A 50986-nucleotide genomic window follows, 5' to 3' on the forward strand; every position below is an offset into this window, starting at 1 on the left:
GGGCGCCCCCCCCGCCCTCCCCTGGGGTGCGAGGCCGCGCGGGCGCGGAACCCGCGCCCCGGCGACTCCGCTCAGGCCTCCTGCAGCCGGATGCTCACGCTGTTGATGCAGTAGCGGTCGCCGGTCGGCGTCTGGGGGGCGTCCTCGAAGACGTGACCCAGGTGGCTGTGGCAGGTGCCGCAGAGCACCTCCGTGCGGACCATCCCGTGGCTGTCGTCCACGCGGAGGACGACGTTGTCGGCGGACGTCGGCTCGTAGAACGACGGCCAGCCGCAGTGCGAGTCGAACTTCGTCTCGGAGCGGAACAGCTCCGCCCCGCACGCCCGGCAGGTGTAGACGCCCTGCGTCGTGGTGTCGACGTACTCACCGGTCCAGGGCCGCTCGGTGCCGGCCTGGCGGAGGACGGCGTACTCCGCCGGCGACAGCTGCGCCCGCCACTCCTCGTCGCTCTTGCTGACCTTCGGCTGGTTCTGCGCGGACGTCGTCATGGGTTCCACGGTACGACCGCCGTCCGCGGCCCAGCCCGGCCTCCCGCGCCCCGCACGACCGCCGGGCCGGTCAGCCCACCGCACCGCCACCCCGGGTGGCCGGTCGCCGCCGTGCCCGGCGGAGACTGACCGGGTGACCTCGCCCGACGCCCCGCTGCCCGACGTCTGGTTCACCCGCGACCTGCCGGTCCTGCGGGCCATCGCCCGGCTGGTCGACGAGCCGAAGCACGGGGGCGCGCCCTACCTGCTCGGCTCCGTCGTGCCGGCGAGCGGCCTGCCCAAGGCGGAGGTGATCGCCGCGGCGAAGGCGCTGGTCTCGGCCGGGTACGCCGAGGCGTTGACCAACCACGCCGGGGACATCGTCCGGATCACCGGGATCTCCCCGGAGGCCCGCCGGCTGGCCGGGCTCTGGCCGACGCCGCAGGGGGAGTGGGACCGGCTGCTCGAGCAGCTGACCGCGCGAGCGGCGAACGCGCCGACCGACGTGGAGCGGGCGCGGTGGCGGGCGTTCGCCGAGGCGGCGGCCGCGGTCGGGCCCGACGACGGGGCGCTGCTCATGTCGGCGCTCATCGGCGGCTACGTCCCGCGGGCGCGGTAGCCCCGGCACACGGGACCCCACACACGACAGCGCCCCCGTCCGGAGACCGGACGGGGGCGCTGCGACTGATCGAGGAGATCAGATGGGGTTGACGTTCGCCGCCTGCGGGCCCTTCTGGCCCTGCTCGATGTCGAACGAGATGCGCTGGCCTTCGTCGAGCGAGCGGTACCCGCTGGACTGGATGGACGAGTAGTGGACGAACACGTCCGGTCCGCCGCCGTCAGGGGTGGCGAAGCCGAACCCCTTCTCCGCGTTGAACCACTTGACAGTTCCTTCGGGCATTGCTCGCTCCTAGCTGAGGTGGTGCATCGGGGTCCTGCCATAGCGCAGGGCCTTCCCGACGTGACGACCATAGTCGCCAGAGGGGCCGCGCGGGGGGTGGGGGCCGCGCGGCGCTCCGCGCGCCGCATCTTGCGGCGATCGTGCGGTTGTCCGGGGGGTGACCTGCGGCTGGGCCCGGAGAGTCCTCGGTGCCGGGACGGACCCGGCTCATCGAGGAACGGACTCCCGCCATGACCGCCGCCCTGCTCCCCGCCCCCTTCGCCCTCTGCGACATCGAGGACCTCGCCGAGGCCGACCTGGACGCCGACCTCTCCGACCGGCTCGAGGCGGCCGGCTGGGTGCTGCTGCGCTCGGACGGCGCCGGTGCCGACGGCGACGAGATCGGCCGGCTCATCGACCGTCCCGGCGCGGCCACCGGGCGTGCCGACGCCGTGGCCCTGGCCTGGTCCGTCCGCCGCTGGCACACCGACGCCGTGAAGGCACACGACCTCGGCCTGCGGGCCGCCATGCTGATCGGCTGACCCGGCGCCGGAGTTCAGAGCAGCCGGCCGGGCTCCTCCGGGAAGGGCCGGCCGGGGCCGCTCACGTAGTGGACCGGGCCCGGTGCCGGGGTGCCCGGGGGACCGGCCGGGAGCGCCAGCGGCTCGGACCGCCAGGAGGGCACCTCGATCGGGGGCTGCTCGGCCCAGTACTGCTCGGCCAGCCTCGCCCGCTCCGCGCGCCACTCCTGCACGGAGCGGCGCCACCGCCGTCCGCCGACGTCGAGCCCGACCAGGACGGCGACCCCGACGGCCACCGTCAGGCAGGCGTTGGCCACCGCGGTCGCCACGTCCAGCGGGGTGAGCCGCGGCCAGCCGATGGCCTCGAGCTGGGTGCCGACGATCTCGACGAGGACGTAGAGCAGGCCGTACACCAGGAACGACACCCGCACCGCGCACCTCCCTCGTCGACCCGTTCCTCCCTCAACGGCAGGTCCGGCCGCCGACCGGCGTGCCGGCCGGGCCCGTTCACCCGTCCGGGTGACCGGTCAGGGGGCGAGCACCTCGTTCCACGGGCGGACCGTCCAGCCGGCGACGACGCCGTGCTGCACGAACGGATCGCCGGCGATGAACTCCTCGGCGGCCTCGCGCGTGGTGAACACGCCCATCGCGTCGCCGTTCATCGGCTCGTCGAAGGTGCCGACCATGAGGAGCAGACCGCGGTCGCGGAACTCGTGCAGCCGGGCCACGTGCGCCGGGCCGTGCTGCTGCGCCAGCGGGAGGAAGTCCTCGACCGCCCGGTAGGTCATCACGTACTTCACGCCGGCCATCCTGTCGGCGCGCGGGCCGCGGAGGAACGGGCAGGTCCGCAGACACCTTGTCCTCGCCTTAACCCGCTCTTGACCCTCCGGGGGGCACGGTCGGCGGGTGACGGGCGGACGCGCGGGCTGGATCGTGGCCGTGGCGTCCACCGCGGCCCTCGTCTGCCTGGCCGGCTGGCTCGTGACCGCCTCCGCCCTCCCGGTCACGACCGTCGTGCTGCTCGCCCTGCTCGTCGGCCTGATGCGGATCGGCTTCCGCTGCGTCGCCGCCGTCGCCGAGGACGATCCGGCGCGCGACGGCACGGGCATCCTCGGCCGGCTGTGCTGCCCCCGGATCGGCTCGCCCGGCACCCCGGTGTAGCGCGGGCACCCGGGTGCTCCGGGGGTGCGCCGCGGGCGGAGTGCCTACGCTGCCGTCGTGACCGTTCCCGGTGAGCAGGCCGCTCAGAAGGACCAGCTGCGCCAGTACCTGCTCTACGAGCGCCGGGTCCGCACGCCGTCCGAGCGGGCCGACGCCGCCGACGCGGTGACCTCGGCCCTGCTCGCCGGGCTCGACGGCGTCGGCACGCTGGCCGCCTTCGTCCCCGACCCCGACGAGCCCGGGGCCGGCCGGCTGCCGGATGCGTACAAGGACCTGGGCGCCCGGCTCCTCCTGCCGGTCATCCCGTCCACGGGCCGCATCCTGGACTGGGCCGAGTACACCGGCGAGCTGGAGGTCGGCCGCTACGGGTTGTCCCAGCCACCCGGGCCGCGGCTGGGCGCCGCCGCGATCGAGGCCGCGGACGCCGTCGTCGTCCCGGCCCTGGCGGTGGACCGCTCCGGCATCCGGCTGGGCCGCGGCGGCGGCTACTACGACCGCGCGCTGGTGCACGCCCGCCCCGACGCCCGGCTGGTCACCGTGGTGTTCGACGGCGAGCGCGTCGACGCGCTCCCGAGCGAGGCCCACGACCGGCCGGTGACGGCGGTCGTGACGCCGTCCGGCGGCTGGGAGGACCTCCGGGTGCGGGCGGACTGAGGTCCGCGGGTCTCAGCGCCCGACGGCGGCGACGACCCGCACCGCGTCGGCGCTGCCCGCCACGTCGTGGACGCGCACGCCCCAGGCGCCCGCCCGGGCGGCCAGCACGGTGGTGGCCAGGGTGGCGGAGTCGCGCTCCAGCGGCGTCCGCGCGCGCCCGTCGGCGGTCTCGAGGACCGCGTTGAGGAAGCGCTTGCGGGACGCGCCGACCAGGAGCGGGAAGCCCAGGTCACCGATGTCCGCCAGTCCCGCCAGGAGCGCGAGGTCGTGCTCGGGCTGCTTGGCGAAGCCGAGGCCGGGGTCGAGGACCAGCCGGTCGGGGGAGACCCCCGCGACCAGGGCGCCGTCCACCCGGCGGCACAGCTCCCGCCGGACGTCGGCGACGACGTCGTCGTACCCGGCCGCGGCGTACATGTCGGAGCTGTGCCCGCGCCAGTGCACGAGCACCCAGGGGACGCCGGCGTCCGCCACGACCCGGGCCATCGCGGGGTCGGCGAGGCCGCCGCTGACGTCGTTCACCATGACGGCGCCGGCCGCGAGCGCCGCCGCGGCCACCTGCGACCGGGTCGTGTCGATGCTGACCGCGATCCCGAGCCGGGAGAGCTCGGCGACCACGGGCAGGACCCGCCGGCACTCCTCGGCGGCGTCCACCCGCGCCGCCCCCGGGCGGGTGGACTCGCCGCCCACGTCGACGTAGTCGGCGCCGGCGGCCACCATGCCGCGGCCGTGCGCGACGGCCGCCCCGACCGTGTCGTGGGCGCCCCCGTCGGAGAACGAGTCCGGCGTGACGTTGAGGATGCCCATGACGACGCACCGGCCGGGCCGGGCGATCACGACGGGCGCTGCGACCGCAGCAGGGCGGCCGCCTCCCCGGCGGTGACGACGCTGCCGGTGACCAGGACGGCGGTGACCCCGTCGCTCGCCCGGTCCAGGGCCGACCGCACGGCGCCCGCCAGGTCGGGCTCGACGGTCACCCGGTCGGCACCCAGCACCTCGGCGGCGGCGGCGCCCAGGTCGGCGGCGGGCAGCCGGCGCGGCGACGTGTTCTCGCTGGCGACCACCTCCACCGCCGGGTCGCGCAGCGCGTGCAGCATGCCGACGACGTCCTTGTCCGCCAGGACGGCGAGCACGACGAGAACGCGCTCGACCGAGCCCAGCTCGCGGACCGCCGCCAGCGTGGCCGCCATCCCCGCCGGGTTGTGCGACGCGTCGACCCAGGTCCGGGGTGCGCCCCGCACGGTCTCCAGCCGGCCGGGGGAGCGGACCTGCGCCAGGACCTCCCGCACCGTGTCCGTTCCCAGGCCGCGGCCCCCGGCGGCGAGGAAGGCCTCCGCGGCGGTGACCGCGGTGGCCGCGTTGCCCGCCTGGTGCAGGCCGAGGAGGGGGAGGAAGAGGTCGCGGTGGTCGCCGGCCTCCCCCCGGAGGTCCAGGAGCTGGCCGTCGTCGCGCGGGGTGCGCCGGAGGACGCGGACCTCCCGCCGGGCGTCCAGCACCGGGGCGCCCACCTCCCGGGCCCGGTCGAGGAGCACCGGGAGCGCGGGAGCCGGCTGGTCGGCGACCACCGCCACCGACCCCGGCTTGACGATCCCCGCCTTCTCCCGGGCGATGGCCGCCTCGTCCGGCCCGAGGTACTCGGTGTGGTCCAGCGAGATGGGGGTGACCACCGCGACCCGCCCGTCGGCCACGTTGGTGGCGTCCCAGGTGCCGCCCATGCCGACCTCGAGCACGACCGCGTCCAGGCCGGCCTCGGCGAACGCCAGGAACGCCATGGCGGTGACCGCCTCGAAGAACGACAGGCCGCCGACGCGGGCCTCCACGCGCTCCAGCACCGGCCGCAGCCGGGCGTGCACGGCGGTGAACCGGTCCTCGTCGAGGGGGGCGCCGTCGACGACGATGCGCTCCCGCATCGTCTCCAGGTGCGGGCTGGTGTAGCGCCCCACCCGGAGGCCGGAGCCGCGGAGCAGGTCGTCGACCACCCGGGCGGTGGTCGTCTTGCCGTTCGTCCCGGTCAGGTGCACCACCGGGACGGCGTCCTGCGGCCGACCCAGCGCCTCGGTGACCGCACGGATCCGCTCCAGCGACGGCTCGAGCCGGCTCTCCGGCCACCTCCGGAGCAGGTCCTGCTCGACGGCGGCCGCGGCGGGGAGGGCGGAGGTCACCGCCGCATCAGCTCCCGGACCTCGACCTCGACCTCGTCCGCGCGGCGCACGAGGTCGTCGACCACCGCGACGGCCGCGGCGAGGTCGGCCCGGGCGCGGTCGTCCACGATGCCGGGGAGGTTCGCCTCGACGGCCAGCCGCGCCGTGGTCGCGGCGGCGCGGGCGGCGGCCGTGGCCGCCGCGACGTCGCTGACGAGGTTGCGGTTGGCGACCGGCAGGATGCGCTCGGCCAGCGACACCAACGCCACCGCGCACTGCACGACCCGGAGCGGCGGCTGGGCCGCGGCCTGCTGCTCCTCGTCCAGGCGCCGGCGGCGGTGTTCCGCCTCCTCGGCGGTGCCCCGGGGCAGCTTCATGGCGTCGGCGACGGCCCGGAACGCCTGCTCGTCGTCGGCGGCGGCCTCCAGGCACGCGTCGCGCTGCGCGTCCGCCGCCGCCACCACCTCGCGGACGAGGTCGGCGTGCTCCTCGTCCCGGGTGAAGCGGCCGACCATCGCGACGAGCGACGCCGACAGCGCCGCCTCGATCGCGGCCGTGGCCCCCGCGCCCGGAGCCGCCATGCGAGCGGCCAGGGACCCGAGGAAGTCGCCGATCGACTGCCGGTCCAGCTCGTCGCGGTCGCGCACCGGGCCGGTCACGAGCCGGCCACCGGGGCGCTCCGGGCCGCGACCCCGAGCCGCTCGGGGGCGTGCGGCTCCGCACCGGCCAGCCGGGCCGGGCGCCAGCCACGGAGCGAGTTGACCACGGCGATCTCCTCGGCGTCGTGCAGGTCGCGGACGAACAGGACGCGCTCGTGCAGGCGGCCGAGGTCCAGCAGCCGGCCGCGCTCGACGCCCGGGAGGCAGCCGGACGTCGTCGGCGGCGTCCACCACCGGCCCCCGAGGCGGAGGGCGAGGTTCGCCGTCGTCGTCTCGGTCAGCTCGCCGTGCTCGTTGACCAGGACGACGTCGTCGGCCTCGGGGTGGCGGAGGGCGCGCGTCAGGTAGACGTCGCGGCGGGTGCTCTTGTGCTGCAGCCACGGATCGGCGGAGTCCACGGGGTCGTCGTCCACCGCCAGGCGCACGGGCCGGGTCGCCGCCGGCGGCATGGCCTGCAGCTCGACCTCGACGGAGCCGTCGCGGGAGAGGAGCACGCGCACCCGGGCCGGCTCGGTGCGCCCGGCGACGGCCGAGCGCACGGCCTCCCGCACGGCCGGACCGTCGTGGCGGACGCCGGCCCAGCCGGCCGAGTCGGCCAGGCGGGCCAGGTGCCGGTCGAGGTTGCGCAGGCCCCCTCCGGGGACGTACGCCAGCGTCTCCAGCAGCCGGTGCTCGGTCACGTCGTGGGCCAGGACGGCCGCCTTGGCGTGCAGCTCGGCCCGTTCCGCCGCCGCCTCCGAGCCCCAGGTGATGCCGCCGCCGGCGCCGTACACGGCCGCACCGGAGGCGCGGTCGACCACGGCCGTGCGGATGGCGACGTTGAACCGCGCCCGGAACGGGGCGGACGGCGGGGCGACCAGGCCCACGGCGCCGCAGTAGACGCCCCGCGGCGTGGGCTCCAGCTCGTCGATCAGCTGCATGGTGCGCCGCTTGGGGGCGCCGGTCACCGAGCCGCAGGGGAACAGTGCGCGGAACAGGTCGAGCAACCCGACGCCCGGCTGCACCCGCGCGCTGACCGCCGAGGTCATCTGCCACACGGTGGGGTAGCGCTCGACGGCGAACAGCTCGTCCACGACCACGCTGCCGACCTCGGCCACCCGGCCGAGGTCGTTGCGGAGCAGGTCGACGATCATGAGGTTCTCGGCCTGCTCCTTGCCGCTGGAGCGCAGGCGGTGGCGCTGCTCCCGGTCCTCGGCCGTGGTGCGGCCGCGCGGGGCGGTGCCCTTCATCGGCCGGGTCCGGACGACGTCGCCCGCCCACTCGAAGAACAGTTCGGGGCTGGCGCTGGCGACGGCGTACCGGCCGAGGTCCAGATAGGCGTTGTAGGCGCCGCACTGGGCGAGCGCCAGGCGCGCGTAGAGCTCCTCGGGGTCGCCCGGGACGGTCGAGCGCAGCCGGTCGGTCAGGTTGCACTGGTAGGTCTCGCCGGCGGCGATGTGCTCCCGGACCGCCGCGACGGCGCCCGCGTGCTGGGCGGCGGTCCAGTCCGGACGCCAGGCCGACGTGGGGAGCCCCGCTGCGTCCGGCGGGGTCACCGGATCGACCTGCTCGGGCGCGTCGCACAGCCCGAACCACACCAGCGGCGGCTCCCCGGGCGCCGGGGAGCCGCCCGGGAGCTGGGGATCGAGGCCGGCGCCGGCCTCGTACGCCACGTACCCGAAGGCCCAGCAGCCGGCGTCCGTGGCGTCGTGGACCCGCTGCAGCACCCCGGCCACCTGGTCGGGCCGCACCGCGGTGAGGACCTCGAACGGCGGCGGGCAGCGCAGCGACTGCCCGGCGCGCAGGTCGTCGAACCGCGCCCACGGTCCGGACATCAGTCCCCGATGCCCTGCTGGGCCTTGGCGGCGGTGAGGGTGTTGGCGAGCAGCATCGCGATCGTCATGGGGCCGACGCCGCCCGGCACGGGGGTGAGCGCCCCCGCGACCTCGGCGACCGAGTCGAACTCCACGTCGCCGTGCAGCCCGTTCTCGCCCCGGTGGATGCCGACGTCGATGACGGTCGCGCCGGGCCTGACCGCGTCTGCCCCGACCAGGCCGGGGATGCCCGCGGCGACGACCAGGACGTCGGCGCGCCGGCACACCTCGGCGAGGTCCTTGGTGCGCGAGTGCGCCATGGTCACCGTCGCGTTCTTCGCGAGCAGCAGCTGGGCCATCGGCTTGCCCACGAGCACGGACCGGCCGACGACGACCGCCTCCGCGCCCGAGAGCGGGACGTCGTACTCCTCCAGCAGGACCATGACGCCCGCCGGCGTGCACGGCCGCAGCCCGGGACGCCCCTGGGCGAGCAGCCCTGCGTTGGCCGTGGTCAGCCCGTCGACGTCCTTGGCCGCCGGGATGCGCGCGATGAGCGCCTCGGAGTCCAGGTGCTTGGGCGTGGGCAGCTGCAGCAGGATGCCCGACACCGCCGGGTCGGCGGCCAGCTCGTCGATGAGCGCGGCGGCGGTCTCCTGGTCGACGTCCCCGGGCAGGTGGCGGTGCAGGTCCTGCATGCCCGCCGCGACCGACAGCCGGCGCTTGTTGCTGACGTAGACCTCGGAGGCGGGGTCGTCGCCGATCAGCACCGTGGCCAGCCCCGGCGGCCGGCCACCCGCGGCCAGGAGCTGCTCGACGCCCTTCGCGACGTCCTCGCGGACCCGCCGGGCGACGGCGGTCCCGTCGATCACCCGCGCGCTCACCGGGCGCTCGACTCGGAGCGGGGGGTGCAGGGGACGCGCGGATGCCGGGTGCTGGAGGGGGTCATGTCTCTCCGGTCGTCAGGAGGCCGGCCGCTGGGCCGGGCGGGCGAGAGGGGCGACTGCGATCAGGCGAGGCCCTGCAGCGTGCGCTGCCGCCAGGCCTCGGTCGGCTCGAGGTCGTTGAACGTGAAGACGTGGAAGCCCTCGATGGTGTTGTCCGGCTTGCCGATGTGCGGGGCCAGCCCCTTGATGATCTTGTCGGGGCTGTAGCCCCCCGGGATGAAGAAGCGCCAGAACAGGCTCTGCTGCTTCTTGAGGAACTTCGCCGACTCGCCGATGCCCAGGCCGCCGGAGACCCGCATCAGCTTCGCCCGGGTGACCGCGCCCGGCACGCCCACGTGGACGGGGAGGTCGATGCCGCGGCGCTTGAGCTCGCGGGCCCACCGCAGGATCACGGCGGGGTCGAAGACGATCTGGGTCTTGATGTGGTTGGCCATCGGCGCCTTGTCCTTGAGCGCCTGGAACAGCACGTCCTCACCGACGGTGGGGTGGCCCTCCGGGTGGCCGCCGATGCCGATGTCGGTGAAGCCGTGGTCGAGTTCGTGCAGCGCGGTCAGCAGCGACAGGGCGTCCTTGAACTCGGTGGGGGTCTCCGTGGGGTCACCGCCGACGATGAAGACGTCCTTGATCCCGGCCTCGCGGCACCGGGCGACGATCTCGGCCAGGTGGGTGCGCGACCCCACCTGCTGGGCCGACAGGTGCGGGGCGACCTCGTAGCCGTGGTTCTTGAACTTGACGCTCAGGTCCACCGTCGCGTCCTGGCCCTTGGCCGGGGACGCGGTCACGGTCAGCCGCACGTTCTTCGGCACGAACTGGAGGACCTGCTCCTCGGTCTTCTTGAACGGGATCACCTCGTAGCCGAGTTCGGCGAAGGTCCGCTTCAAGGTCGCGCGGGTGGCGGTGTCCCGGACGGTCAGCGCTCGCTTCACGTGAGTCTCCCTGTGCACGATCGGGCGGGAGCATGCCCGCGGAGGACGTCGTCGGGGTGGTACCCCGTGGCCGGCCCGCTATCCCTGACGCGACCCCGGTGGCCGCGGTCCGAGCAGCCGGCGCACCGACATCCCATCGTGACCGGCGCCACCGCGCACCCCGACGGGAACATGACGGCACCTGGCCCGCCGGTTCGGTCGTCGCGCCTACGTCAATCGTCGCGGTCGGCGGCGACCGGCCGCCGGGGTGCCGCCGTCCACCGTCCGCCGGTCGTCCGCGGCATGGAAGCATCTGCCCGGCCAGGTGCTGGTCAGCTGCGGAGGAGGAGGGGTCGGTGGAGCTCGGGGTCAGGGCCGGCGTCGGGACGCCGCACGCCCCGGCCACGTCGTCCGACGAGGTGCTGGAGCACGCCGCGGAGGGCCTGGCCGTCATCGACGCGCAGGCGCGCTTCCTGGAGGCCAACCCCGCCGCCGTCCAGCTGTGCGCGCTCCCGCCCGGTGCCGTGGTGGGGAGTCGCTCGCCCTTCCCCGCCCCGGAGGACGAGGAGAGCACCCGGACCGGGGAGCAGACCGTCGCGTGGGAGCCGGCACCGGGGCAGCGGCGCGAGTTCGCCTACGTCCTCGCCCCGGTCCCCGGCCGGCAGCGGTGGGTCGTGTCCTTCCGCGACGTGACACTCAGCCGGCTGCGCGAGCGGCGGCTGGCCGCGATCGCCAAGGTCGCCTCCAGCGTCGCGTCCAAGCGTTCCCTCGTCGGCACGCTGGAGGCGCTGGCCCAGGAGGTGGCGCGCACCGACGCGCTCGCCGGCGTCCAGATCCTGACGGTGAACTCGTCGGGGGACCGGCTGCACGTCATGGGCGCCGCCGGTTTCGGCCGCGACGTCCGCTTCTTCGACAAGCTCATGGCGTCCCGGGCCCAGGGCGCCCGGCTGCTGATGCTGGACGCCCTGGAGAAGCGGCAGCCGCTCATCTCGGCCGACCGGTACGACGCGGTCATGTCCGATCCCGACTGGGCCCCGTTGCACGACGCGATGCGGCACCCCCGGTGGGACTGGTTCGTCAGCGTCCCCCTGCTGGCGCGCGGTGAGCCGGTCGGCATCCTCAACGCCTTCTTCGCCCCCGGCCAGGTCGTGGGGGACACCGAGCTGGAGTTCCTCCTCGCCATGGCCGAGCAGGCGGCGATGGCCGTGGACCACGCCGCGCTGCTGGAACGGGAGCGGGACGTCGCCCGGCGCGAGGAGCGCCAGCGGCTGGCGCGCGACCTGCACGACTCGGTGGTGCAGCAGGTCTTCTCGATGATGATGCAGGCCCGGTCCCTCGGCGTGCTGGTCGAGCGCGGGCGGCCACCGGCGCCCGAGGCGGTGGCCCAGGTGGCCGACGACCTGAGCAGCAGCGCCGAGGCCGTGCTGGCCGACCTGCGCGGCATGGTCGTCGAGCTGCGCCCCGCGGTGACGACGGCGACCGGGCTCACCTCGGCGCTGCGGTCGCTGGCCGAGACGACGTCGGCGCGGACCGGTGTCGCGGTGACGTTCGACGTCGACGACCCGGCCGCCGAGCTGGCCGGGCTGGACGCCGACCTGCTCGAGGACGTCTACCGCATCGCCGCGGAGGCGCTGCACAACAGCGTCAAGCACGCCGCCGCGTCGCGGATCGACCTGCGCCTCGGGGTGACCGCCCACGGCCGCCGGCGGCGGCTCGTCGCCGAGGTCACCGACGATGGGTGCGGCTTCCCGGCCGAGCCCGCTCCCGCCCCCGCCGGCGGATCCGCCTCCAGCGGGCTCGGCATGACCGTGATGCGCGAGCGGGCGGCCCGCTGGGGCGGGGCCGTCCGGGTGCGGCGGCCGGCCTCCGGCGGCGCGAGCGTGCGCCTCACGCTGCCGCTGCCGACGTCGGTGCCCGCCACACCGGCGACCGAGGGGGAGGAGGAGTCGTGACCGTCCCCGACCCGATCCGGGTGCTCGTCGTGGACGACCACGCGGTGGTGCGCCGCGGCGTGGTCGCCTACCTGGAGGCGCTGGAGGACGTCGAGGTCGCCGGGGAGGCCGGCCACGGGCAGGAGGCCCTGGACCGGCTCGCCCGGGCGGCCGTCCACGGGGAGCTCCCCGACATCGTCCTCATGGACCTGCAGATGCCCGAGATGGACGGCGTGACCGCCACCGGTGAGATCGTGCGCCGGTTCCCCTCGGTGAAGGTCGTCATCCTCACCAGCTTCGGCGAGACCGAGCGGGTGCACGCGGCGCTGGAGAGCGGCGCCTCCGGCTACCTCCTCAAGGACGCCGGACCGGCCGAGGTCGACGCGGCGCTGCGCGCGGCGGCCCGCGACGAGGTCTTCCTCGACGCGGCCGTGACCCGCCGGCTCACCCAGGAGATGCGCGCGCCGCGCACGGGGCTCGGCGTGCTCACCGCGCGGGAGAAGGAGGTGCTGGTCCTCATCGCCGAGGGCCGGTCCAACAAGGACATCGCCCGGCACCTCGTCATCAGCGAGCGCACCGCCCGGACCCACGTCAGCCACCTGCTCACCAAGCTCGGGCTCACCTCCCGGACGCAGGCGGCGCTGCTCGCCGTCAAGGAGGGCCTCGTCCAGCCCCGGTGAGCGCGGGTGCCGTCATCTGTCGCAGCCGCGGCGCGACGGCCGCCTCCGCGGTGTCGGTCAACCGGGTGATCCGCCGGGCGGCCGACCCTCCCTAGCGTCGCCCGCGTCCCTGCGCCACGACCGGGGGAGGACCGCGTGACCGCAGTTCCGGAGCCCGTCGGGGGCCTGCACCTCGAGTGCGCCGCGGCCGGCCTGGCCGTCGGCGTGCCGCCGGGCACCTCCATCCTCGAGGCCGTGCGCCGGGCGGGGCTCGAGGTGCCGGCCGCGTGCGACGACGGCCGCTGCGGTGCCTGCGAGACGCGGGTCCTCGACGGGGACCCGGACCACCGCGACGGCGTGCTGACCGCCGAGGAGCGCGCCTTCGGGGAGACGATGATGATCTGCGTCTCCGGCGCGCGGGGCAGCCACCTGGTGTTGGACCTCTGAGCGGGGTCACCCGGGCGGGTGGTCCCCACGACGGATGACGTAGGCGGCCCGCGCCGCATCGGTGGCGGCGCCGTGACGTCGGGCCGATCCTCCGAGTTGCCGCCGTCCGTACTGTGACCGCGTGGGTGGCCCGCGGCGGGCACCTGTCCCGAGGTCGTCCGAGGAGGCACGGAGCATGGCCACGTTCGTCCTGGTCCACGGGGCCTGGCACGGCGGCTGGTGCTGGGACCGGGTGGCCCCCCGGCTGCGCGCGGCCGGCCACGAGGTGCACGCCCCCACGCTGACCGGGCTCTCCGAGCGCGCGCACCTGCTCTCCCCGCTGGTCGGCCTGGACACCCACGTCGAGGACGTCGTCCGGCTCCTCGACACGTTCGCCCTGCGCGACGTCGTCCTGGTGGGGCACAGCTACGCCGGGCAGGTCGTCACCGCGGTCGCCGACCGGCGCCCGGACGCGATCGCCCGGCGCGTGTACCTCGACGCCTTCGTCGGCGACGACGGCCAGGCCGCCCGCGACCTGCTGCCCGAGCAGGTGGAGCACCACTGGGCGGAGTCGGCGGCCGAGCAGGGCTTCGGCTGGCTGGTGCCGGTGCGCAAGCTGTCGGTGCTCGGGGTGACCGAGCAGGCCGACGTCGACTGGCTGACGCCCAAGCTGACGCCGCACCCGTGGAAGACCTACCTCGACCCGCTGGACCTCACCGGCGCCGTCGACCGCGTGCCGGCGGCCTTCGTCGAGTGCGTGACCTGGATGCGGGTGTTCCAGGCGCAGGGCGAGCGGGCACGGCAGCGGGGCTGGCCGGTGCACGAGCTCGACACCGGCCACGAGGCGATGGTCACCGCGCCCGAGGCGCTGTCCGACGTCCTGCTCGAGCTCGCCCGCTGACCGCCGACCCCGACAGGAGACCGACCGTGGAGTTCCTCGTCCGCTCCGAGAACCGCCTGCCGCCGGAGACCCCGGCCGAGCGGCGGGAGGAGCTGCGCGCGGCCGAGCGGACCCGCGCCATGGAGCTGCGGGCCGCCGGCGTCCTCAAGCGGCTGTGGCGGGTGCCCGGCCGCAACGCCACCATCGGCCTCTACGAGGCGGCCGACCCCGCGGCGCTGCACGACGCGCTGGTGTCGCTGCCGATGTCCCCGTGGCTCGACGTGCACGTCGAGGCGCTCGCCCAGCACCCGCAGGAGAAGTGATGCCGACGCTGGCGGAGCGGGTACCCGTCGTGCCGGAGACCCCGGTCGCCCCTGTGCCGGGCACGGAAAGAGGAGCTCGGATGAGCGCAGAGACGCCGATCGCGCCGGAGTCCCGGTTCGACGTGCCGGGGACGCCGGTCTTCGACGGGCACACCAGCCGGCGCGGGCTGCGGATGAACAAGCTGTTCATGAGCCTGGTCAAGGTGGAGAACCGGCAGACCTTCGCCGCCGACGAGGCGGCGTACTGCGACTCCTTCGGGCTCGCCCCCGAGCAGAAGCAGGCCGTCCTCGACCGGGACTGGCAGGCCATGATCGACCTGGGCGGCAGCATCTTCTACGTGTACAAGCTGGCCATGATCGACGGCCGGTCGATGCAGTACCTCGGTGGTGTCTTCAGCGGCATGACCGAGGACGAGTTCGCGGCGATGATGCGGGCAGGGGGACGGCGCAGTGGCTGAGGTGATCTGGGGTCTGGCGACCTCCCACGTCCCGGCGATCGGCGCGGCGATGGACCGCGGGAAGACCGAGGACGCGAACTGGAAGCCGCTGTTCGAGGGCTACGGCCCGGCGCGCGAGTGGCTGGCCGAGCACACGCCGGACGTGGCGATCGTCGTCTACAACGACCACGCCAACGGCATCGACGTCGACATCGTGCCGACCTTCGGCCTCGGCACCGCCGACCGCTACGAGGTGGCCGACGAGGGGTTCGGGCCGCGGAAGGTGCCCGACGTCGTCGGTGACCCGGAGCTGTCGCTGCACCTGCTGGAGAGCCTGGTGGACGAGGGCTTCGACCTCACCGTCTTCCAGGAGCTCGACGTCGACCACGGGCTCACCGTGCCGCTGTCGGTGTGGACGCCGGACCCGGGCGAGGCCTGGCCGTGCCCGGTCATCCCGCTGCTGGTCAACGTGCTCCTGTACCCGCAGCCGACCGCGGCTCGCTGCTATGCGCTCGGCCAGGCCCTCGGCCGCGCCATCGCCAGCTACCCCAAGGACACCAAGGTCGCCATCCTCGGCACCGGCGGCATGTCCCACCAGCTGGCCGGCTCGCGCGCGGGCTTCGTGAACCCCGAGTTCGACCAGATGTTCCTCGAGGCGATCGAGAGCGACCCGGCCAAGCTGACCTCGCTGTCCCGTGAGGACTACATCCGCGAGGCCGGCTCCGAGGGCATCGAGATGATCATGTGGCTGATCATGCGGGGGGCGCTGCGGGAGCAGGTGCGCCGGGTGCACTCGACGTACTACGTGGCCGCGTCCAACACCGCCGCGGCGCTCGCCCTCTTCGACAACCGGGTGCCGCAGCCGGCGGTCTGAGCACACAGCACGAGGCCCTCGGGTCCGGCGGTGCCCGGGGCCTCGTGGGTCCCGCGGGGGGGGGTGTCCCCGCGGGCGGCGTCCGGTCCGCCGCACCGCGGGGATCCGACCCGGGACGTGCGGAGGGGCCGGGTGGCGGGGTCATCCCACGCCACCCGGCCCCGGAACCGGTGTCGGTCAGGCGGTGGCGGCCGTCCGCCAGCCCGACTGGTAGTCGCCACGAGCGACCGTCGAGTACGGCGCGGGGCTCACCACGGCCCGCACCTCGAACTGCTCGTGCGGCTCGACGGTGGCCTTCTTGCTGCCGCCGTCGGGCTCGCCCCAGACGACCCGGACCTCGGCGCCGATCGGCACGTTCGGGTCGACGGTCGCCAGGGACAGGCCGCGCCGCTCGTTGGAGCTGTAGCCGGTGAACATCGACAGGCCGATCACCGTGCCGTCGGCGTCGATGACCGAGTCGAAGTTCGACGACCCGTAGTTGGCGTTCGGCAGGTCGAAGGCCTGGTAGCCGGGGCCCTCGACGTCGGTCAGCGAGCCCAGGATCTTGGCGAGGTCCTCGGCGTTCCACTCGAGGGTGACCTTGCGGCGCTGGGCGTCCTTGTCGAGGTTCTCCAGCGCCGTGCGGCCGATGAAGTCGTGGTCGAACTTGACGAACGACCCGTACCCCAGCTCCCACGGGTTGGTGTAGTAGTCGGCGATGTTGTCCGACACGAAGCTGCCGGCGATGGCGTTGGTCGCCTCGTAGCTGTCGACACCCAGCCACTCGCGGTAGGCGCGTTCCTCCTCGCCGTCGTAGATGGCGGGCAGGGGCGAGGGGATCCAGCCCGACTCCAGCGTGTTCGAGGAGTAGGCGCGGGAGCCACAGGGCTCGATGCCGAACTCGGCGCCGGCCTCGAGGATGGTGTCGCGGATGAAGTCGTGGTCCTCGTAGGGACCCCAGATCTCCAGGCCCGGGGCACCGGCCATGCCGTGGCGCAGGGTGCGCACGGTCTTGCCGCCGATGTTCATCGTGCTCATGCGGAAGAACTTGAGCTGCTCGAGGTCGCCGCCGTGCAGCTTCTCGATGACCTGCCAGGCGTTCGGGCCCTGGATCTGGAAACGCCACAGCGACCGGGAGACCGGGTGGCCGTAGGGCCGCGAGGGCGAGCGCGGGTCCTGCTTGAAGTCGACGTTGTAGCCGCCAGTCTCGGCGTGGAACTGCAGCCACTCGGCCGTCGGGGCGCGGCCGACGAAGACGTACTCCTCCTCGGCGAGGTGGAAGAGGATGCCGTCGCCGATGACGTTGCCGGCGGCAGTGACGGGGACGTACTGCTTGGCCATGTCCACCGGGAAGTTCGCGACGCTGTTGATCCCGGTGTCCGAGATCAGCTTCAGGGCGTCCGGCCCGGAGATGAACGAGTTGAACATGTGGTGCGACTGGTCGAAGAGCACCGCGGTGTCCCGCCATGCCTTCTGCTCCCGCCGCCAGTTGCTGAACTCCGACGGGACGACCGGGTAGATGTAGGTGCCCAGCTGGGAGTTGCGCAGCAGCTCGACGGTGTTGCCGCTCTGGTCGAGGAGTTCCTGCAGGTTGCTCGCTGTCATGTCCGTCCGTTCTCGAGTGTCGGTTCCGGGCACCGCCCCGGTTGGGACGGCGAGGCGTCTGGCCGGTCCAGAGGTCCGGGCGGCCGGGGTGGTGGGCACAGCGTGCCTCCCGGCGGGGCCTCCGGGCTGACCGGGGTCAGCCGCGGACGAGGTCGACGACCTCCTCCGGGATCGGCCTGCGGGTCGGGGTCACCGCCCGCACCGCGTCGGGGATGACCACACGGCGGAGGGCGGCGCTGCCGATCGTGGCACCTCCCCGGTCCGCGGGCGACTCGGTCCGGCGGTCTCCGGGGGCGGGCAGGACGCGCCGGGCGGCCTCGAGGGCCGACCCCCGGCCGGAGGTCGTGCGGGTCGCTGGTGTCACGGCCCCCCTCCCGTCCGCTCGAGGTCCGGATCGTCGCCGGCGTTCCCGCCCGGCCGTCGCGAGGACGTGTCACTACCGTCACGCCTGTACCAGAGCCTAGGGCGGGGCTGTGGCGGCGGACACGTCGAAACGACGGGCTCGCCCGGTCGATTGGGGCAGCCGGGCCTACGTCGGATGACTCGGTGTGCGTCATCCGTCGTGGGCGGCGTCCCGTCCCGGACCGATCCGGCCGGCGCGTGCACGCGGGTGTGCAGGGGTCCGTTCTCGGGAGGAGTGTGCCGGTGGCACCGGAGTCGATCCGCCGTCCCGTGCCAGGGGCACCCCCCGGCAGGGGGACCACCGCCTGGCCGGCCGTGCTGAGCCTGATGGCCGGCGGGGTGATCGGCGCCGCGCAGATCGGGAAGGGTGCGGCCGCGCTGCCGATCCTCCAGGACCAGTTCCAGCTCAGCGCCTCGGCCGCCGCCTGGTTCCTCTCCGTGGTGAGCGCGCTGGGGGCGGTCGCCGGCGCCCTCCTGGGCTGGCTGGGACAGGCGCTGGGCTTCCGCCGCCAGGTGCAGCTGGGCCTGCTGGCGATCGGCGTGTGCAGTGCCCTGGGCGCGGCCGCGCCGTCGGCCGGGTGGTTGCTGGCCGCCCGGGTCGGCGAGGGGCTCGGCTTCGTCTGGGTGGTCCTCGCCGCGCCCGGGCTGCTGCCGGAGCTGGCCGCGCCGGAGCAGCGCCGGCTGGTCGTCGGGGGGTGGGGCGCCTACATGCCGGTCGGCGCCGGGCTGGCCACGCTGCTCGTGCCGCCGGCGGTGGCGCTGATCGGCTGGCGCGGCGCGTGGCTGGTCGACGCGGGTCTCACCGCGTGCGTGCTGCTGACCGTGACCCGGTGGGTGCCGCGCCCGGCCGTCGGGAGCCGGCCGCCCAGCACGGCCGGGCTGGTGACCGCCGTCCGCTCCTGGGGCGTGCTCGGCCTGGCGGCGCTCTTCGGGTTCTACACGGCCCAGTACCTCGCGCTGGTCGGGCTGTTCCCGTCCGTGCTGGTCAGCGGCGGGCTCGGGCTGGGCGCCGCCGGGCTGGTGGGCGGTCTGGTCTTCCTCGTCAACGCCCCGGGCAACCTCCTCGGGGCGGCGCTGCTGCACCGCCGCACGCCCCGGCGGCTGATGTTCGTGCTGGGCAGCGCCGCCATGGCCGTCACCGTCTGGGGCGTGCTGAACCCGGCGCTGCCCCTGGCGGTGCGCATCGCCTCGGCCATGGCCTTCTCGTTCGCCGCGGGGCTCATCCCGTCCGCCGTCTTCAGCGGCGTGACGACCCTGTCGGCGGGCACGGCGTCGTCCGGGGCGTCGGTGGGGCTGCTCATGCAGGGGTCCAGCCTCGGCCAGCTGCTCGGCCCGCCCACGGTGGTGGCGGTCGGCGCGTCCGTGGGCTCGTGGGGCGCCGAGGCCGCGGCCCTCGCCGTCATGGCCGCGTTCGCCGGCCTCCTCGGCTGGTCGTGGCGGGACCCCGACGAGTCGGGCCGCAGCGATCCCTGACAGGATCGTCAACAGTCCGGCGGGTGCGCGCCGGTGCCCCCGGGATCGCGACGGAGGAGGCTGCGTGGGATCAGCAGCGCAGGCGACGGCCGAGCGGGCCCTCCGTGCGGCGATCTCCCGCGGTGACCTGCCCCCGGGGTCCCGGCTGGTCGAGGCCGACCTGGTGGCGCTGATCGGGGTCAGCCGGAACAGCGTCCGGCTGGCCATCGACGCGCTGGCCGCCGAGGGGCTGGTCGAGCGGATCCCGCACAAGGGGGCGCGCGTCCGGGTGGTGTCGACCGAGGAGGCCGTCGCCATCACCGAGTGCCGGGCGCCGCTCGAGGGGCTCATCGCCCGCAAGGCGGCCGAGCGCATCACCGACGACGAGGCGGAGCGGCTGCGCGAGCAGGTCGGGATGATGGCCGCGGCGGTGGACTCCGGTGACCTGCTCAAGTACTCCGACCTCATCCACCAGCTGCACGGCATGGTCCACGAGGCCGCCCGCCACCCGGTCGCGGCCGGGCTCGTCGGCCGGCTGCAGGCCCAGCTGGTGCGCCACCAGTTCCGGCTGTCGCTGCGGCCGGGGCGGCCCCGGGTGAGCCTGGGCGAGCTGGCCGCCGTCGTGGACGCCGTCGCCGCCCGCGACCCCGACCGCGCCGAGGCCGCCGCCGTCACCCACGTCCAGAGCATCATCGGGGCGCTCGAAGACGCCCCCTCGGAACCCGGAGGACCCGCATGAGGACCGTCGTCGTCACCGATCCGCCCCGCGCCGACGTCGGCGACGCCGAGAAGCTCGGCGAGTACGGCGTCGCGACCGTGCACGAGGCCCTCGGCCGCGTCGGCTACCTGGGGCCGGAGTACCGCCCGGCGTGGTCGGGCGCACGGATCGGCGGCACGGCCGTCACCGTGGTCTGCTGGCCGGGCGACAACCTGATGATCCACGTCGCCGTGGAGCAGTGCCGGCCCGGTGACGTGCTCGTCGTCGCGACGAACTCGCCGACCACGGACGGCCTGTTCGGCGAGCTGTTCGCCACCGCCCTCGCCCAGCGCGGAGTGCGCGGTGTGGTGCTGGCCAGCGGCGTCCGGGACGTCGTCGAGCTGCGGGAGATGGGCTTCCCGGCGTGGGCGCGTGCGGTCAGCGCGCAGGGGTCGGTGAAGGCGACCGCCGGCGCCGTGAACGTGCCGGTCGTGCTCGGCGGCCAGGTGATCCACCCGGGCGACGTCGTGCTCGGCGACGACGACGGCGTGATGGTCGTGCCGCGGGCCGACGTGCCTAGGGCCCTGACCGCGGGCCAGGCCCGCCTGGACAAGGAGGCGGTCAACCGCGCGGCGTTCCAGCAGGGCGAGCTCGGCCTGGACCGCTACGGCCTGCGCGAGAAGCTCCCCGACTTCGGCATCGAGTACCTCTCCTACGAGAAGTGGGCCGAGGACCAGCGGTGAGCTACGACGACACCGGCGTCCGCTGCACGATGCTGCGCGGCGGCACGTCCCGCGGCCTGTTCTTCGAGGCCGGGGACCTGCCCGCCGACCCCGCCGCCCGCGACGACCTGCTGCTTCGGCTGATGGGCACCCCCGACCCCCGGCAGATCGACGGGCTGGGCGGCGCCACGTCCCTGACCAGCAAGGTGGCGGTCGTCTCGCCGTCCGGCGCCCCGGACGTCGACGTCGACTACCTCTTCCTGCAGCTCGGGGTGGACGAGGCCACCGTCAGCGACCAGCAGAACTGCGGCAACATCCTGGCCGGCGTCGGGCCGTTCGCCGTCGAGCGCGGTCTCGTGCCGGCCGGCGACGCCGAGACCAGCGTGCGGATCCGCATGGTCAACTCCGACAGCGTCGCCGTCGCCACCTTCCCGACCCCCGGCGGCCGGGTCGAGTACCGGGGCGACGTCGCGATCGCCGGCGTCCCCGGGACGGCCGCTCCGGTGGTCCTCGACTTCGCCGACACCGAGGGCTCGGCGACGGGCGCCCTGCTGCCGACCGGGCACGTGCGCGACACCGTCGAGGGCGTCGAGGTCACCTGCGTGGACAACGGCATGCCGCTCGTGCTCGCCCTCGCCGACTCGTTCGGGATCACCGGGTACGAGGCGCACGACGCGCTCGCCGCCGACGCGGCGCTGCTGGAGCGGATCGACGCCTTCCGCCGCAAGGCCGGCCAGCTCATGGGCCTCGGGGACGTGTCCCGGTCCTCGGTCCCCAAGACCGTGCTGCTCGCCGCCCCGCGCGACGGGGGCCAGGTCTGCACCCGGTCGTTCATCCCGGTGCAGCCGCACACCTCGATCGGCGTGCTGGCCGCGGTCAGCGTCGTGACCGGCATGCGCCTCCCGGGCGCCGTCGGGCACGAGCTCACCGCCGGCTGGCCGGAGGACACCTCGCAGGTCGACGTCGAGCACCCCACCGGCCACCTGCTCGTCGACGTGGTCGTCGACGCCTCCGTCACACCCCCGCGCGCGGTCCGATCCGGCGTGGTCCGCACCGCCCGCAAGCTGTTCGACGGCACGGCCTTCCCCCGCGCCTGAAGAAGGACCCTCCTGCCGCCCACCCTGGAACGCCCACGGCGGGGCCCGGCAGGGGGTCACCGCCCCGACGACAGGAGATCCCGTGCCCCCGCTGCACGACATCGCCCACCTCGCCCACGTCGAGCTCCTCACCCACCGGCCCGAGGAGTGCCTGGACTTCTACGTGAACTACCTCGGGATGACCGAGAACGGCTCGGCCGGGGACTCGGTGTTCCTGCGCGCGTGGGACGACTACGAGAACACCACCATCAAGCTCACCGCCGCCGAGCAGCCCGGCGTGGGCCGGACCAACTTCCGCGCCGGCACCCCCGAGGCGCTGCAGCGACGGGTCGAGGCGATCGAGAAGACCGGCCTCGGCAAGGGCTGGCAGGACGGCGACCCCGGCTACGGCCCGGTCTACGTCTTCACCGACCCCGACGGCCACGAGATGGGCCTCTACTACGAGAGCGAGTGGTTCCAGCCGCAGGGCCGGCTCAAGCCGGCGCTGAAGAACCAGGCGCAGGCCTACCCCGGCCGCGGCGTCAGCGTGCGGCGGATCGACCACATCAATTACCTCGGCGTCACCCCGGTCGAGAACCGGGACTTCTTCGTCGACGCCCTCGGCGCCATGATCACCGAGCAGATCGTGCTCGACGACGGGACGATCGCCGGCACCTGGACGACGTTCACCAACAAGGGCTACGACGTCGTCTGGACCAAGGACAACACCGGGACGGCCGGCCGGCTGCACCACCTGTCCTTCGCCGTCGACAGCCGCGACGACGTCATCCGGGCCGCCGACCTCGCCCTCGAGCACGGCGTGCACATCGAGACCGGGCCGCACAAGCACACCATCCAGCAGAGCTTCTTCCTCTACATCTGGGACCCGGCCGGCAACCGGATCGAGCTGGACAACCCCGCCGCCCGCCTGGTCTTCGCGCCGGACTGGAAGCCGGTCGACTGGAGCGAGGCCGAGCGGGCCAAGGGCCAGGCCTGGGGCCTGAAGACCATCGAGACCTTCCACACCCACGGGACCCCGCCGGTGGGGGAGAACCTGGCCGACGAGCTCGCCGCCCGCCCGAGGGACTCCTCCGGGGGGACCGCGACGTGACCGTGCCGGTCGCGGTGCTCGGGCTCGGCGAGGCGGGGTCGGAGATCGGCCGCGACCTGGTCGCGGCCGGTGCCGACGTCCGCGGCTACGACCCGAAGGGCATCCGCGTCGACGGCGTGCAGCCGCGCGGCAGCGAGGCCGAGGCGGTCGCCGACGCCGACCTGGTGCTCAGCCTGAACAGCTCGCACGACGCCATGACGGCGCTGGAGAACGCCCTGCCGGCGCTGCGCCCGGGCACGCTGTGGGCCGACCTCAACACCGCGAGCCCCGGGCTGAAGGTGGCCCTGGCGAAGCGGGCGGCGGAGCGCGACGTCCCGGTCGTGGACGTGGCGCTGATGTCGCCGGTCCCGGGCAAGGGCCTGCGCACGCCGATGCTCGTGTCGGGGGAGGCGGCCGGCCGGTACGCCGAGCTCCTCGCCGGTCTCGGCGCGGACGTCGAGGTGCAGCCGGGCCCGGTGGGCACCGCCATCTCGCGCAAGCTGCTGCGCAGCGTCTTCTACAAGGGGCTCGCGGCCGCGGTGGTGGAGGCCCTGCGGGGCGCGGAGGTGGCGGGCTGCGCCGACTGGCTGCGCGGGAACATCGCCGCGGAGCTGGCGTCCTTCGACGAGCGCACGGTCGACCGGCTCGTCGACGGCACCGCCACCCACGCGCGGCGCCGGGCCGACGAGATGGCGGCCGCCACCGAGCAGCTGCAGGAGCTCGGCGTCCCGGCCCGCGTGTCCGCCGCGGCGCGGGACCTCCTCGTGGAGCTGCGCGACCGCCCCCCGGCGACCCTGGCCGCCACCGCCGCGGTGGCCACGGACGCCCCCGCCCGCTACGCCAAGCAGCTGGTCGAGCACACCGGCCGGCGGCTCACCTGGCGCACCGACGGTGCGGTGTCCTCGGCGTCCATCGGGGACGGCGTCGGCACGGTCGTCGTCGGCGACGGCGTCCTCACGCTGCGGGCACAGGCGCCGGACGAGGACACCCTGTCCCGCATCCAGCGCGTCCTCGGCGACCACCTCGAGCGCTTCGGTCGGCGGAACGAGCTGACCGTCGCCTGGCAGACGGAGCAGAAGTGATCATCGACTGTCACGGCCACTACACGACCGCGCCGGCCGCGCACACGGAGTGGCGCACGCAGCAGGTCGCGGCCTGGGAGGCCGGGACGACGCCCCCGGCCTACCCGTCCATCAGCGACGACGAGATCCGGGAGACGATCGAGTCCAGCCAGCTGCGGCTGATGGACGAGCGGGGCATCGACGTCACGCTGTTCTCGCCCCGCGCCTCGGCGATGGCCCACCACGTGGGTGACGCGGCGGTGAGCCTGGAGTGGACCCGCCGGAGCAACGACCTCGTGCACCGGGTGGCCACGCTGTTCCCCGGCCGCTTCGTCCCGGTCTGCCAGCTGCCGCAGTCGCCCGGTGCGGACCTCGAGGCGTCGGTCGCCGAGCTGCGCCGCTGCGTGGAGGAGCTCGGCTTCGTCGGCTGCAACCTCAACCCCGACCCGAGCGGCGGGTTCTGGACCTCCCCGCCGCTCACCGACCGCAGCTGGTACCCGTTCTACGAGGCGATGGTCGAGCTCGACGTGCCGGCCATGGTGCACGTCTCGTCGTCGGCCACGCCGGTGTTCCACGCGACCGGGGCGTACTACATCAACGCCGACACGACCGCCTTCATGCAGCTGGTACAGGGCGACCTGTTCGCCGACCTCCCCGACCTGCGGCTGGTCATCCCGCACGGCGGGGGCGCGGTGCCCTACCACTGGGGCCGCTACCGGGGGCTGGCCGACATGCTCGGGCAGCCGCCGGTGGAGTCCAACGTCATGGGCAACGTCTACTTCGACACCTGCGTCTACCACCAGCCCGGGATCGACCTGCTCCTGGACGTGGTGGACACCCGGAACGTCCTGTTCGGGTCCGAGATGGTGGGCGCCGTCCGCGGGAAGGACCCGCGCACCGGCCAGTACTACGACGACACCCGGCGCTACGTCGAGGCCTCGGCCCTCGACGACGACGCCCGCACCGCGGTCTTCGAGGGCAACGTCCGGCGGGTCTACCCCCGGCTGGACGCGGCCCTGCCGGGCGCGCCGCGCTGACCGCGCGTCCCCGGGGCGGTCAGATCGTCTCGGGGACGCGCAGGTGCGCGATCGCCACGTCGAGGTCGGCGGTCTCCAGCACCTCGATGCCCATGGCGGGGGCGAACTCCTCCCGGAACTCCCGCGCGCCCTCGGCGGCCTGCTCGAGGCTCGCGCGGGTGTCGTAGGAGACGGCGGCCACCGTCAGCCCCTCGGCGCGGCGCACCATGACGCTGACGCTGCAGAACCCGGGCAGGTCCTCCAGCTTCGGCATCAGGGACAACCGGACGGCGTCCACGGCGCGGGTGACCGCGTCCGGGGCGCTGCGCAGCCAGGTGACGCGGGAGACGGCCCCGTTGTCGGCCTCGGGCACCCGGTGCATCGCGGCGATCTCCCACTCCTGCACGTCCGGCGTGCCGCCGAGCAGCTCGGCGGTGCGCTCCGCGGTCTCCCGGACGGCGTCGCGGCTGGCGTCCATCGCCGCCCGGTCCCGCCAGGACGTCGTGACGATGCAGTGGCCGGTCGCGCGGTCGGCGAGCATGGACAGGCCGACGCAGCCGTCCAGCGCCCGGACCGTGGGCATGACCTCGTCGTGGACGTAGGTGGTCGTCTGCTCGACCGACCGCGGGTCGCCGTGGATCGTGGTGGATCGGGCGTACATCGCAGCCACTCGTCCTCCGGGGTTCTCGGGGCGGCGCCGCCCCTGCGGCAACGCCGACCGGCACAGGGTGCCCGGACTCCGGGCAGGGAGCAACACGGTGCCAGGGGCGGCGCGACCGCCCGTCGGCCGGCTCCCGGCTACGTCGATTGTCGCGGTCCGGCCGGCACGTTCGCCGGTGCGCGAGGGTCATCTGCGGCATGCCGGCACAGCCCCCGCCCCTTAACCTCCCTCTGGGACCGCCTCGTCGCAGGGTTCTCCGCGGGGACGGCGGCCACGACCTGACCACGGCCGACCAACCGGCCTCGCGATCCACCGAGTTTGGAGGCGCAATGACGCGGCCCGCCGACGCTCAGCACGGTGTCCTGGTGCTGTCCTGCGAGGATGCCCCGGGCATCGTCCACGCGGTGTCCGGACTGCTCGTGGACGAGCAGTGCACCATCGTGGAGAGCCACCAGTTCGACAGCCTCACGAGCGGCATGTTCTTCATGCGCGTCGAGTTCGCGCACGTCGACGGTGCCCCGCTGGACCTCCCCGCCCTGCGCGAGGCCCTCCAGCCGATCGCCGAGCGCTACCAGATGGAGTGGCGCCTGGACGACGCCTCCCGGAAGCAGCGGGTGATCATCATGGTCAGCCAGTACGCGCACGCCCTCAACGACCTGCTCTTCCGCAACTCGATCGGCGAGCTCAACCTCGACGTCGTCGCGATCGTGTCCAACCACCCGACGCTCAAGGGCATCGCCGACTTCTACGAGATCCCCTTCCGCCACATCCCGGTCACCCGCGAGACCAAGCCCGAGGCCGAGGCGGAGCTGCTGGAGATGGTCCGCTCGGAGGGGGTCGAGCTGGTCATCCTGGCCCGCTACATGCAGATCCTCTCGGACACCCTGTGCCGGGAGCTCAACGGTCAGGCCATCAACATCCACCACTCGATCCTGCCGAGCTTCAAGGGCGCCCGCCCGTACCACCAGGCGCACGCCCGCGGGGTCAAGTTCATCGGGGCGACGGCGCACTACGTCACCGCGGACCTGGACGAGGGCCCGATCATCGAGCAGGAGATGCTCCGGGTGAACCACTCGCTGAGCCCCGACCAGCTAGCCTCGCGGGGCCGGGAGGCCGAGATCCGGGCGCTGGCGCGCGCGGTCCGCTGGCACACCGAGAACCGCATCATCATCCGCGGGAACCGCACCGTCGTCTTCGAGTGAGGCGGGCGGTCCCGGTCGGAGGTGCCGCACGACGGCCTCCGACCGGGACCGGCCGCGCTCCTCAGGCGACGTCCTCGGTGGCCGACCCGGCGCCCGGGAGGTCCCCGCTCCGGGCCAGGTCCGCGCACACCTCGCGGGTCGCCGCCGCGCGGTTCATCGTGATGAAGTGCAGGCCCGGGGCCCCCTCCCCGAGCAGCGTCCGGCACAGCTCGGTCGCCACCTCGACGCCGAGGGCGCGCACCGCGGCCCGGTCGCCCTCGACCTCGGCGAACCGCGCGGCCAGCTCGGCCGGGAACGCCTGGCCGGAGAGCTGGACGATCCGGGCGATCTGCCGGACGTCGGTCACCGGCATCACCCCGGCGACGATCGGCACGTCGCAGCCGCGGGCGGCCACCTCGTCGCGCAGCCGCAGGTAGTCCTCGGCCCGGAAGAACATCTGGGTGATCGCGAAGTCGGCGCCGGCCCGGCACTTGGCCACGAACCACTCGACGTCGCTCGCGCGGTCCGCCGAGCGGGGGTGGCCCTCCGGGAAGGCGGCGACGCCCACCGAGAAGTCGCCCGACGCGGAGACCAGCTCCACCAGCTCGGCGGCGTGACGCAGCCCGTCGGGGTGGGCGACCCACGCCGCCTGCGGATCGGCGCCGGGCGGGTCACCGCGCAGGGCGAGCACGTTGCGCACGCCGGCGGCGGCCAGCCGGTCGATGACGTCGCGCAGCTCGGCGACGCTGTGCTCGACGGCGGTCAGGTGCGCCAGCGGCGTCATCGTGGTCTCGCGGACGATCCGCTCGGCCACCGCCAGGGTCCCGTCCCGGGTGGAGCCGCCGGCCCCGTAGGTCACCGAGACGAACGAGGGGTGCAGGCGCTCCAGCTCGTGCAGCGCCGTCCACAGCTGGGCCTCGCCGTCGGCCCCCTTGGGCGGGAAGAACTCGAAGGACAACGTCGGCCCCTCGGCCAGCAGGTCCCCGATGGCGGGGGACCGGTGCCCGCGGGTCGCTCGCGCCGTCCGGGCCCCGTGGTCCCGGACGGAGAACGGCCGATCGGCGTGCTGGTCCGGCGGGTGCGGGCCGCCGGCCTGGGGCAGCCGGGTGCTGGGGGGCACGGGCGTCTCCTCGACGTCGCTGCGGAGCACAGGACGACCGGGACGGCGGAACGCTCCTGCGCTTGCCCTGCGGGTGCAGGGCCAGGTCGTCACCCGGGGCACCCCGCCGCAGTGGAGGGTTGCCGGCCAGCAAGCCGGGGCTCGTCACTGGCACTCAAGACCTGGACGCAGGCTAGGGGCGGATCGGCGAGAGGGTCAACTCGACCCGCGTCAACGCGCGTTCCGTGTCGCGGAAGGCGCGCTGGTCGTGCGGGGAGGGGTGAGCCCGGGATGTGGCCGACGTCACGATCTGGACACGCACGGGTGCGCCGGGCCGTGTGACTGGTGGGGCTGGCGGGACTCTTGGGACGCGGCCCACACGGATGGCGTTCCGGGCCAGCCCCACGGAGGAGTTGAGTTCGGCGATGGTCGAAGCTGGTAGGTGTCCCGGAGGCAAGCACCTGGCCCCGAAGGCCGGTGGGTCCTGCGCCTGCGGGATGGTCACGCGCATCCCCGCCCGCACGCGGCCCGCCGCCGGCCCGCCGCCCGAGGTGCTGGCCCTGCTCGCGCAGTGCCTGGACGACGGCTCCGATGCGCTCGACGCCGCGGCCTCCGGGCTGCTCCGGGAACGGGCCGACCGGCTCGTGGCCGCGCTGGCGACCGCCGGGCTGCGGCTCAGCGCGGGGGCGCCGGAGCGGCTGTCGGCCTGACCGGCGGTCCCGGGGGAGGCCGGCCGTCCGCACGACGGCGGGGCCACCGCGGGCGCTGGGGACCAGCGCCCGTGATGGCCCCGCGGGGTGTCGCCGGGGTAGGCGACGGCGCTCAGCGGACCGGCGGCCGCGTGCTCACCGTGGCGCGGATCGTCGTCTGGACGTGGCGCTCGACGGCCTGCTTGGCCGTTCCGCCGTTCTCCTCGCCCCAGAGCAGCGTCACCTCGGTGCCGTCCTGGGCGGCCGTCTCGTCGACCATGGCCACCGACATCCAGGCGCCCACGTTGACCGTGTAGCCGCACATGTTGGAGATGCCCACGAGGCGGTCGTCGAGCAGGACCGAGTCGGTCTGGACCCGGGCGTAGCGCCCCAGGGGGGTGTCGAGGTACTTCGCCCGGTTCTCCCCGTCGAACAGGCTGCTGGCGTACACCCGGGCGACGTCCTGCTCGTTCCAGCGCAGCCACACCTTGCGCCGGTGCGGCTGGTCGCTGATCTGCTCGAGCGCGCTGCGGCCGATGAAGTCGTGGTCGAACTTCACGAGGTGCCCGTAACCGAAGTCGTAGGGGGTCACGTAGTAGTCCTCGATGTCGTCGGACCGGAAGCTGCCCCCGACCGACAGCGTGCCCTCGTACCCGTTGCCCGGGAGCCACTCGCGGTAGGCCTTCAGCCCCTCGCCCGTGTAGACCGCGGCCGTGGGCTGGGCCTGGTAGCCCGACTCGATGCTGCCGGTGTAGTAGGCGAGGGCGCCGCCGCGGACCAGGCCGAACTCCTCGCCGGCGGCCAGCAGCGCGTCCAGGAACCGCATGCCCTCGGACGCCGGGCCCCAGATCTCCATGCCCATGCTCTCGGCGCCCGGGACGCCGGCCATCGTGTGCGACAGCGCCCGGACCGGGACCCCGCCGACGGTGAACTCGGTCATGGCGAAGAACGTGACCGCCTCGATGGGGCCGCCGTGGGCCTTCTCCAGGATCTGCTGGGCGTTGGGGCCCTCGATCTCGTAGCGGAAGGTGAGCCGCTGGGAGTTGTCGTCGGCGGTGCGCTCGTCCCGCACGATCTCGACGTCGTAGCCGCCGGTCTCGGCCTGGTACTGCACCCAGTTCGCCGCCGCGGCCGGTCCCACCAGGTTGGCCTCGTCCTCCTCGAGCCCGAAGAGGACGGCCGTGCCGATCATCTGGCCGTTCTCGTTGCAGGTCACGAAGTGCTTGGCCTTGTCCCGGCCGTACGTGGCGAAGCTGTTGGTACCGGTGTCCGAGAGCAGGCGCGTCACGTCCGGTCCCCGGAAGTAGACGTCGGTCATGTGGTGCGACTGGTCGAAGAGCACGGCCGTCTGGTGGATGGCCTCCTGCTCGTCCTGCCAGTTGGTGTGCTGGGCCGGGTACGGGAACTTGAAGCGCTTGGCGGGCGCCTCCCGCAGCATCCGCACCGGGCTCCCGATGCGCTGGATCTTGCTCTCGAGACTCTCGGTCGACATGCCTGGGTTCCTCTCGCAGAAGGTCGTCCGTGCGCTGTCACGAGGTGGGCAGCGGCACGGCTCGGAGGTCACGTGCTGGCGCGGGGCGGAAGCGGTCGCTCTTCTCCCGCCGGCCGCGAGAATGGCGTAGCTGCGGCCCCCGGTCCTCGGCGGACCGGGCTGCGGATCGCCGTCCGTGCGCTTCTGCAGGGAGGTGTCCAGCAGAGCCCACGAAAGGCATTCCTGACGCAGGTCGGACGCCCCGATACGACAACTCGCCGGTGTCGGAACATCTAGTCCGCGTACGAACTTTCGGCCGCGGCTGAAATGTAGGTCGCGCGGGGGAGGGTGTCAAGACCGGTACCGAGCGACTCGCCGGCCGGCCCCGAGGGGAGTTCCCGGGACACGCAGGGGAGGGGTCAGGAGACCCCGCCGACCAGGGTCGGTGCTCCGGCCGGGGCTCCGCCATCGTCGGCGTCGGCCTCGACCAGGCGCCGCAGTCCGCGGACGAACCTCGACCGCTGCTCGGGACCGAGCGGCTCGAGGTAGTCGGCGTCGACCTCGCGCACCAGCGGGGCCACGCGGTCCAGCAGGTCCCGCCCCTCCTCCGTCACGCGGAGGACCCGGCGCCGGCCGTCGGCGGGGTCGCGCAGCTTCCGGACCAGCCGCCGACGCGCCAGGCGGTCGAGCATGTCGGTCAGGCTCGCCTTGTCCAGGCTGATCAGCTCGCCCAGCGTGCGCTGGTCGATGTCGGTGCCCCCCAGCAGCGCGCTCAGGGCCAGCCACTGGACGTGCGTCACCGCGGGGACGTGCCGGGACCACAACCGGCCGTGGCGCTGCAGCGACCCGCGCAGCAGCCGGCCCAGGCCCCAGTGCACGTTGATCGGCGGGCGCACGCCGTCCGGGCTGGGGTTGACGTAGTCCTTCGGCACCTCGGTGCGCCCGGCGTGCGCGGTCGCCCGCAGGAGCTGCAGGAACTCCTCGCGCTGCGCCAGCGGGATGGGGCTCAGGACGCGCTCGTTGCCCTCGAGGATCAGCGGTGCCGACTCGTAGACGAGCGCGATCGCCGCCGGTGTCGGCCGCAGCTCGTCGCGCCGCAGGTCGTCCGGGTTCCGGGACACGACCAGGAGCTGCTTCTCGGCCAGCCGGGTGACGATGTCGGCCACGGTGGACTTGTCCACGAAGGTCGCCGTCGTGACGCCGCGCTGGTCGACGCCGGGCACACCCACCACGGCGCCCAGCACCGAGAACTGGGGGCGCGTGAGCCCGTAGATCTGTCCCAGGTCCAGCACCCGGGACTGCCGCTGGTGCAGCCGCCGGAGCATCTGGCCCACCGTGGCGTCGCTGCTCCCGGCCGCGGGCTGGCTGTCGTCGTCCTCGGCGCGCACGTCCCGACGGTAACGGGCCGGGCGGTCCGCGGGACAGTTCGTGTCCGGACAGACGTCCGCGGAGGACCTCCGGGAGTCGGCCTTGACACCACCCTGACCGAGACCTACGTTACACCGCGACCCGAAGAAGTTCGTAGGCGGATGACCTGCTCGGCCCTCCGCGCCGCTGTTCCGGAGTCCGGCTGGGAAGACAGCCGACCGGAGCGTGGGCGCCGCATTCGTCGTGCGTTCCTGCAATTGTCCCCGCCTGTGAGAGGAATCGTCGAATGATCTCCAACTGGGCTCTTTCCCGCGGACGGCGGCGCCTGTCGACCGTGGCGTGCCTGGCCTCCGTCGCGGTGCTGACCGCCGCGTGCAGCGCCGACGGCGACGGGGGCGGAGGTGGGGGAGGGGACGCTCCGGAGTTCCCCACCGACGACATCCGCGCGGTCATCCCGTTCGGCGCCGGTGGTGGCACGGACGCCGACGCCCGCGCGGTCCTGGACCCGCTCGACCAGCTGGTCGACGTCTCCGTCGTCCCCGAGAACATCGCCGGCGGCGGCGGGACGCTCGGCCTGATCGAGGCGATGACCGCGCCGGCCGACGGCCACACCCTCGCCCTCGTGTTCCCCTCGATCCACGCCTTCGGCCAGGTCGTGCAGGACGCGCCCTACGACCTGAACGAGATGCAGTACGTCGGCGGCTTCCGCGAGCAGTGGAACGTCATCGGCGTCGCGGCCTCCTCGGGCATCGAGACCTTCGACCAGCTGCTCGAGCGCGGCCAGGAGCAGGGCCGGCTGATCGTGGTGAGCGGCCCGGCGAGCAACTACCTGGTCACCGCCAAGGGGGTCGCCGACGCGGCCGAGGCCGAGTTCGACTCCCTCGGGTACGAGGGCGTGCCGCAGGCGTGCGCCGGCCTCGAGGCCGGCGACGGCGACTTCTGGATGGGCGGCGAGGCCGCCGCGCTCGGCTTCGGTGGCGGCATCAACATCCTGGCCGTGGCCGCGCCGGGGCGGATCGACACGATGCCGGACGTCCCGACGCTGGAGGAGCTCGGGCACGACGTCTACCTCGACCCGATCTCGGCGGGCTTCGCGGTCGCCCCGGACACCGACCCGGCGATCGTCGACCAACTGGAGGGTCTCCTGGAGGAGGCCGTCGCCAGCGACGCGGTGCAGGAGTACATCGAGCGGACCGACGCCGCCATCACCTGGATCCCGGCGGACGACTTCCGCGCCAGCGTGGAGGAGTCGGTGGCCGCAGCCGAGGAGAACGAGGACGTCCTGGCCGGCTGATCCGGCAGGACGGCACCCCACCGGGCCGGCCGGCCTCCCGCGAGGGGCCGGCCGGCCCGGGCCCACACGGACGGGTCCACGAGGCGAGAGCGAGAGTCGAGGAAGCACGATGGTCGGTTCGAACCGCTACGGCCCCCTGGTCCTGGTGGGCGCGATGCTCGCCCTGGGCGTCGTCTACGTCCTGGCGACGGTGACGTCGGACAGCCCCTTCGAGGCGAAGATGTTCCCCCTCGCCTGTGGCGTCTTCTTCGTCGTCCTCCTGGCGTGGGAGGGCGTCAGCCTGCTGGCCAAGGGGGCGCCGGCGCCGGACCCCGAGGCCGCCTCGGCCGCCCGGGCCGCCGACGCAGGACCGGTGCTGCCCGAGGAGTTCGCGCCGCCGGCCGGCACCGGAACCGGTGGGCAGGCCGACGAGGGGGCCGGCGGGGAACGCCGGCGGGTCGCGCGCTTCGTCGCGCTGATCGTGCTCATCGTGGCGTTCTCCTACCTCGCCGTCGAGGTCGACTACGTGCTGGCGACCGCCGGCTTCACGGCCGCCTCGATGTGGCTGATCGCGCCCGAGCGCAGTTCCTGGAAGGTCGTCGTCGGGGTGGCCGTCGGGTGCGTCGTCTCGGTGAACCTGCTCTTCGTGGGGCTGCTCTCGATCGACCTGCCCTCGCTCATCCCCGGCCTCTAGCCGCCGACCGCCGTCCACCGCAGCGAGGAATCCCCTGATGATCGATTCGATCCTGTCCGGGTTCGAGCACGTGACCCTCTTCAGCGTCCTGTGGCTCCTGGCCGGGGTGCTCCTGGGCATGGTGTTCGGCGTCCTCCCCGGAGTGGGCGGACCGTCGGGCATGACGCTGCTGCTCCCGCTGACCTACGGGATGGAGCCCTCGTCGGCCTTCGCCCTGCTCATCGGGATCTACCTGGGCGCGGTGTACGGCGGCTCGGTCACCTCGATCCTGCTGCGGATCCCGGGGGAGCCCATCTCGATCGCGCTCTGCTTTGACGGGTACCCGCTCACCCAGCAGGGCAAGAGCAAGGTCGCCCTCGGCGCCTCGATCATGTCCTCGGCCACCGGTGGCGTGCTGGGCGGGATCGCGCTGCTGGTCCTGCTGCCGCTGTTCGGGGTGGTCGCGCTCGCGCTGGACTCGGCCGCCTACTTCTGGATCATCGTCCTCTCGCTGCTGTTCATCGCGCGGGCGATCGGCAAGGACATGCGCAAGGGGCTCATCGCCGCCGCGGCGGGCCTCATCCTCGGCACCATCGGCATCGACCCGCTGGTGAGCGTGGCCCGCTACACCATGGACACCTCCTTCCTGCTTGGCGGCTTCCCGCTGCTGCCGCTCATGCTGGGGATGTTCGGCATCGCCCACATGCTGGAGCTCGGGCAGTCGCGGGCGATCGGCGGCAGCCACGACCTGAGCCGGGCCGCGGGCGGCAGCATGCTCGAGGGCATCCTGTCGGTCATCCGGCACTGGGGGACGACGGCCCGCGGCACGATCATCGGCGTGGTCGTCGGCGCTCTCCCGGGGCTCGGCTCGGCGAGCGGCAACATCATCGCCTACTCCAGCGCCCAGCGGGCGGCGGGCGAGAGCGGCCGCTTCGGGGAGGGCGACGTCCGCGGGGTGATCGCCCCGGAGGCGTGCAACAGCGCCTCCGTGGCCCCCTCGATGATCCCCACCCTCAGCCTCGGGGTGCCCGGCAGCCTGTCGGCCGCCGTCCTCATGGGTGCGCTGGTGCTGCACGGCCTCACCCCCGGCCGCGAACTCGTCCGGGATCACGCCGACGTCATCTACGGCATCGTGCTGTTCATGCTGCTCGGCGCCGCCCTGCTGCTCCCGCTGGCGCTGGGCTCGGTCCGGACGCTGGCCCGGTTCGCCTACATCCCGATGCACATCCTGGTCCCGGTGATCACCGTCATGCTGGTGTTCGGCGTGTTCGCCGACCGCCGGCTGGTCGACGACGTGCTGCTCATGGTCGGGATCGGGATCGTCGCCTACTTCATGGAGCTCTACGGCTACACCTCGGCGCCGCTGCTCATCGCGTTCATCCTCGGGCCGCTGCTCGAGACCAACCTCCGGCGCGCGCTGCTCGTCGGGGACGGCGACGTGATGGTGCTGCTGTCCAAGCCGCTGCACTGGGTCCTGGTGATCGTCGTGCTGCTGATGCTCCTCCGTCCGCTGCTGGACCGGCCGCTGCAGCAGGTCAAGACGCGCCTGCGCCGGACACCGGCCGACGAGGTCCCGCCGGCCCCGGTCCGCGAGGACCAGCCCGACCGCTCGGCCTGACCCGGCCGCACCGACGCCCGCCTTCCCACCGCACCACCGCGACCAGAGGAGATCCGCCGCGATGACCACCGACGCCGACCTGATCCGCCAGGCCACCGAGGCCAACCAGGCCCTCGGTGTGGCGGGGCACTCGGACATGGTCTGGGGCCACGCCTCGGTGCGGGACCCGGAGGGCCGCGGGATCTGGATGAAGGCGTCCGGGTGGGCGTTCGAGGAGATCACCGAGGAGCGGGTCCTGCTGGTCGCCCCGGACGGCGACGTCCTCGCCGGCGAGGGCAAGCGGCACATCGAGTACCCCATCCACACCCGCGTCATGGCCGCGCGCCCCGACGTCGGCGCGGTCGTGCACTCGCACGCGGCGAGCGCGGTGGCGTTCGCGTCGCTGGACCGGCCGCTGCGGCCGGTGTCGCACGACGCCGTCTCCTTCGTCGACCCCGACGTCCCCCGGTTCACCCGGTCCGGCGCGCTCATCACCGACACCGAGCTGGGCGACGCCCTGGCCGAGGCGCTGGGTGACGCGGCCGGCCTGCTCATCCCCGGCCACGGCCTGGTCACCGTGGGGGCGACCCCCGGGCAGGCGGTCATGCGGGCGGTCCTGCTCAACCGGGCCTGCGCGACGCAACTGCTCGCCGAGGCCGTCGGCGGCCCCGCCCGGTGGTCCGACGACGAGGAGGTGCTCCTCAAGCGGGACACCGTCGCGCACCCGTCCCAGCTGGAGGTCGGCTACGAGTACCTGGTGCGCCGGGCCCGCGCGGGCGCCTTCCCCGTGACCCCCATCTAGGTCACCGGCCGCTCTGCACCCCTTCCCACGCACTCCCCGACGGCCTCCGCGCGGAGCCGCCGGGCCCGACCACGAGGAGACGACCACGGTGGACGACGAGCAGGTGCTGCTGCCCGAGGACGTGCCCAGCCAGTGGGGCAGCGACGTGATCGCCGAGACGATCCGCGCGACCGGCGTCCCCTACGTGGCGCTCAACCCCGGCGCGAGCTACCGGGGCCTGCACGACAGCCTGGTGAACTACCTGGGCAACCGGGACCCGCAGATGCTGCTGTGCCTGCACGAGGAGCACGCGGTCGCGATCGCCCACGGGTACGCCAAGGTGACCGACCGGCCGATGGCCGCCGCCGTGCACAGCAACGTCGGCCTGATGCACGCCACCATGGCCGTCTTCAACGCCTACTGCGACCGCGCGCCGATGCTGCTGCTGGGCGCGACGGGGCCGGTCGACGCCGACAGCCGCCGGCCGTGGATCGACTGGATCCACACGGCCGCCGACCAGGCGGCGCTGGTGCGCCCGTACGTGAAGTGGGACGACCAGCCGGCCTCGGTGCGGGCGTCGGCCGCCTCCCTGCTGCGGGGCAACCAGCTGACCAGGACCCATCCCACCGCGCCGGTCTACGTCTGCTTCGACGCCGCGGTCCAGGAGCAGCCGTTCGACGGCCGCGTCGTCGTCGACCCCGCGCGGTACGCCCCCCTGGCCGAGTCGCTGCCCTCCCCGGAGTCCGTCGCCGCCGCGGCGGAGCTGCTCGCGGGGGCTCAGCGGCCGGTCATCCTCGCCGGGCGGGGGAGCCGGGACCAGGCGGAGTGGGACCGGCGGATCGCGCTGGCCGAGCGCCTCGGCGCCCCCGTCCTGACCGATCTGAAGGTCGCCGCGGGCTTCCCGACCGACCACCCGCTGCACGCCGGGACGCCGGGGCTGTTCCTGTCACCGGCGAACAACGAGCTGCTCCGGGGTGCCGACGTCATCCTCAGCCTGGACTGGCTCGACCTCGGCGGCACCCTGCGCCAGGCCACCGGCTCCGCCGAGCCGCAGGCGCGGGTCGTCTCCGCGAGCGTCGACCACCAGCTGTTCAACGGCTGGACCAAGAACGACCACTTCCTGGCCGCCGTCGACGTCAGCCTGCAGAGCCGTCCGGACGCCGCCGTCGCGGCGCTGCTCGAGCGGCTGCCCGAGCGCTCCCCGGCCGCTGCCCCGTCCCCGGCTGCCGCGGCCGACCCGGTCCAGCGCCCGGTGGAGGCCACCGGCCCCACCGGCCGGCTGACCGTCTCCTTCCTCACCCGGACGCTGCGCGAGGCGACGCGGGACCTGCCGGTGACGCTGGTCCGCACGCCGTTCGCCTGGAACCCGGACCTGTGGCCGGTGCGCGGGCCGCTGGACTACCTCGGGACCGACGGGGGCGGGGGGATCGGCAGTGGCCCGGGCCTGGCCGTGGGTGCCGCGCTGGCGCTGGCGGGCCGGGAGCGGCTCGCGGTGGCCGTGCTCGGGGACGGCGACTACGTCATGGGCGTGACGGCACTGTGGACCGCGGCGCGCTACGACATCCCGCTGCTGGTGGTCGTCGCGAACAACAACTCGTTCTTCAACGACGAGCTGCACCAGGACCGCGTGGCCCGCGCCCGCGGCCGCGCCGTGGAGAACGCGCACGTCGGCATGCGGCTCGAGGGACCCGAGCCCGACCTCGCCCAGCTGGCGTCCGCGCAGGGCGTGCACGGCATCGGCCCGGTGCGGACGCCGGAGGAGCTCGTCGACGCGATGAAGCGCGCGGTCGACTCGGTGCTCGCGGGACGGCCCACGGTCGTCGACGTGCGGGTCGAGCGCGGCTACTCGGGGGACACGGCGGCGGCCATCGCCGAGCGGTCCCGCTGACGGGCGGAGCCCCGCGGCGGCCCCGGACCGGGAGCCGGCCGCGTGGGTGAGCTGCTGGCGGTCTCGGCGCTGCTGCTGTTCAGCGTCAACGTCTTCCTCGTCCGCTCGGCGGCGCTGCGGCTCCCGCAGGACCTGGGGTTCCTGCTGGCCCTGGCGGGCAACGTGGCCTGCGCCGGGGTCCTGCTGGCCGGTCAGTACGCCGTCGGGGGACCGCAGCCGCCACTGGAGTGGGACGCCGTCGGCCTGTTCGCCGTCGGGGGCCTGCTGACCACCTTTCTCGGCCGCTGGTTCTTCTTCCGGTCCGTCGGCACGATCGGCCCCACGCGGGCCAGCGCGCTGCAGATCACCAACCCCCTGTTCGCCGGCCTGGCCGCCTGGTTGATCATCGGCGAGGCGCTGCCCCCGTCGGTGGTGCTGTGGGGGCTCACCATCATGGTCGGGCTGTACCTGACCTCGCGCCGGTCCGGCGGTCGCGGGGAGGGCGGGGGGCACGCCGAGGCCCGGTCGATCCCGCTCCCGGAGCTCGGGCTGGCCCTGCTGGGCGCGCTCCAGTACGGGGTGGGCAACGTCGCCCGCGGCGCCGCCGTCCGGGACTGGGAGGCGCCGGTGTTCGGCACCCTCATCGGGGCCACGGCGGCGCTGCTGGTCTACGCGCTGCGGACCGCGGACCTGCGCAAGCTGACCAGCGCCCTCCGCGGCGCGGACCGCCGGGGCCGGCACCTGTGGATCTGGTCCGGCGTGACCACGGCCGGCGCCCAGTCCTGCGTGGTCGCGGCCTCCGTGCACCTGCCCGTCGCGGTCGTCCTCGTCATCGCTGCCGCCGTCCCGGTGGTGGTCCTGCCGGTCAGCGCGGTGTTCCTGCGCCGGGCCGAGGGGATCGGCCTGGCGACCGTCTGCGGGGTGCTCGTGGTCCTGGCCGGCGTCACCGGACTGGTGCTCGGCTGAGCGCGGGGTCGGCCGGGCCGCTCACGCCGGCACCTGCTCGTCGAGCCAGTCGAAGACGCGCTCGCCCCGCAGGGCGGCCGCGGCCGGTTCGCAGTGCCCGTCGGCGCCCTCGGCGGTCGTGAACGGGAGCAGGGTGACCGGGCAGGTCAGGGCCGCGGCCAGGCGCGCGGACTGGCCGGGCCAGAACTGCTCGTGCTCGGGGTCGGTGACCAGCACCGGGCAGGTGATGGCGGCCAGTTGCTCGTCGGTCAGGGCGTAGGCGCGCGCGGCGGTGAAGAAGTCGAAGGTCGAGGTGACGCCGTAGGGCCGCATCCGCCACTGCAGCATCGTGCGGGTGGCCGGCGAGAGCTTCAGGGCCCAGCGCATCTCGGTGTCGAAGCGGTCGCGGTCCCCGGAGTCGAGCAGCCGCACCAGGGAGTGCGGCAGCCGGTCGAGCATGGTCGTGGAGACGTCGACGACGCCGGGGTCGGCGACCGCCGCGGCCACGCGGTGCTCCGACGCGAGGGCCCGGGGCACCCAGTAGCCGCCCTGGCTGACGCCCATGACCGCGATGCGGCCGGGGTCCACGTCGGGCCGTGCGGTGAGGTGGTCCAGCACGGGGGTCAGGACGTGCTCCCAGTCCGGCCGGAACGGGATGCCCTGGCGCACGAGCGCGGCGTTCTGGCCCGGACCGTCGTAGGTCATCGCGGTCCAGCCGCGGGCCAGCGCGTCGGCGATGCCGTGGGTCCAGGCGCCGACGACGGACCCGTCGCTGCCATTGGTGAAGACGAGGGTGCGGCGCGGCTCGTCGGCCAGCCCCGGGCGGAAGAGGTAGCCGGGCAGCGTGGTCCCCTCGTAGGGGATGGCCAGCCGCTCGACCGCCACGTCGCCGAGGGCGTCGGTGAGGTCGACGAAGCGGTCCCACGCGTCGCGGTGCCGCTCCCACAGGGCCGCGAAGTCCCCGGTGGCGTCGGCCTGGTCGGTCGCCTCGGACCAGTAGCTCGCCGCCCGCAGCCAGCGCGCCGCCGCCGACCGCGGGTGCCCGGCGGCCTCCGCGGCCCGGGCCTGGTCGGCCAGCCGGTCGGCGGTGGCGCTCCACTGCTGCACCCAGGCCCGCCGGTCGCCGCTGGGGATCCGGTCGACGGTGGACAGGACCTCGCCGACGTCGGCGGCGCGGGCGTAGGTGGCGCCGAGGACGCCCTCGACGGCGAACTGGAGGTCGGGGTCCTTGAAGAAGGCGTGCACGTCGGTCTCCGATCAGAGGGCGAGGACCGCACCGTCCCGGGACCGGCTCCAACGCGGGTCCAACGCCGACCGGGCGGTGGTGGAGCACGGGCTCCCGCGGCTGGCGCGCCGTTGGAGCCCGGGACGCGACGGTGGTCGCACCGATCGCCCGCCGCGGGCGGTCCGCAGGAAGGACCTCCGATGCGCACCTCGATCCTGTTGTCCGCCTCCGCCGGCGCGCTGCTCGCCCTCGGGGCGACCGCCGGCCCTGCCCTGGCCGCCACGGGCACCGCCGCACCGGCGGCGGAGCCGGGCTTCGTGTCGGTGTCCACCGCGTCGGCCGCCCCCGGGCAGACGGTGCGCGTCTCGGGCACCTGTCCCACCCCGACCGACGGGACCGACCTGCCGGAGGTCCAGTCGGTGACCTCGACCGCCTTCACGGGGCCCGAGACGTTCTCCAAGACCGACCCGACGGCCTTCGACGGCAGCGCCACCATCGCGCGCGACGCCGCCGCGGGCGCGCACCAGGTGCTGCTCACCTGCAGCAACGGCACGGCGTCCACCACCGTCACCGTCACCGGCGGGGGGTCGCCGACCCCGGCGCCGACCCCCACCCCCGCGCCGACCCCCGCGCCGACTCCCGCGCCCGCGCCCGCGACCTCTCCGGCTCCGGCGCCGGCCGGGGGCCCGACCGGCGCCGGAGCGGGCACCGCAGCGGGCACGGAGACCGCGGGCGGCGGCACCGCCGCCGACAGCCAGGGCGGGTCCGACGGCGTCCCGTGGGGCTGGGTGACCGCCGGCGGGATCGTCGTCCTCGGCGCCGGTGTCGGCACGACCTACGTGCTCACCCGCCGCTCCTCCGGCACGGCCGGGTCCTCCGGCCCGTCCCCGCGCTGAGCCGGCCGCCGCACCGGATCGAGGAGGACGACCGTGCAGATCTACGTGCAGGACCTCGTCGCCGTGCTCCGGCGCGGTGGACGGCGCCCCGTGCTGCGGCACGGGGGCACCGACACCACCGCCGCCGGCCTGCTGGCCGACATCGCGCGCTGTGCCCGCGCGCTGGAGAACCTCGGCGTCGGCCGGGGCGACCTCGTCGCGCTGTTCGCCCCGAACCGGCCCGAGGCCCTCGCCGTCCGCTACGCGGCGCACCTCGTCGGCGCGGCGGCCGTGTACCTGCCCGCACCGTCCGACCCGGGCCGGAGGGCCCGGCTGGTCGCCCAGGTCGACCCGCGACTGGTGGTCGTGTTCCCCGAGACGGCCGCCCTGCTGCCCGCGGGCGTTCCGGCGCCCGTCGCGGCGGTGGGCCCGGTCCCGGGTGTCGCGCTGCGGCTGGACGCGCTCGCCGCCGGGCTCGATCCCGGCCCGCTGCCCTGCCGGGCCCGCCCGGGCGACCTCGCGGTGGGGATCCCGTCCGGCGGCACCACCGGCGTGCCGAAGGTCAGTCGCCGCGACTTCGCCACCTACACCGCGATGGTCTCGGAACCGAGCCGCGCCGACCGCCGCCAGCTGGCCAACGGCTCACTGGCGCACCTCACGCAGGCGCTGGTCGACCAGACACTGCTCGGCGGCGGCACGGTCGTGCTGCAGGACGGCTACGACCCGGTCGCCACGCTGGCGGCCATCGAGAGCGAGCGGATCACCGACCTGTTCCTCGTCGAGCCGCAGCTGTTCGACCTCATGGACCGGCCCGAGGTGGCGCAGTACGACCTCGGTTCGCTGCGGGCGCTCACCCACGTCGGCGCGCTGGCCCCGCCGGTGCTCCGCGCCCGGGCCCGCGCCCGGCTCGGCCCGGTGGTCGCGCACACCTACGGCGCCAGCGAGGTCGGCATCGTCAGCGCGCTCGCCCCCGCGGAGCACGACCGGCCCTCCCGCTTCCGCTGCGCCGGGCGCGTCCGGCCGGGCGTGGAGGTCCGCTTCCGCCGGCCCGACGGGACGACCGACCCGCGGGCCGGGCAGGTCGAGGTCCGCTCGCGGGCGATGGCCCAGGGCTACCGGAACCGGCCGGCCGACGAGCGCGAGCACTTCGTCGACGGCTGGTACCGCACCGGTGACCTGGGCAGTCTCGACGAGGGCATGCTCCGCGTGCTCGGCCGTGCGGCGGACGCGCAGGCGCTGGAGGCGGTGCCGCCGGTGGACCTCATGGAGACGCTGTGCCGCCTGCCGTCGGTGCGCTACGCGGTGGTGGTCCCCGACCCCGGCCGGAGGGTGTGCGTCGTGGCGGCGGAGGCGTGGCCGGGGGGTGCGGTGGACGTCGACGCCTGCCGCGAGGCGGTCGCCGCGGAGCACGGCGGGCCGGTCGCGGCGTCGCTGCAGGTGCTGCCGGTCGAGCGCGTGCCGCTCACCGAACAGGGCAAGCCCGACCGGGCGGCGATCCGCGCGGCGGCGTCCGCTGCCCGGGTCCGGGTCGGCTGAGCGGCCGGGTCAGGCGGGCGTGGGAACGGCGGAGGGCGGGTCGACGACGTCGGCCAGGGTGAGCCGGGCACCGTCGGCGCGGGCCCGCTCGGCGGCTCCCGGGTCCAGCGCCGCCGTGACGTTCCGCAGGACCTGCGGCGTCGCCTCGAAGGCCGGCCACCGCAGCGCGTTACGCAGTGCCTGCGTGCGGGCGGCCGCGAACAGCCGGACCGCCTCCTGTGGCCGGCCGGCCATCGCCGTGGCGACGGCCCGCAGCTCGAAGGCGACCGGTCCGTCGGAGGTGCCCAGCAGCAGGCGGTGCCCGATCATCCGGTCGGACCAGGACAGGGCCGTCGCGGCGTCGCCGGACCGGATGGCGGCGACGACGGCCATCCCCGCCGCGAGCAGCGCGACGTGCACGTTGCCCAGCGCGAGCGCCCGCGCGTGCAGCGCGGCGAGCCCGGGCGCGGTGGTCGTCGCGGAGCTGCTCTCCACCAGGGTCGCGCAGGTCTCGGCGAGCAGGTGCAGCCCGGGGTCCGCGCCGGCCGCCCGCGCCGCGGCGGCCACGGCGTCGGCGACGGTCCGGGCCGGCTCCAGCGCCCCGGCCACGACCAGCGAGTGGGCGAGCAGCGTGTGCACCTCGGCGACGGTGCGCGACACCGCGTCCTCGGTGCCGTCAAGCAGCCCTGCGGCGACGGTGACGTGCGGAACGGCGAGGTCGTCCTGACCGCCCGAGGACAGGTGGTGGGCCAGGGTGAGCCGGACCAGCGCGGCCGACAGCGGGTCGGCCAGGTGCTCCACCGCGAGTGCCCGCTCGGCCCAGGTGCGCCCCTCGATGGTCTTGCTGCGGAAGTACCAGAAGGTGCCGAGCCGGCCGGCCAGCCGGACCCCGTCGGCGGAGGGGACCTCCAGGAGCTGGTGCTGCAGGGTGGCGCGCAGCGTGGGCAGGTCGTCGTCGAGGGTGTCGAACCACGCGCCCTCGGCCACGTGGCCGAGCGGCGGTTTGGCGAGCGCCAGCGACGACACCCACGCGTCGCGCCGCCCGCGCAGTGCGGGCGCCTCCGGGCCTGCGGCGTGCGCGGCGTGCCCGCGGATCGTGGCCAGCTGCGCGAACCGCGAGGGGCCGCCCGGCCGCGCCGGCCCGAGCGGCACCAGGAGCGAGTGGTGCACCAGGCGGGCCACCAGGTCGGCCGTCGCCGCACCGCGCGAGGGTCCCGCGCCCGAGCCGTCGAGCACGGCGTCGGCCGCGGTCACGGTGAACGGGCCGGGCAGCACCGAGACGGCGCGGTGCGCGGCCGCCTCGTCCTCGGGCAGCAGCGCGTAGCTCTGCTCGATCGCCGCGCGGACCGTGCGGTGGTGGTCGCTGCCCCGCCCGGTGCGCGCCAGCGAGCTCGGGTCGGCGGTGACCTGGTGGGCGATCTCGTCGAGGCTGAACGCCCGGGCCCGCGCCGCCGCCAGCTCCAGGGCGAGCGGCACGCCGTCGACGGCGGTGGCGATCCGCACGGCGGCGCTGAGCAGGCCCAGGTCGCTGCGGTTGGCCCCGGCGGCGGTGAGCCGGTCCAGCAGGAGGGTGACCGCGGGGGACGTCGTGACGTCGTCGTCCCCCTCGGGCAGGGGCAGGGGGCCCAGCCGGTGCACGCGCTCGCCGTCGACCTCCAGGGGTTCCCGGCTGGTGGCCAGCACGACCAGCGGGGTGGTCCCGGCGAACCAGTCGTCCACCAGGTCGGCGACCGGGTCGAGGACCTGCTCGCAGTTGTCCAGCACGAGCAGCGCGCGGCGCCGGCGCAGGTGCGTCCGCAGCGCCTCCTCGGGCCGGCCGGTGTCGGCCGGGGCGAACCCCAGCGCGGACACGACGGTGGACAGGACGGTCGCCCCGTCGCGGGCCGCGGTCAGGTCGACGAACCAGACGCCGTCGGGGAACCGGTGCGCGACCGTGCGCGCGACCTCGATGGCCAGCCGGGTCTTCCCGCACCCGGCCGCGCCGACCAGGCTGACCAGCCGGGCGCGCTGGACCAGCGCGGCGAGCTCGGCCGCCTCCCGCTCGCGCCCCACGAGCGTCGTCGTGCGGTGCGGGAGGTGCACCTCCACCGGATGCGCCTCTCCCGGTGCGCCGTCCGGCTCGTGCTCGATCCCGGGGACGGGAGACGGCGGCGGCGCCGGGGCCGGGGCGGGCGGCGGTGGGCCGGCGAGCGCCGGGTCCTCGGCCAGGATCCGGCCGTGCAGCTGCCGCAGGTCGGGGCCGGGCTCGAGCCCCAGCTCGTCGCGCAGCACGGCGCGCACCTGCTGGTAGGTCCGCAGCGCCTCCTCGGGTCGGCCCAGGCGGTGCTGGGCGAGCATCCGCAGGCTCCACAACCGCTCGCGCAACGGCGTCTCGGCGACGGCCGCGCCCACCTCGAGCAGGGCCTGGTCCGGGGCGCCGGCCGCGAGGAGCGCCTCGACCAGCAGCTCGCGCACCTGGTCGCGCAGCTCCTCCAGCCGAGCCACCGCGGCGGTGGCCCAGGGCTCGTCGGCCACGGTCGGGTAGGGCCGCCCGCGCCACAGCGCGAGCGCCCGCTCGGCGGCCCGGCCGGCCTCCCGCGGGCGACCGGCGGCGAGCAGCGCCCGCGCCTCGTCGGCGACCTGGGCGAACCGCCGCGAGTCGATGGTCGCGGGGTCGGCGACCAGCCGGTACCCGCCCGGCTCGCGCACCAGCACGGCCGAGGGCGCACCCGGCCGGCGGTCGGGCTCCAGCGCCTTGCGCAGCCGCCAGACGTGCGAGTCGAGCGTCGAGGACGAGCGGGCCGGTGACACCTCGCCCCACATCGCCTCGGTGAGCGCGTCGACGCTGACCTGCCGTCCCGCGTTGACCAGCAGGAGGGACAGCGCCGCGGCCAGGCGGGCCCCGCCGAGGGCGACCGGCCGGCCGGCGCGGTGCACCTCGAGCGGGCCGAGGTCCCGGAACGACAGCACGTCGGCACTGGCGTCGCCCTGCACGGTGGACCCCCTCGCGTGGCACCCCCGTGCTCGTGACGACGAGGTCCGGCCCCCCGGACGCGGGGAGCCGCTGCCGGGGCACGACCACCGTCGGTGACGCTCCCGCGTCGGACCCCTGGGTACCGCATCCGGCGACGCCCCGGTAGGGGTTTGCGGCCACCGGTGTTGGACCGGCGTTGGAGCGGCCGGTCGCAGGGTCCACCCCGACCGACTGCCCCGGCGTGGGGCCCGACTCCAGGGGCAGCCCGTGACGAGCGTGCGAGGGGCCCGCGGCGGACGGCGCCGGGCGGTGAGCCGGCCGTGACGGCCGCCGCCGGCGGGCTGGCGCTCCTGGCGGCGGCCCTGTTCGCGCTGGCGTCGGCGGTGCAGCAGCGCTCGGCCGCGGCGGTGCCGGACGGTGCGGGCGGGAGCGTGCGCCTGGTCGCCGCCCTGGTCCGGTCGCCGCGGTGGTGGGCCGGCACGCTGGCCGACACCGGTGGCTACGTGGCGCAGGCGGCCGCCCTCGGCCTGGGGGCGCTGCTGCTGGTGCAGCCGCTGCTCGTGACGACCGTGCTCTTCGCGCTGCCGCTGGGTGCCCGGTGGGCCGGACGGCGACTGAGCCGCGCGGACTGGGGATGGGCCGCGGTCCTCGTCCTGGCCCTCGCGGCGTTCGTGGTCACCGGCGAGCCCACCGCCGGCGAGGACGCGGCCGGCTGGCGCGAGTGGCTGCCGGCGTGGGTGGTCCTCGGCGCGGCCGCCGGCGCGTGCCTGGTCGGCGCGGCGCTGCGGCGGGGGACCCCCCGCGCCGTCCTGCTGGCCCTGACCACGGGGCTGGCCTACGGCCTGGCGGCGGCCCTCACCAAGGGGGTAGTCGACCTGCTGGGCGACGGGGTGGGTGCGGTGCTCACCTCGTGGAGCACCTGGCTGCTGGCCGCGGCGCTGCTCGGCGGGACCGTCGTCCAGCAGGCCGCGTTCCAGGCCGGACCGCTGGGGGCCTCGCTCCCCGCGGCGACGGTGGGGGAGCCGGTGACCGGAGCGGTGCTCGGGGTCGCCGTCCTCGGCGAGCGGCTGCAGGCGGGCGGGGCGGAGTGGGTCCTCGTCGCCGTCCTGGTGCTGGCCATGGTCGCGGCCACGGTGGCCCTGGCCCGGTCCGCGGCGGCCGCGTCCCCGGGCTGAGGTCTCAGGCGGCGTCGACCGGAGCGCGACGGCGGGCCAGGAGGGCGAAGACGAACGGCGGCAGGGACAGCACCACGGTCGCCAGCGCCAGCAGCGCCACGTAGACCACGGGATCGCCGGTGGCGAGCTGGCTCGGCGGCACGAACCCGAGCAGAAAGGAGACCAGGGAGCCCAGCAGCCCGACGCCGCCGACCAGCCACACGCCGGGCAGCCCGCCGGGGATCCGGTAGGGGCGGGGGACGTCGGGCCGGATGTGCCGCAGCCGGATGACGCTGGCGAACACCAGCGCGTACATCGCCACGATCACCTGCGCGGTGACCGCCGACAGCATCCAGTACGAGGTGCTGACGCTGGGCACGACGACGAACAGGAGGGCGAAGACGGTGCCCGCGAGGCCCTGCACGACCAGCAGCGCGACCGGGACGTCGTTGCGGTTGGTCCGCCCGAACCGGCCCGGGGCGAGTCCCTCCCGGGCGACGACCGCCACCCCCTTCGCCGGTCCGAGCACCCACGGCGTGAGGTGGGCGACGCCGCCGAGGACCACGAGGACCGCCAGCGGCGGGAGCAGCCAGCTCACCGCCAGCGTGTCGAGCACGCTGGCGAACAGCTCCATCGTCCCGGACACCAGGCTGATCTCGTGCCGCGGCAGCACGAACGCCATGAACAGCGAGCCGAGCACCGAGAAGGCGACCGTGACCGCGACCGCGAGGGCGATCGCCCGGGGGACGGTGCGGCCGGGGTCGCGGGTCTCCCGCGCGTGGAAGCCGGCCATCTCCATGCCGGTGAACAGCAGGATGATGCCGCCGAGGAACGCCAGGTTGCCCAGCGACACCTCGGGCACCAGCGCACCGGCCGAGAAGGGGATCTGCGAGGCGTCGCCCCGCAGCAGGAACGCCGCGCCCAGCGCGACGACGAGCAGGGCCGGCAGGATCGAGCCGGCGACCGTCCCGACCGCGCCGATGACCGCCGACGTACGCACCCCCCGCAGCGCCGCGGCGGTGGTGCCCCAGAAGACCACGAGCATGACGGCGACCAGGTAGGCCTTGTCGTCGGCCAGGGACGGGTCGATCGCGTAGGCCGACGACGCCGCGATGAACGAGAGCACGGTGGGGAACCAGGCGACGTTCTCGGCGTAGTCGCACCACACCGCGAGGAACCCGGTGCGCCCGCCGAACGCCTCCTTGACCCAGGCGTACACCCCACCGTCGCGCGGGAACGCGGTGCCCAGCTCGGCCGCGGCCATCGACACGGGGACGAGGAACACGGCGATCGACAGCGCGAACAGCGCGAGCATCGACCAGCCGTACTCGGCCATGACCGGCAGGTTCCGCGCGCTGACGATCGAGGCGACGTTGACCATCGCCAGCGCGAGGACCCCGAGGCGGGCGGTGCGGGCGGGCCGGCTCACCGGGCGCCCTGGTCGCGCAGCGCCGCGGTCAGCCGCCGCCGCACCGCGCCGTCGCCGGTGCCGTGCAGGAGGACGGTCGCGTCGTCGAGGGTGAGGACGGCGCCGCTGCTCCGCGGGCGGACCAGCGACTCGAACCGCCGCGCGGCCGCGTCCCGGGCACCGGCCGAGGCGTACCGGTCGACGACGACGGTGGCGGCCTCGCCCGGGCAGGCGTCGGCCACCTCGTAGGCGCGACCGTCGAGGCTGCCGCCGGACCGGTCGGGCGGGACGTCGGTGGCGGCGCAGATCCGCAGCCCCGCCGCCGTCACCGCCTGCTCCACGGCGTCGCGGGAGCCGGGGCCGAAGTCCGCCCGGTCCCGGCCGGCCCACTGGACGAGGGCGAGGGCGGCCAGCAGTGCCGCCAGCACGACCGCAGCTCCGACGACGAGGTGCTCGCGGGAGCGGTGCAGGGCGGTGCCCCGCCGCGGGGCCGGCCTCGTCGCAGGCTCCGGCGTCAGGGCTCCTCACCGGCCCGTGTCCGGGTCCGGAGCCTCGGCAGGACCTCGGTGGCGAACAGCGCGTTCGACGTCGCCAGGACGTCGGGGTCGGCGTCCCGGGAGCCGGGGACCACGACGATCCGGTCCAGCCCCAGGTCGATGAGCTCGCGCAGGCGTGCGACGCAGTGCTCAGGCGGCCCCACCACCGCGAAGCGGTCGAGGAAGGCGTCGGGCAGGGCAGCGTGGTCGGCAGAAGTCAGCCCGTGGGCGGCCTCGTCGTAGGCCGCGCGGACCCGGGCCACCACGGGGCGGTCGTCGTCCGGGACGACGTCGTGCGGGCCCTCGGCGACGAAGTGGACGAAGATCGCCGCGCTGCCGCGCACCAGCTGCCGCGCGACCGCGACGTCCGGGTGCACGGCGACGTTGACGAAGGCCCCGAGCGAGAGCCGTCCCCCCGTGTCGCGAACGGCGTCCCGCGCCCGGGCGACCGCCCAGGCCACCCGTCGCGGATCGGCCCCGACGGTGAGGTCGACCCGCCCGCACCGCCGCGCGGCGAGGGTGATGGTCGCCGGGCCGGTCGCGGCCACGGACACCGGGACGTCGCCGGCGGAGAAGGGCTCGATCCAGGCCATCCGCGCGGTGCCCCCACCGGGGGCGGGGACGGCCTCGCCGCGCAGGGCGGCCTGGAGCCGGACGAGTCCCTGCTCGAGCTCCGCGGTCGTGGCCGGGCGCAGGCCCACCTGCCGGACCGCCGAGTCCCCCCGGCCGAGGACGACCACGGCCCGTCCGCCCGACTCCACCTGGAGCGTCGCCACGGCGGCCGCCGTCACGACCGGGTGCCGCGTCACCGGGTTGGTGACGGCGGGGCCCAGCCGCAGCCGCCGGGTCTCCCGGGCCGCCAGGGCCAGTTCGACGTACGGGTCGCCGACGAGGTTCTCGCTGTCGGCGAGCAGGAGGCCGTCGAACCCCCAGGCCTCCGCCTGCACCGCCAGGCCCACCGTCCGGCGCGGGACGGGGAACCCGTGGAGCCAGATCTCGCACCCGCCCGGCCCGCGCTGCGTCCCGTTCACGCCACCGCCCGGTCCGCCGGGTCCGGAGGGGCGGGGACGCCGCCCACGGCGCGGGGCACGAGCAGGGACCCGAGGCCGGGCACGGCCAGGAAGCCCTCGGCGCCCGCGTACCGCAGCCCCACCCGCGGCAGGTCCGCCCGCCGGCGGACGGCGAGCACGCGGGGGAGCCACTCCGGGTCGAACCGCTCGTTGAAGTCCCGCAGCGAGCGGATCTGGAAGAACGGGTTGAGCACGCCGACCGCCCAGCGGGCCGCCCGCTGGGTGGGGGTGAACGGCACGTCCTCGGCGAACAGCCGGCCCCACATCGCGAAGTTCATCGACAGCCGCGCCACGCCGCGGGCGCCGAGGGCGGCCGCGGTCTCCGCGATGAGGAACTCGGTCATCCCGTTCGGGGCGTCGGGGTCGTGCCGCATCAGGTCCAGCGTGTAGCCGAAGGAGGGGCCGTAGGCGGGCACCAGCCGCAGGAAGCCGCCCGGCGTGCCGTGCTCGTCGAGCGCGACGCAGAGGAGGAACTGCGGGTCCGCGCCCGCGCCGCGCACGTCCTGGGACAGCGTCATCGTGAACCCCCGCTCGGGGGCCTTGCCGCGCCAGCGGGCGCTGATCGCGTTGAGCTGGTCGACCAGCGCCGGGGGCGCGTCGGCCTCGGCGAGCAGCCGGAACCGGTGGCTGCGGCCGACCCGCCGCACGGCGGCGCGCAGGCCCTTGTGCGCGGCGCCCTCGAGCAGCGGTCGGCGGCAGTCGATGACCGCCTCGTCGCCGAGGTAGACCGAGGTGAACCCGCGCGAGGAGTACAGCGGCATGCTCGCCTCGCGGACCGCCAGCAGCGCCGGCGTCCAGGCGCGGTCGTCGCACATGGCGAGGAACTCGTCGAGCACCCGGACCACCGACTCCCGGGCGCCGACGGGGTCGCCGGACACCAGCGCGTACCCGCCCAGGTAGGTGTAGGCGAGGAAGGCCTCGCCGTCGCTGGAGAAGAAGAAGCTCTTGTCGTCGCGCAGCGAGAAGTAGGCCAGCGTGTCCCAGCCGTACGCGTGCACCAGGCGGCCGGCGTGCTCCCAGTCGTCCTCGGTGTGCGGGCGGCGGGCGGCCAGCGGCCGCAGCAGCAGGACGCCGAGGACGACCAGCCCCGCGACGCCGAGGGCGAGCAGGGCGGCGGGGAGGAACGCGGCCAGGAACGGCGACCGGTAGGTGTAGGGCCCGTCGACGCCGACCAGCCCGCCGAGCACCGTCTCCAGGGCGCCGCCCGGGGTGAGGCGGGGCTCGAGGCGGGCGCGCTCGGCCCACAGCGTGGTCAGGCCGAACAGCAGGACGCCGCCCAGGTACAGCGGCAGGACGTGCAGCAGCCGCAGCAGCGAGGGCGGGTCGCCGGGCGCCCGGAACGCCGACCGGGTGGCCACCAGCGCGACGAGCATCGCGACGCACAGCGCCACGGCCACCGGGTGCGGGCCCTTGACCACGTGCGCGACGGCGCCGGCCGCGAACAGCGCGACCACCACCTGCCAGGCGCGGCGCTTCCGGCGGGCGAGCTGGTGCGCCAGCAGGACCAGCAGCAGCCCGACCACGACCGAGCCCACCGAGCCGGCGACCGGGAGCGCCAGCGGGTCGACGTCGTCCGTGCCGACCCCGAGCCGGTCGTGCAGCACCGGCAGCCGGACGACCAGCTGCAGGACGCCGCACAGCGCGGTGAGCCCCGCGAGCAGCCCGACGGCGAGCCGGTGCGTCTGCGTCCGCGGCCGGGGGGCGGGGATCGGGTGCGCCGAGGGGGCCGCGTCGGGCAGGGCGACCACCGAGGCGCCCGGGCCGGCCGCGCTGCCCGCCGGCACCGGCGTGGGCGGCACCAGCGGGCGCGGCGCGCCGCCGGGCCCACCGCCGGGCGGGGGCGCGGCGCCGGGCCGCAGGGGCCGGGAGAGGATGACCACCTGGGAGGTGGGC

The 50986-nt window shown here is 75.1% G+C and carries 51 protein-coding genes and 1 riboswitch; of the genes, 29 read left to right on the forward strand and 22 right to left on the reverse strand.

Features of this window, described 5'->3' with window-relative positions; all coding sequences use genetic code 11:
* Positions 1-71: 71 nt before the first annotated feature.
* Complete coding sequence (gene msrB / locus PGN05_RS06640) at positions 72-488, reverse strand: peptide-methionine (R)-S-oxide reductase MsrB (RefSeq protein ID WP_419751744.1); 417 nt, start codon at positions 486-488, stop codon at positions 72-74.
* A gap of 133 nt (positions 489-621) precedes the next feature.
* Between msrB and PGN05_RS06645 the strand changes: the two genes are divergently transcribed.
* Entirely contained in the window at positions 622-1086 is a 465-nt protein-coding gene (locus PGN05_RS06645; RefSeq protein WP_419751745.1) for a hypothetical protein, read from the forward strand.
* A 78-nt stretch (positions 1087-1164) separates the two neighbouring features.
* Here PGN05_RS06645 and PGN05_RS06650 read toward each other — a convergent pair whose 3' ends face one another.
* A complete protein-coding gene (locus PGN05_RS06650; protein WP_419751746.1) occupies positions 1165-1368 on the reverse strand; it encodes a cold-shock protein in 204 nt (67 codons plus the stop codon).
* A gap of 230 nt (positions 1369-1598) precedes the next feature.
* On the opposite strand from PGN05_RS06650, the gene PGN05_RS06655 reads away from it, so the two are divergent.
* Entirely contained in the window at positions 1599-1889 is a 291-nt protein-coding gene (locus PGN05_RS06655) for a hypothetical protein (RefSeq protein ID WP_419751747.1), read from the forward strand.
* A 14-nt stretch (positions 1890-1903) separates the two neighbouring features.
* Here PGN05_RS06655 and PGN05_RS06660 read toward each other — a convergent pair whose 3' ends face one another.
* Both PGN05_RS06660 and PGN05_RS06665 read right to left on the reverse strand, forming a co-directional pair.
* Entirely contained in the window at positions 1904-2299 is a 396-nt protein-coding gene (locus PGN05_RS06660; RefSeq protein ID WP_419751748.1) for a hypothetical protein, read from the reverse strand.
* A gap of 96 nt (positions 2300-2395) precedes the next feature.
* Positions 2396-2668 (reverse strand): YciI family protein, encoded by a 273-nt coding sequence (locus tag PGN05_RS06665; RefSeq protein ID WP_419751749.1) that lies wholly within the window; start codon positions 2666-2668, stop codon positions 2396-2398.
* Positions 2669-2774: 106 nt separating this feature from the next.
* On the opposite strand from PGN05_RS06665, the gene PGN05_RS06670 reads away from it, so the two are divergent.
* Together PGN05_RS06670 and PGN05_RS06675 are read left to right on the forward strand one after the other, a co-directional pair.
* Positions 2775-3029 carry a hypothetical protein gene (locus PGN05_RS06670; RefSeq protein ID WP_419751750.1) on the forward strand — a complete coding sequence of 85 codons (255 nt, stop codon included), beginning with the start codon at positions 2775-2777 and terminating at the stop codon, positions 3027-3029.
* Between the two features lie 57 nt (positions 3030-3086).
* A complete protein-coding gene (locus PGN05_RS06675) occupies positions 3087-3683 on the forward strand; it encodes a 5-formyltetrahydrofolate cyclo-ligase (RefSeq protein WP_419751751.1) in 597 nt (198 codons plus the stop codon).
* A 12-nt stretch (positions 3684-3695) separates the two neighbouring features.
* On the opposite strand, the gene folP is transcribed toward PGN05_RS06675, so the two are convergent.
* The 6 genes from folP to PGN05_RS06705 all read right to left on the reverse strand — a co-directional run bounded on the left by folP (position 3696) and on the right by PGN05_RS06705 (position 10143).
* Positions 3696-4517, reverse strand: coding sequence for a dihydropteroate synthase (gene folP / locus PGN05_RS06680; protein ID WP_419751752.1), 822 nt, complete (start codon positions 4515-4517; stop codon positions 3696-3698).
* A complete protein-coding gene (locus tag PGN05_RS06685; RefSeq protein WP_419751753.1) occupies positions 4514-5842 on the reverse strand; it encodes a bifunctional folylpolyglutamate synthase/dihydrofolate synthase in 1329 nt (442 codons plus the stop codon). The genes folP and PGN05_RS06685 overlap by 4 nt, the downstream gene beginning before the upstream one ends.
* Positions 5839-6480 (reverse strand): cyclodeaminase/cyclohydrolase family protein, encoded by a 642-nt coding sequence (locus PGN05_RS06690; protein WP_419751754.1) that lies wholly within the window; start codon positions 6478-6480, stop codon positions 5839-5841. The genes PGN05_RS06685 and PGN05_RS06690 overlap by 4 nt, the downstream gene beginning before the upstream one ends.
* Positions 6477-8294 (reverse strand): aminodeoxychorismate synthase component I, encoded by a 1818-nt coding sequence (gene pabB, locus PGN05_RS06695; protein WP_419751755.1) that lies wholly within the window; start codon positions 8292-8294, stop codon positions 6477-6479. The genes PGN05_RS06690 and pabB overlap by 4 nt, the downstream gene beginning before the upstream one ends.
* On the reverse strand, positions 8294-9154 hold the full coding sequence (gene folD, locus PGN05_RS06700) for a bifunctional methylenetetrahydrofolate dehydrogenase/methenyltetrahydrofolate cyclohydrolase FolD (RefSeq protein WP_419751756.1): 861 nt from the start codon (positions 9152-9154) through the stop codon (positions 8294-8296). The genes pabB and folD overlap by 1 nt, the downstream gene beginning before the upstream one ends.
* Positions 9155-9279: 125 nt before the next feature.
* Entirely contained in the window at positions 9280-10143 is an 864-nt protein-coding gene (locus tag PGN05_RS06705) for a methylenetetrahydrofolate reductase (RefSeq protein WP_419751757.1), read from the reverse strand.
* Positions 10144-10478: 335 nt separating this feature from the next.
* Here PGN05_RS06705 and PGN05_RS06710 point away from each other — a divergent pair, with 335 nt between their 5' ends.
* The 7 genes from PGN05_RS06710 to PGN05_RS06740 all read left to right on the forward strand — a co-directional run bounded on the left by PGN05_RS06710 (position 10479) and on the right by PGN05_RS06740 (position 15652).
* Positions 10479-12074 carry an ATP-binding protein gene (locus PGN05_RS06710; RefSeq protein ID WP_419751758.1) on the forward strand — a complete coding sequence of 532 codons (1596 nt, stop codon included), beginning with the start codon at positions 10479-10481 and terminating at the stop codon, positions 12072-12074.
* On the forward strand, positions 12071-12733 hold the full coding sequence (locus tag PGN05_RS06715; RefSeq protein WP_419751759.1) for a response regulator: 663 nt from the start codon (positions 12071-12073) through the stop codon (positions 12731-12733). The genes PGN05_RS06710 and PGN05_RS06715 overlap by 4 nt, the downstream gene beginning before the upstream one ends.
* Before the next feature lie 135 nt (positions 12734-12868).
* A complete protein-coding gene (locus PGN05_RS06720; protein ID WP_419751760.1) occupies positions 12869-13159 on the forward strand; it encodes a 2Fe-2S iron-sulfur cluster-binding protein in 291 nt (96 codons plus the stop codon).
* A gap of 175 nt (positions 13160-13334) precedes the next feature.
* Positions 13335-14039, forward strand: coding sequence for an alpha/beta hydrolase (locus PGN05_RS06725; protein ID WP_419751761.1), 705 nt, complete (start codon positions 13335-13337; stop codon positions 14037-14039).
* Between the two features lie 26 nt (positions 14040-14065).
* Entirely contained in the window at positions 14066-14341 is a 276-nt protein-coding gene (locus PGN05_RS06730; protein WP_419751762.1) for a muconolactone Delta-isomerase family protein, read from the forward strand.
* An 80-nt stretch (positions 14342-14421) separates the two neighbouring features.
* Complete coding sequence (gene ligA, locus PGN05_RS06735; protein WP_419751763.1) at positions 14422-14799, forward strand: protocatechuate 4,5-dioxygenase subunit alpha; 378 nt, start codon at positions 14422-14424, stop codon at positions 14797-14799.
* Positions 14792-15652: a class III extradiol dioxygenase subunit beta gene (locus PGN05_RS06740; protein WP_419751764.1), complete on the forward strand. Its 861-nt coding sequence runs from the start codon at positions 14792-14794 to the stop codon at positions 15650-15652. The genes ligA and PGN05_RS06740 overlap by 8 nt, the downstream gene beginning before the upstream one ends.
* A 177-nt stretch (positions 15653-15829) precedes the next feature.
* Here the strand turns inward: PGN05_RS06740 and ligM are convergent, their stop codons facing one another.
* Both ligM and PGN05_RS06750 read right to left on the reverse strand, forming a co-directional pair.
* Entirely contained in the window at positions 15830-17236 is a 1407-nt protein-coding gene (gene ligM, locus PGN05_RS06745; protein WP_419751765.1) for a vanillate/3-O-methylgallate O-demethylase, read from the reverse strand.
* A 136-nt stretch (positions 17237-17372) separates the two neighbouring features.
* Complete coding sequence (locus tag PGN05_RS06750; RefSeq protein WP_419751766.1) at positions 17373-17600, reverse strand: hypothetical protein; 228 nt, start codon at positions 17598-17600, stop codon at positions 17373-17375.
* A 353-nt stretch (positions 17601-17953) separates the two neighbouring features.
* On the opposite strand from PGN05_RS06750, the gene PGN05_RS06755 reads away from it, so the two are divergent.
* The 7 genes from PGN05_RS06755 to PGN05_RS06785 all read left to right on the forward strand — a co-directional run bounded on the left by PGN05_RS06755 (position 17954) and on the right by PGN05_RS06785 (position 24773).
* The gene (locus PGN05_RS06755) at positions 17954-19111 is read left to right on the forward strand and encodes a CynX/NimT family MFS transporter (protein WP_419751767.1); all 1158 of its coding nucleotides are present in this window, start codon (positions 17954-17956) and stop codon (positions 19109-19111) included.
* A 64-nt stretch (positions 19112-19175) separates the two neighbouring features.
* On the forward strand, positions 19176-19829 hold the full coding sequence (locus PGN05_RS06760; RefSeq protein ID WP_419751768.1) for a GntR family transcriptional regulator: 654 nt from the start codon (positions 19176-19178) through the stop codon (positions 19827-19829).
* On the forward strand, positions 19826-20530 hold the full coding sequence (locus PGN05_RS06765; RefSeq protein ID WP_419751769.1) for a 4-carboxy-4-hydroxy-2-oxoadipate aldolase/oxaloacetate decarboxylase: 705 nt from the start codon (positions 19826-19828) through the stop codon (positions 20528-20530). The genes PGN05_RS06760 and PGN05_RS06765 overlap by 4 nt, the downstream gene beginning before the upstream one ends.
* A complete protein-coding gene (locus PGN05_RS06770) occupies positions 20527-21606 on the forward strand; it encodes a 4-oxalomesaconate tautomerase (protein ID WP_419751770.1) in 1080 nt (359 codons plus the stop codon). The genes PGN05_RS06765 and PGN05_RS06770 overlap by 4 nt, the downstream gene beginning before the upstream one ends.
* Positions 21607-21688: 82 nt before the next feature.
* Positions 21689-22696, forward strand: a complete 1008-nt coding sequence (locus tag PGN05_RS06775) for a VOC family protein (protein WP_419751771.1) — start codon at positions 21689-21691, stop codon at positions 22694-22696.
* Positions 22693-23757 carry a DUF2218 domain-containing protein gene (locus tag PGN05_RS06780; RefSeq protein ID WP_419751772.1) on the forward strand — a complete coding sequence of 355 codons (1065 nt, stop codon included), beginning with the start codon at positions 22693-22695 and terminating at the stop codon, positions 23755-23757. The genes PGN05_RS06775 and PGN05_RS06780 overlap by 4 nt, the downstream gene beginning before the upstream one ends.
* Positions 23754-24773, forward strand: coding sequence for an amidohydrolase family protein (locus PGN05_RS06785; RefSeq protein ID WP_419751773.1), 1020 nt, complete (start codon positions 23754-23756; stop codon positions 24771-24773). Before PGN05_RS06780 ends, PGN05_RS06785 begins: the two co-directional genes overlap by 4 nt.
* 19 nt (positions 24774-24792) lie before the next feature.
* On the opposite strand, the gene PGN05_RS06790 is transcribed toward PGN05_RS06785, so the two are convergent.
* A complete protein-coding gene (locus tag PGN05_RS06790; protein ID WP_419751774.1) occupies positions 24793-25413 on the reverse strand; it encodes a putative quinol monooxygenase in 621 nt (206 codons plus the stop codon).
* Positions 25414-25742: 329 nt separating this feature from the next.
* On the opposite strand from PGN05_RS06790, the gene purU reads away from it, so the two are divergent.
* Positions 25743-26615, forward strand: a complete 873-nt coding sequence (gene purU, locus PGN05_RS06795) for a formyltetrahydrofolate deformylase (RefSeq protein WP_419751775.1) — start codon at positions 25743-25745, stop codon at positions 26613-26615.
* 61 nt (positions 26616-26676) lie between these two features.
* On the opposite strand, the gene metF is transcribed toward purU, so the two are convergent.
* The gene (gene metF, locus PGN05_RS06800; RefSeq protein ID WP_419751776.1) at positions 26677-27714 is read right to left on the reverse strand and encodes a methylenetetrahydrofolate reductase [NAD(P)H]; all 1038 of its coding nucleotides are present in this window, start codon (positions 27712-27714) and stop codon (positions 26677-26679) included.
* Between the two features lie 53 nt (positions 27715-27767).
* Positions 27768-27876: riboswitch (SAM riboswitch) on the reverse strand.
* Positions 27877-28118: 242 nt separating this feature from the next.
* On the opposite strand from metF, the gene PGN05_RS06805 reads away from it, so the two are divergent.
* Complete coding sequence (locus PGN05_RS06805; protein WP_419751777.1) at positions 28119-28403, forward strand: hypothetical protein; 285 nt, start codon at positions 28119-28121, stop codon at positions 28401-28403.
* A 112-nt stretch (positions 28404-28515) separates the two neighbouring features.
* Here PGN05_RS06805 and PGN05_RS06810 read toward each other — a convergent pair whose 3' ends face one another.
* Both PGN05_RS06810 and PGN05_RS06815 read right to left on the reverse strand, forming a co-directional pair.
* Complete coding sequence (locus PGN05_RS06810; protein ID WP_419751778.1) at positions 28516-29874, reverse strand: aminomethyl transferase family protein; 1359 nt, start codon at positions 29872-29874, stop codon at positions 28516-28518.
* 398 nt (positions 29875-30272) lie between these two features.
* A complete protein-coding gene (locus PGN05_RS06815; protein WP_419751779.1) occupies positions 30273-31241 on the reverse strand; it encodes a MarR family winged helix-turn-helix transcriptional regulator in 969 nt (322 codons plus the stop codon).
* Between the two features lie 266 nt (positions 31242-31507).
* On the opposite strand from PGN05_RS06815, the gene PGN05_RS06820 reads away from it, so the two are divergent.
* From PGN05_RS06820 to PGN05_RS06845, 6 genes are all read left to right on the forward strand, one after another.
* Positions 31508-32515: a tripartite tricarboxylate transporter substrate binding protein gene (locus PGN05_RS06820; protein WP_419751780.1), complete on the forward strand. Its 1008-nt coding sequence runs from the start codon at positions 31508-31510 to the stop codon at positions 32513-32515.
* Positions 32516-32624: 109 nt separating this feature from the next.
* Positions 32625-33188, forward strand: coding sequence for a tripartite tricarboxylate transporter TctB family protein (locus PGN05_RS06825; protein WP_419751781.1), 564 nt, complete (start codon positions 32625-32627; stop codon positions 33186-33188).
* Between the two features lie 37 nt (positions 33189-33225).
* A complete protein-coding gene (locus PGN05_RS06830; protein WP_419751782.1) occupies positions 33226-34785 on the forward strand; it encodes a tripartite tricarboxylate transporter permease in 1560 nt (519 codons plus the stop codon).
* Positions 34786-34846: 61 nt separating this feature from the next.
* A complete protein-coding gene (locus PGN05_RS06835; protein WP_419751783.1) occupies positions 34847-35566 on the forward strand; it encodes a class II aldolase/adducin family protein in 720 nt (239 codons plus the stop codon).
* 88 nt (positions 35567-35654) lie between these two features.
* On the forward strand, positions 35655-37433 hold the full coding sequence (locus PGN05_RS06840) for a thiamine pyrophosphate-binding protein (RefSeq protein WP_419751784.1): 1779 nt from the start codon (positions 35655-35657) through the stop codon (positions 37431-37433).
* Between the two features lie 42 nt (positions 37434-37475).
* Positions 37476-38378: an EamA family transporter gene (locus PGN05_RS06845; RefSeq protein ID WP_419751785.1), complete on the forward strand. Its 903-nt coding sequence runs from the start codon at positions 37476-37478 to the stop codon at positions 38376-38378.
* Between the two features lie 21 nt (positions 38379-38399).
* Here PGN05_RS06845 and PGN05_RS06850 read toward each other — a convergent pair whose 3' ends face one another.
* Positions 38400-39602: an alpha/beta hydrolase family protein gene (locus PGN05_RS06850; protein ID WP_419751786.1), complete on the reverse strand. Its 1203-nt coding sequence runs from the start codon at positions 39600-39602 to the stop codon at positions 38400-38402.
* A 180-nt stretch (positions 39603-39782) separates the two neighbouring features.
* On the opposite strand from PGN05_RS06850, the gene PGN05_RS06855 reads away from it, so the two are divergent.
* The gene (locus PGN05_RS06855) at positions 39783-40478 is read left to right on the forward strand and encodes a hypothetical protein (RefSeq protein WP_419751787.1); all 696 of its coding nucleotides are present in this window, start codon (positions 39783-39785) and stop codon (positions 40476-40478) included.
* Between the two features lie 33 nt (positions 40479-40511).
* Positions 40512-41993 carry a class I adenylate-forming enzyme family protein gene (locus PGN05_RS06860; RefSeq protein ID WP_419751788.1) on the forward strand — a complete coding sequence of 494 codons (1482 nt, stop codon included), beginning with the start codon at positions 40512-40514 and terminating at the stop codon, positions 41991-41993.
* Positions 41994-42002: 9 nt separating this feature from the next.
* Here the strand turns inward: PGN05_RS06860 and PGN05_RS06865 are convergent, their stop codons facing one another.
* Positions 42003-44945: a BTAD domain-containing putative transcriptional regulator gene (locus PGN05_RS06865; RefSeq protein ID WP_419751789.1), complete on the reverse strand. Its 2943-nt coding sequence runs from the start codon at positions 44943-44945 to the stop codon at positions 42003-42005.
* Between the two features lie 300 nt (positions 44946-45245).
* On the opposite strand from PGN05_RS06865, the gene PGN05_RS06870 reads away from it, so the two are divergent.
* Positions 45246-46100, forward strand: coding sequence for a DMT family transporter (locus PGN05_RS06870; RefSeq protein ID WP_419751790.1), 855 nt, complete (start codon positions 45246-45248; stop codon positions 46098-46100).
* Positions 46101-46104: 4 nt separating this feature from the next.
* Here PGN05_RS06870 and PGN05_RS06875 read toward each other — a convergent pair whose 3' ends face one another.
* From PGN05_RS06875 to PGN05_RS06890, 4 genes are all read right to left on the reverse strand, one after another.
* Positions 46105-47508: an amino acid permease gene (locus PGN05_RS06875; protein WP_419751791.1), complete on the reverse strand. Its 1404-nt coding sequence runs from the start codon at positions 47506-47508 to the stop codon at positions 46105-46107.
* A complete protein-coding gene (locus PGN05_RS06880) occupies positions 47505-47915 on the reverse strand; it encodes a hypothetical protein (RefSeq protein ID WP_419751792.1) in 411 nt (136 codons plus the stop codon). Before PGN05_RS06880 ends, PGN05_RS06875 begins: the two co-directional genes overlap by 4 nt.
* Before the next feature lie 86 nt (positions 47916-48001).
* Positions 48002-49054 carry an LLM class flavin-dependent oxidoreductase gene (locus tag PGN05_RS06885; protein WP_419751793.1) on the reverse strand — a complete coding sequence of 351 codons (1053 nt, stop codon included), beginning with the start codon at positions 49052-49054 and terminating at the stop codon, positions 48002-48004.
* Positions 49051-50986 (reverse strand): bifunctional lysylphosphatidylglycerol flippase/synthetase MprF (locus PGN05_RS06890; RefSeq protein WP_419751794.1); only part of this gene is annotated, 1936 nt, incomplete at its 5' end. The genes PGN05_RS06890 and PGN05_RS06885, both read right to left, overlap by 4 nt.

The sequence above is a fragment of the Geodermatophilus sp. CPCC 206100 genome, assembly GCF_048569675.1.
Lineage (GTDB): Bacteria > Actinomycetota > Actinomycetes > Mycobacteriales > Geodermatophilaceae > Geodermatophilus.

What these genes read in the sequence shown, in the direction of transcription:
- ligA (WP_419751763.1), top strand. Translation starts at nt 14,422, where the DNA reads ATGAGCGCAGAGACGCCGATCGCGCCGGAGTCCCGGTTCGACGTGCCG.
- PGN05_RS06810 (WP_419751778.1), bottom strand. Translation starts at nt 29,874, where the DNA reads ATGTCGACCGAGAGTCTCGAGAGCAAGATCCAGCGCATCGGGAGCCCG.
- PGN05_RS06650 (WP_419751746.1), bottom strand. Translation starts at nt 1,368, where the DNA reads ATGCCCGAAGGAACTGTCAAGTGGTTCAACGCGGAGAAGGGGTTCGGC.
- PGN05_RS06725 (WP_419751761.1), top strand. Translation starts at nt 13,335, where the DNA reads ATGGCCACGTTCGTCCTGGTCCACGGGGCCTGGCACGGCGGCTGGTGC.
- PGN05_RS06655 (WP_419751747.1), top strand. Translation starts at nt 1,599, where the DNA reads ATGACCGCCGCCCTGCTCCCCGCCCCCTTCGCCCTCTGCGACATCGAG.
- PGN05_RS06765 (WP_419751769.1), top strand. Translation starts at nt 19,826, where the DNA reads ATGAGGACCGTCGTCGTCACCGATCCGCCCCGCGCCGACGTCGGCGAC.
- msrB (WP_419751744.1), bottom strand. Translation starts at nt 488, where the DNA reads ATGACGACGTCCGCGCAGAACCAGCCGAAGGTCAGCAAGAGCGACGAG.
- pabB (WP_419751755.1), bottom strand. Translation starts at nt 8,294, where the DNA reads ATGTCCGGACCGTGGGCGCGGTTCGACGACCTGCGCGCCGGGCAGTCG.
- PGN05_RS06805 (WP_419751777.1), top strand. Translation starts at nt 28,119, where the DNA reads ATGGTCGAAGCTGGTAGGTGTCCCGGAGGCAAGCACCTGGCCCCGAAG.
- PGN05_RS06855 (WP_419751787.1), top strand. Translation starts at nt 39,783, where the DNA reads ATGCGCACCTCGATCCTGTTGTCCGCCTCCGCCGGCGCGCTGCTCGCC.
- ligM (WP_419751765.1), bottom strand. Translation starts at nt 17,236, where the DNA reads ATGACAGCGAGCAACCTGCAGGAACTCCTCGACCAGAGCGGCAACACC.
- purU (WP_419751775.1), top strand. Translation starts at nt 25,743, where the DNA reads ATGACGCGGCCCGCCGACGCTCAGCACGGTGTCCTGGTGCTGTCCTGC.
- PGN05_RS06825 (WP_419751781.1), top strand. Translation starts at nt 32,625, where the DNA reads ATGGTCGGTTCGAACCGCTACGGCCCCCTGGTCCTGGTGGGCGCGATG.
- PGN05_RS06790 (WP_419751774.1), bottom strand. Translation starts at nt 25,413, where the DNA reads ATGTACGCCCGATCCACCACGATCCACGGCGACCCGCGGTCGGTCGAG.
- PGN05_RS06835 (WP_419751783.1), top strand. Translation starts at nt 34,847, where the DNA reads ATGACCACCGACGCCGACCTGATCCGCCAGGCCACCGAGGCCAACCAG.
- PGN05_RS06820 (WP_419751780.1), top strand. Translation starts at nt 31,508, where the DNA reads ATGATCTCCAACTGGGCTCTTTCCCGCGGACGGCGGCGCCTGTCGACC.
- PGN05_RS06830 (WP_419751782.1), top strand. Translation starts at nt 33,226, where the DNA reads ATGATCGATTCGATCCTGTCCGGGTTCGAGCACGTGACCCTCTTCAGC.